The 57,671-nt window shown below is 53.7% G+C and carries 51 protein-coding genes (2 of these 51 cut by a window edge); 7 read left to right on the forward strand and 44 right to left on the reverse strand.

Annotated features, from left to right (window positions below):
- The 16 genes from J2Z70_RS15025 to J2Z70_RS15100 all read right to left on the reverse strand — a co-directional run.
- Positions 1-233, reverse strand: partial view of a HesB/IscA family protein gene (locus tag J2Z70_RS15025; RefSeq protein ID WP_036702251.1) — the 5' portion only. 70 nt of this gene lie to the left of the window's left edge; 233 of the gene's 303 nt are visible here — the first part of the coding sequence; its start codon is at positions 231-233; its stop codon lies off the left edge, out of view.
- A gap of 125 nt (positions 234-358) precedes the next feature.
- Positions 359-610, reverse strand: a complete 252-nt coding sequence (locus J2Z70_RS15030) for a hypothetical protein (protein ID WP_209874321.1) — start codon at positions 608-610, stop codon at positions 359-361.
- A gap of 165 nt (positions 611-775) precedes the next feature.
- Positions 776-2,896 carry a 3-keto-alpha-glucoside-1,2-lyase-like domain-containing protein gene (locus tag J2Z70_RS15035; protein ID WP_209874324.1) on the reverse strand — a complete coding sequence of 707 codons (2,121 nt, stop codon included), beginning with the start codon at positions 2,894-2,896 and terminating at the stop codon, positions 776-778.
- Positions 2,897-3,191: 295 nt separating this feature from the next.
- Positions 3,192-4,544, reverse strand: coding sequence for an FAD-dependent oxidoreductase (locus tag J2Z70_RS15040; RefSeq protein WP_209874327.1), 1,353 nt, complete (start codon positions 4,542-4,544; stop codon positions 3,192-3,194).
- Between the two features lie 107 nt (positions 4,545-4,651).
- Positions 4,652-6,274, reverse strand: coding sequence for a response regulator transcription factor (locus J2Z70_RS15045; protein ID WP_245368269.1), 1,623 nt, complete (start codon positions 6,272-6,274; stop codon positions 4,652-4,654).
- The gene (locus tag J2Z70_RS15050) at positions 6,249-8,003 is read right to left on the reverse strand and encodes a sensor histidine kinase (protein ID WP_209874333.1); all 1,755 of its coding nucleotides are present in this window, start codon (positions 8,001-8,003) and stop codon (positions 6,249-6,251) included. The genes J2Z70_RS15045 and J2Z70_RS15050 overlap by 26 nt, the downstream gene beginning before the upstream one ends.
- 82 nt (positions 8,004-8,085) lie before the next feature.
- The gene (locus tag J2Z70_RS15055; protein ID WP_209874336.1) at positions 8,086-9,450 is read right to left on the reverse strand and encodes an ABC transporter substrate-binding protein; all 1,365 of its coding nucleotides are present in this window, start codon (positions 9,448-9,450) and stop codon (positions 8,086-8,088) included.
- 102 nt (positions 9,451-9,552) lie between these two features.
- Complete coding sequence (locus tag J2Z70_RS15060; RefSeq protein WP_209874339.1) at positions 9,553-10,389, reverse strand: carbohydrate ABC transporter permease; 837 nt, start codon at positions 10,387-10,389, stop codon at positions 9,553-9,555.
- Between the two features lie 25 nt (positions 10,390-10,414).
- The gene (locus tag J2Z70_RS15065) at positions 10,415-11,353 is read right to left on the reverse strand and encodes a carbohydrate ABC transporter permease (RefSeq protein WP_209874342.1); all 939 of its coding nucleotides are present in this window, start codon (positions 11,351-11,353) and stop codon (positions 10,415-10,417) included.
- On the reverse strand, positions 11,350-12,726 hold the full coding sequence (locus J2Z70_RS15070) for an FAD-dependent oxidoreductase (protein WP_209874345.1): 1,377 nt from the start codon (positions 12,724-12,726) through the stop codon (positions 11,350-11,352). The genes J2Z70_RS15065 and J2Z70_RS15070 overlap by 4 nt, the downstream gene beginning before the upstream one ends.
- A gap of 474 nt (positions 12,727-13,200) precedes the next feature.
- On the reverse strand, positions 13,201-14,409 hold the full coding sequence (locus J2Z70_RS15075; protein WP_209874348.1) for a M14 family metallopeptidase: 1,209 nt from the start codon (positions 14,407-14,409) through the stop codon (positions 13,201-13,203).
- Between the two features lie 168 nt (positions 14,410-14,577).
- Complete coding sequence (racE, locus tag J2Z70_RS15080; protein WP_036725271.1) at positions 14,578-15,384, reverse strand: glutamate racemase; 807 nt, start codon at positions 15,382-15,384, stop codon at positions 14,578-14,580.
- Between the two features lie 226 nt (positions 15,385-15,610).
- Positions 15,611-16,087 carry a YtxH domain-containing protein gene (locus J2Z70_RS15085; protein WP_209874351.1) on the reverse strand — a complete coding sequence of 159 codons (477 nt, stop codon included), beginning with the start codon at positions 16,085-16,087 and terminating at the stop codon, positions 15,611-15,613.
- A gap of 101 nt (positions 16,088-16,188) precedes the next feature.
- Positions 16,189-16,854: a helix-turn-helix transcriptional regulator gene (locus J2Z70_RS15090; protein WP_209874354.1), complete on the reverse strand. Its 666-nt coding sequence runs from the start codon at positions 16,852-16,854 to the stop codon at positions 16,189-16,191.
- Positions 16,855-16,897: 43 nt separating this feature from the next.
- Entirely contained in the window at positions 16,898-17,338 is a 441-nt protein-coding gene (locus J2Z70_RS15095; RefSeq protein ID WP_036725274.1) for a DUF86 domain-containing protein, read from the reverse strand.
- A gap of 218 nt (positions 17,339-17,556) precedes the next feature.
- A complete protein-coding gene (locus tag J2Z70_RS15100; protein WP_036702274.1) occupies positions 17,557-17,844 on the reverse strand; it encodes a Dabb family protein in 288 nt (95 codons plus the stop codon).
- Between the two features lie 199 nt (positions 17,845-18,043).
- Here J2Z70_RS15100 and J2Z70_RS15105 point away from each other — a divergent pair, with 199 nt between their 5' ends.
- Complete coding sequence (locus tag J2Z70_RS15105; protein WP_036702276.1) at positions 18,044-18,628, forward strand: helix-turn-helix domain-containing protein; 585 nt, start codon at positions 18,044-18,046, stop codon at positions 18,626-18,628.
- A gap of 116 nt (positions 18,629-18,744) precedes the next feature.
- Here the strand turns inward: J2Z70_RS15105 and J2Z70_RS15110 are convergent, their stop codons facing one another.
- From J2Z70_RS15110 to rpmG, 7 genes are all read right to left on the reverse strand, one after another.
- A complete protein-coding gene (locus J2Z70_RS15110; RefSeq protein ID WP_036725278.1) occupies positions 18,745-19,368 on the reverse strand; it encodes a class I SAM-dependent methyltransferase in 624 nt (207 codons plus the stop codon).
- Between the two features lie 170 nt (positions 19,369-19,538).
- Positions 19,539-19,808: a 30S ribosomal protein S14 gene (gene rpsN / locus J2Z70_RS15115; protein ID WP_076078385.1), complete on the reverse strand. Its 270-nt coding sequence runs from the start codon at positions 19,806-19,808 to the stop codon at positions 19,539-19,541.
- A gap of 20 nt (positions 19,809-19,828) precedes the next feature.
- A complete protein-coding gene (locus J2Z70_RS15120) occupies positions 19,829-21,016 on the reverse strand; it encodes a metal ABC transporter substrate-binding protein (RefSeq protein WP_209874357.1) in 1,188 nt (395 codons plus the stop codon).
- A complete protein-coding gene (locus tag J2Z70_RS15125; RefSeq protein ID WP_209874721.1) occupies positions 21,010-21,873 on the reverse strand; it encodes a metal ABC transporter permease in 864 nt (287 codons plus the stop codon). The genes J2Z70_RS15120 and J2Z70_RS15125 overlap by 7 nt, the downstream gene beginning before the upstream one ends.
- Entirely contained in the window at positions 21,819-22,526 is a 708-nt protein-coding gene (locus J2Z70_RS15130; protein WP_209874360.1) for a metal ABC transporter ATP-binding protein, read from the reverse strand. Before J2Z70_RS15130 ends, J2Z70_RS15125 begins: the two co-directional genes overlap by 55 nt.
- A gap of 678 nt (positions 22,527-23,204) precedes the next feature.
- On the reverse strand, positions 23,205-24,413 hold the full coding sequence (locus J2Z70_RS15135) for a GTP-binding protein (RefSeq protein ID WP_209874363.1): 1,209 nt from the start codon (positions 24,411-24,413) through the stop codon (positions 23,205-23,207).
- Between the two features lie 320 nt (positions 24,414-24,733).
- Complete coding sequence (gene rpmG / locus J2Z70_RS15140; protein WP_036725285.1) at positions 24,734-24,883, reverse strand: 50S ribosomal protein L33; 150 nt, start codon at positions 24,881-24,883, stop codon at positions 24,734-24,736.
- 215 nt (positions 24,884-25,098) lie between these two features.
- On the opposite strand from rpmG, the gene J2Z70_RS15145 reads away from it, so the two are divergent.
- The 3 genes from J2Z70_RS15145 to J2Z70_RS15155 are packed head-to-tail and all read left to right on the forward strand — an operon-like array spanning position 25,099 to position 28,055.
- Positions 25,099-26,139: a CobW family GTP-binding protein gene (locus tag J2Z70_RS15145; protein WP_209874366.1), complete on the forward strand. Its 1,041-nt coding sequence runs from the start codon at positions 25,099-25,101 to the stop codon at positions 26,137-26,139.
- Between the two features lie 31 nt (positions 26,140-26,170).
- Positions 26,171-27,160 (forward strand): permease, encoded by a 990-nt coding sequence (locus J2Z70_RS15150; protein ID WP_209874370.1) that lies wholly within the window; start codon positions 26,171-26,173, stop codon positions 27,158-27,160.
- A gap of 37 nt (positions 27,161-27,197) precedes the next feature.
- On the forward strand, positions 27,198-28,055 hold the full coding sequence (locus J2Z70_RS15155; RefSeq protein WP_209874373.1) for a TIGR03943 family putative permease subunit: 858 nt from the start codon (positions 27,198-27,200) through the stop codon (positions 28,053-28,055).
- Here J2Z70_RS15155 and J2Z70_RS15160 read toward each other — a convergent pair whose 3' ends face one another.
- The 8 genes from J2Z70_RS15160 to J2Z70_RS15195 form a co-directional block, all read right to left on the reverse strand.
- Positions 28,056-28,451 carry a NusG domain II-containing protein gene (locus J2Z70_RS15160; protein ID WP_036725293.1) on the reverse strand — a complete coding sequence of 132 codons (396 nt, stop codon included), beginning with the start codon at positions 28,449-28,451 and terminating at the stop codon, positions 28,056-28,058.
- 146 nt (positions 28,452-28,597) lie between these two features.
- Positions 28,598-31,714 carry a PAS domain-containing hybrid sensor histidine kinase/response regulator gene (locus J2Z70_RS15165; protein WP_281068183.1) on the reverse strand — a complete coding sequence of 1,039 codons (3,117 nt, stop codon included), beginning with the start codon at positions 31,712-31,714 and terminating at the stop codon, positions 28,598-28,600.
- A gap of 296 nt (positions 31,715-32,010) precedes the next feature.
- Entirely contained in the window at positions 32,011-32,151 is a 141-nt protein-coding gene (locus J2Z70_RS15170) for a hypothetical protein (protein ID WP_209874380.1), read from the reverse strand.
- 111 nt (positions 32,152-32,262) lie between these two features.
- Complete coding sequence (locus J2Z70_RS15175) at positions 32,263-33,987, reverse strand: sensor histidine kinase (protein WP_209874383.1); 1,725 nt, start codon at positions 33,985-33,987, stop codon at positions 32,263-32,265.
- Positions 33,988-34,111: 124 nt separating this feature from the next.
- Complete coding sequence (locus J2Z70_RS15180) at positions 34,112-34,993, reverse strand: carbohydrate ABC transporter permease (protein WP_209874386.1); 882 nt, start codon at positions 34,991-34,993, stop codon at positions 34,112-34,114.
- 15 nt (positions 34,994-35,008) lie between these two features.
- Positions 35,009-35,899 carry an ABC transporter permease gene (locus tag J2Z70_RS15185; protein WP_036725300.1) on the reverse strand — a complete coding sequence of 297 codons (891 nt, stop codon included), beginning with the start codon at positions 35,897-35,899 and terminating at the stop codon, positions 35,009-35,011.
- On the reverse strand, positions 35,896-37,593 hold the full coding sequence (locus J2Z70_RS15190; protein ID WP_209874389.1) for an extracellular solute-binding protein: 1,698 nt from the start codon (positions 37,591-37,593) through the stop codon (positions 35,896-35,898). The genes J2Z70_RS15185 and J2Z70_RS15190 overlap by 4 nt, the downstream gene beginning before the upstream one ends.
- A gap of 156 nt (positions 37,594-37,749) precedes the next feature.
- Positions 37,750-39,282 (reverse strand): response regulator, encoded by a 1,533-nt coding sequence (locus J2Z70_RS15195; RefSeq protein WP_209874392.1) that lies wholly within the window; start codon positions 39,280-39,282, stop codon positions 37,750-37,752.
- An 81-nt stretch (positions 39,283-39,363) separates the two neighbouring features.
- Here J2Z70_RS15195 and J2Z70_RS15200 point away from each other — a divergent pair, with 81 nt between their 5' ends.
- From J2Z70_RS15200 to J2Z70_RS15210, 3 genes are all read left to right on the forward strand, one after another.
- Positions 39,364-40,263, forward strand: coding sequence for an AraC family transcriptional regulator (locus J2Z70_RS15200; protein WP_209874395.1), 900 nt, complete (start codon positions 39,364-39,366; stop codon positions 40,261-40,263).
- A 108-nt stretch (positions 40,264-40,371) separates the two neighbouring features.
- Positions 40,372-42,198, forward strand: a complete 1,827-nt coding sequence (locus J2Z70_RS15205) for a class I mannose-6-phosphate isomerase (protein ID WP_209874397.1) — start codon at positions 40,372-40,374, stop codon at positions 42,196-42,198.
- A complete protein-coding gene (locus J2Z70_RS15210) occupies positions 42,188-43,141 on the forward strand; it encodes an ROK family protein (RefSeq protein WP_209874400.1) in 954 nt (317 codons plus the stop codon). Before J2Z70_RS15205 ends, J2Z70_RS15210 begins: the two co-directional genes overlap by 11 nt.
- A 371-nt stretch (positions 43,142-43,512) precedes the next feature.
- On the opposite strand, the gene J2Z70_RS15215 is transcribed toward J2Z70_RS15210, so the two are convergent.
- From J2Z70_RS15215 to J2Z70_RS15275, 13 genes are all read right to left on the reverse strand, one after another.
- A complete protein-coding gene (locus J2Z70_RS15215) occupies positions 43,513-45,066 on the reverse strand; it encodes a response regulator transcription factor (RefSeq protein WP_209874403.1) in 1,554 nt (517 codons plus the stop codon).
- 173 nt (positions 45,067-45,239) lie between these two features.
- Positions 45,240-47,684, reverse strand: a complete 2,445-nt coding sequence (locus J2Z70_RS15220; protein WP_209874405.1) for a glycoside hydrolase family 38 N-terminal domain-containing protein — start codon at positions 47,682-47,684, stop codon at positions 45,240-45,242.
- A 96-nt stretch (positions 47,685-47,780) separates the two neighbouring features.
- The gene (locus J2Z70_RS15225) at positions 47,781-49,292 is read right to left on the reverse strand and encodes a discoidin domain-containing protein (protein ID WP_209874407.1); all 1,512 of its coding nucleotides are present in this window, start codon (positions 49,290-49,292) and stop codon (positions 47,781-47,783) included.
- The gene (locus J2Z70_RS15230) at positions 49,286-49,537 is read right to left on the reverse strand and encodes an acyl carrier protein (protein ID WP_209874408.1); all 252 of its coding nucleotides are present in this window, start codon (positions 49,535-49,537) and stop codon (positions 49,286-49,288) included. The genes J2Z70_RS15225 and J2Z70_RS15230 overlap by 7 nt, the downstream gene beginning before the upstream one ends.
- The gene (locus J2Z70_RS15235; RefSeq protein ID WP_209874410.1) at positions 49,530-50,588 is read right to left on the reverse strand and encodes a Gfo/Idh/MocA family protein; all 1,059 of its coding nucleotides are present in this window, start codon (positions 50,586-50,588) and stop codon (positions 49,530-49,532) included. Before J2Z70_RS15235 ends, J2Z70_RS15230 begins: the two co-directional genes overlap by 8 nt.
- A 27-nt stretch (positions 50,589-50,615) precedes the next feature.
- Positions 50,616-51,350 (reverse strand): ABC transporter permease, encoded by a 735-nt coding sequence (locus J2Z70_RS15240; RefSeq protein WP_245368250.1) that lies wholly within the window; start codon positions 51,348-51,350, stop codon positions 50,616-50,618.
- A gap of 78 nt (positions 51,351-51,428) precedes the next feature.
- Positions 51,429-52,232, reverse strand: coding sequence for an ABC transporter permease (locus J2Z70_RS15245; protein WP_209874414.1), 804 nt, complete (start codon positions 52,230-52,232; stop codon positions 51,429-51,431).
- Positions 52,229-53,212, reverse strand: a complete 984-nt coding sequence (locus J2Z70_RS15250; protein WP_036725315.1) for an ABC transporter ATP-binding protein — start codon at positions 53,210-53,212, stop codon at positions 52,229-52,231. Before J2Z70_RS15250 ends, J2Z70_RS15245 begins: the two co-directional genes overlap by 4 nt.
- 10 nt (positions 53,213-53,222) lie before the next feature.
- Positions 53,223-54,134: an FkbM family methyltransferase gene (locus J2Z70_RS15255; protein ID WP_209874416.1), complete on the reverse strand. Its 912-nt coding sequence runs from the start codon at positions 54,132-54,134 to the stop codon at positions 53,223-53,225.
- The gene (locus tag J2Z70_RS15260; RefSeq protein ID WP_209874420.1) at positions 54,134-54,994 is read right to left on the reverse strand and encodes a hypothetical protein; all 861 of its coding nucleotides are present in this window, start codon (positions 54,992-54,994) and stop codon (positions 54,134-54,136) included. The genes J2Z70_RS15255 and J2Z70_RS15260 overlap by 1 nt, the downstream gene beginning before the upstream one ends.
- Positions 54,995-55,023: 29 nt before the next feature.
- Positions 55,024-56,202, reverse strand: a complete 1,179-nt coding sequence (locus tag J2Z70_RS15265; RefSeq protein WP_209874423.1) for a radical SAM protein — start codon at positions 56,200-56,202, stop codon at positions 55,024-55,026.
- Positions 56,156-57,265 carry a hypothetical protein gene (locus tag J2Z70_RS15270; RefSeq protein ID WP_209874426.1) on the reverse strand — a complete coding sequence of 370 codons (1,110 nt, stop codon included), beginning with the start codon at positions 57,263-57,265 and terminating at the stop codon, positions 56,156-56,158. Before J2Z70_RS15270 ends, J2Z70_RS15265 begins: the two co-directional genes overlap by 47 nt.
- A 33-nt stretch (positions 57,266-57,298) precedes the next feature.
- A protein-coding gene (locus tag J2Z70_RS15275; protein WP_209874429.1) for an ATP-grasp domain-containing protein crosses the window boundary here: on the reverse strand, positions 57,299-57,671 show its end. 956 nt of this gene lie beyond the right edge of the window; the window shows 373 of its 1,329 coding nt (coding positions 957-1,329); the start codon falls outside the window, past its right edge — the gene reads right to left on this strand; the stop codon is at positions 57,299-57,301.

The following is a 57,671-nucleotide window of genomic DNA, read 5'->3' on the forward strand; positions in this document are numbered from 1 at the left end:
TCAATCTTCACTCCGTCCAGCAAGGGCTGGTTCGGATCAAGAATGACATCGATATCCTTGTCAGTGGAGACTACAACATCGTTCTCCTTAGGCGTGTCCAGATCCAGTCCGTAGTGGGCATGGTCGCCATGGGCATGTGTAATTGCTACACGAAGCTTAAGCTCGCTGTTGCCTTCAAGTTCCATGGTTTTCTTTATCACTTTAGCCGCGTTGCGGGTAATTTTGACGTTCATTCGATTCCATCTCCCAGGCCTTTATATTTTAAATACTCAATAATTCATTTTAAGGAATCTGGGAGGATAAAGCAACCATTAGGAGATGGACAACCACAGTTAAAGGTGCAATCGTCGCTAAAATGTCATCTTCCGCTGTGCAGCGACGCGTATTTACGGTCCATCCGTGTTACGAACCAGCCCATTAGCAGCATCGTTACGCCAATATCGTCAATCGGTACAAACGGCATGAAATCGGGCAGCACCCAGTACAGCAGCGCCGGAATGGTGAACAGCAGCTTGTCGGCCATAGCCACATTAGGCGAAACGATATAATGCCAGGAGCTGCGGAATATATGAGACCATTGTTTGAGCGACAACAGTTTTCTGAATTTCATGAGTTATGCCTCCCTGTGTAATCTGTGTAAGCAGCAAAGGACACCGCCGCTAAGCACCTGTAAAAGGATTGCGACTGTGCCCTTTGCTGTTATCTTACGCGAATGCGCAGGATTCGTTTCGCTTTAAGTAGAATTTTATCGAATTCTCCCGAACCGGACCAACATTCACTCCGTCACCTTAACATCGTCGATCCGTGCGGTGCTGGAATGCATCCGCAGTCCGATCTTCCCTCCGGCCGGCTGCGCCGCCGTATCGGTCCACTGGATCAGCTGGGTACCGCCCGCAGATGCCGTAATCGTACTGCCGCTTACCGTCACCTTCAGCTCAGTCCACTGGCCGGGCGTGACGGCAAAGCTTACGCTGTTGACCATCGTGAGCGTTCCGGCTGTTTTTTTGAACAGCTCCGCCTTGTCACCGGAATCATTCAGCCGGAACATGTAATAATTGGAAGCATCCGCATACCGGAACAGCAGGCCGGCGTTGGCGAAGGTATTCAGCAGCTTGACTCTAGCCGAATATGTGTAATTCCTCCAGGAGGCGTCGCCTGTATAGGCAAGCGCTTCTCCTGTCCCGGAGTTCTGTGATAGAGCCTTCGTGCCGTCATCCTCCACACTCCAGGCTCCGCCAGAAGTCGTCCATCCGCTGGAATTGCCATCCTCAAAATCATCCTGGAACAGCGTAACCGGCGGTGTGATCGTACCCTGGAATTCAAATACTCCGATATCCGGCACGCCGTTATACAGCGGATTCCCGAAGAAGTCCTGTCCTCCGTTGCCTGCAACCGCCGCCCCGGCATTGATCAGCGGAGAGGAGAGCGCAAGCTTATATCCGTCTGCCGAATCGAGTCCTGTGGCCGTGCCGGGACTGATGAATCCGGGATTGCCGGTAATTTTGTTAGGATCGCTCGGAACATTTGAGTTCAGCCCGTAGAAGCTGTTGTGATCATACGTCATTCTGGGGCTGTTCGTGTATTGTCCGCTGGCACCATTATAAAAGATATTGTTCGTGTAATAGGCCATTCCTGTATTGCTCGCATGGGTCAGCGCCTTATTCTGCGTTCCCGAACGATAGATGATGTTGTTGTAGACATAGAGATTGCCCCCGCCGTTCACCAGATGGAACACCCCGTTAGCGTCCTTATCGTTCTGGCTGATATTATAGCGGAAAATATTATTGTTCGTGTTATTCATGACCAGCAGGGTACCACCCTCATTGTCATAGCTGAAATTGTACTGGTAGATGCTGTCGTGCACCTCGATGTCGAAGTCCCAGGGCTGGCCGTCTCCACCCAGCATCCGGGTATCGGAGGCCTCGTTGTACTGGAAAATAGCACCCTTCGTATAATAAGCCCACTGCGCCGCAACGACAGTGATATCCTCAAGGTAATTGACGATGGATGTGTTCACATCGCAGGCTTCTCCGATGGACTTCGTCTTGTTGTATTCGATCAGCGGCGAAGCGCCGGCTCTGACCAGGATGCCGTCCCGGTGGATCTTCTCCACCACATTGCCCCGGATGACCACACCCCGGAAGGCGTCGAATTTATGTGTCCAGGCACTGTTGAAAAAAGCATCGGTCATCGTCTGAATCCCTGTATCCGCCACGTTAATGACTGTATTGTTCTCGATCAGAATATCTTCCCAGGTGCTCTCAAGTGCTGTATTGGCTCCCCGGGCATGAAAGTTGATGCCGCCTGTGCGGCGGTCTGTGCCGAAGATATCATGGATGTCGAGATTGCGGATATAGATATGCCGGAAGTTCCCCGCCCCTGCTCCTTCGCCTACGACCAGCACACCGTTTCTGCGCATATCTGTAGGCTGCTGTCCGCTTGTAATCTCCAGATTGTTGATCTCCCAGTAGGAGACATTGCGCAGCCGGATGCCGAAGCCCTCCCCGCCCGCGGCTGTGTTGCCGAAGTTAATCAGCGGCTTGGGTCCGCTTCCGTAGCGGTCCACAGTGATCGGATTCCCCTCTGCCCCGGAACCATGCAGATCCAGATACTGGCCGTTCCATTCGCCGCCCGCCTTCAGCAGAATTCGGTCCCCCGGATTGAAGGTGATGCTGTTCACCTTAGCCAGCGTCTTCCAGGCGGCAGATTCACTGGTCCCCGGGTTGCTGTCGCTTCCCTGGGCGGCATCGACGTAATAGGTGGTTCCGGCCGCTTCCGTTACCGGGGCTGCCAGGCCTGATCCCAGGCCCAGCACCAGCATGAATATCATCACCAGCAGAGGAAGCCTTCGCCGCTTGCCGGTATTAGGAGTAGCATAGCTGTTAGCGTCTGTCATGTTGATCACTCTCCCGCAGAAGTAAATTGTGCTTGTAAGATTTCATATGCGATCGCCGTGACTCCAGATTAGGAATAGCCGTGGCTCCAGAGAAGTTTTGGACTTCCGGCCGCTGTTGTCCCCAGCTTTCTTGAATTTAAACCGCTGTTCGCGGATGAAATCCGGTGACTGCTGATGCTTCCGAAGTGAGCTTTCCGCAAGAAAGCTTTCAGGCGGACGCTATCGCTCCTACAGTTCCAAAATTCCCTTCCGTCACTTTTCCCACTCTGTATATGTTCAAGTTCAATTTATTAAGTTATAAAGCAGCTAAAGATTCCCCAAGCCAGGCTCCCTGCTGCACCAGCTCATTCTGAAGCTTAACAATATCCACCTTCCGGCTCTGTCCCTCCGTTCCGGCAGCCATCGCCGCCGCCATACCCGCCGCCTGCCCCATGGCGAAGCAGTTGGGCATCACCCGTAGCGAGCCTTGCACCACCCGGTCCGAGGAGGCGGCGCGCCCCGCCACCCATACATTGTCCAGTCCCACCGGCAGCATGCAGCGGTAAGGGACACCATGCGACTTCCCGGGCGGAAGATGGTGGATATGCATTGCCCCGCTGCTGCGGGCCATATGAATATCGATGAAGTAGCTGTTGCGGGCAATATCATCCGGGAAGGAAGCCATATTCATGAAATCCTCCTGGGTCAGCACGTAATCGCCCACAATCCGCCGCGTCTCGCGGATACCGATCTGCTCGCCGGTGGACACCAGATGGGCCTGTTCGAATCCGGGCACATAAGCCCTGAAGAATTCCAGCTGGCGGTGGACTAGACGACGTCCCTCTATTGCCCCCCGGGTCAAGTCCTCCGCCCTGGAACCGTCGACGCCGAACACATGCCCAAAATTCACACCGACCAGATAATCGGCAATCCAAGCGAGGCCAGAGACGGAGTCCCGGCCCTGCGGCAGCTTCCCGTCAACCTGCGCCTGCTGGACGGCCTGATGGATCTGATCCGTGTCACCGCTTTCATTCCGGTAATCTTCAAAACGCTGCCGGTCCACATTCGCCAGCAGGTAGCACATAGTCGCGGCTTGAAGCTCGCCGGAATCTCCGCCCTTATGGAACGGCGCTCCCGCCTGGGCGGCCAGATCGGCGTCCCCGGTCGTATCAATGACAGTCCGGGCGCGGACCAGACTCCGGCCCGACTTGTTGACGATTACCACGCCCTCAATGCTTCGGCCGGTCTCATCCATCACCGTCTGGCTCGCCACGGTATGGAGCAGCACTTCCGCTCCGCTCTCGGTGGCAGCCTCGTCGTATACACGCTTCAGCACCTCCGGGTCGATGGGCACCCAGTCCAGCTCTGCCCCGAAGCGCTCGCGGAACTCCGGCTCACATCCGGCCTTCATCCGCTCCAGCAGTTCCAGGCCGATTCCCCGCACGACAGCCTTCTCCCCGTCACTGTAAGGACAGAAGGCTGGCACCAGGGCAACGGTGCCCATGCCGCCCAGGAAGCCGCGCTGCTCAATCAGCAGCGTCCGAGCCCCGCTGCGGGCCGCAGCTATTGCCGCTGCCACGCCCGCAGGCCCGCCGCCCGCAACCAGCACATCCACCTCGCGGGATACCGTGATCTCCTCCGCAGGCAAGGTAAATACAGTTCTATTCATCGTTGTTCCTCCTTGAAGCTATACTTAGTACTCCTCACCATTATAAGAAGGCGGAGGCTGCAACAGCGTGCAGACTGATTGCCTGTTACGGTGGACAGTTTTGACCTTTATGGCTTGGCATCATCCGTGGATGGTTCTCTGCCCTGCTCTTCCGGCGGACCTGCCTTGAATTCGCTGGGATTCCGGCCGCTGTATTTCTTGAATACCTTGGAGAAGTACGCCCGGTCGGAGAAGCCCAGGGTATACGCGACATTCTCGACGGTCTCATGCGGGCGGGCCAGCATCGTGATGGCCATATTCATCTTGTACTGGTTGACGTAATCGGTGAAGTTCACGCCTGACAGCTTCTTGAAATAGCGGGAGAAGTAGCTGGCATTCAGATGCAGATGCTCTGCCATGTCGGTAGAGGTGACCATCCGGTCCACATGCTCCTCCAGAAACTCATCCACCGCCTGAAGCCGGACATCCTTCTCCTCAGCGGCTGCGGGGGCTAGTGCAAACTGCCGCCACAGATGCCTCAGCTCCCGCTTAGTCAGGCTGGCCGCCTCCTCGATATGAACCGTCTGCTCGAGTTGCGTGAAGAAGTCCTCCTCAGCCAGTCCGCCGGCTTCGAAGGCCAACTGGCGCACCAGATCCCCGCAAGTCTCCTTCACCAGCCGGGGCAGCAGCCGCTCCGCCGATGCCAGCTGCGTCCACTGATTCACGGCCAGATCAATCCAGGCGGCATGCTGGTCTGCAAGCGCCAACGACAGCATACCGCGTTCCTTTTCCCCGCGCCGTTCTAACGTCTGCCCGAAATCCGCGTGCTCCTCAAGCAGAGACACAGGCTTCACTGGCTGATAGAAGTTATTTTCCCGGCAATCGGTGAGAGTCTTGTATAACACACCGAAGCTGCGGACCGGTGCACAGGACTCCGAATAGAACCCCCGCAGGCTAATCTTCAGATACTGCTCCACCTTATCCTGTACCGCCTGCATGAATTCAGCCAGCTTGTTCTCTGTGACGCCGGGGTCCTCCACATTCCAAACCAGATAAATATCGGCGTCCCTGCTCATAATCGGTGTAATGGAAGCCTCTGCCGCAGACAGCTCCAGCGCAATATTATTCACGGCTGAATGGATCAGCGGAATATCCTTGTACCGGTAACGCTCGGTAACCGATGCGGCATCCATATGAAGGAATCCATGACGCAGAAAGGGGTGCTTCCAGGAGATGCCCAGCCGTTCACCGAACTCCAGGGTATTCTCCTGACCCGCCGCACCCGACAGCAGCTGCTTCAGGAAGCTCTGCTTCAGCACTTCCTTATTGCGCTCAATCGCCTGGCGGAAGGAGTAACGCTCCAGCAGTTCCTCACGGCTCTTGAAGCGGCTCATCGCTTTGGCGAGACTGCTCTTAAGCTGCTCAGGGGATAGCTCATCCTTGATCAGATAATCATCCGCCTCCAGCTGGATCGCCCGCTTCGAGTAGTGGAAATCCTCATAGCAGGTCAGGAAAATCAGGCGAACCTCCGGCTTCGTGATCCGGAAGGCATCCGCCAGCTCCAGCCCGTCCATCCCCGGCAGACCGATGTCCACAATCACAATATCCGGCAGTGCTGCATGGAACTGCTCCAGCGCATCCTCACTGCTATACGCCGAAGCCACCAGCTGCAGATCCAGCCCCAAGGGCCCAAGCAGATATTCCACGTATTCCAGCATCGGGACATCATCGTCTATCAGCATCAGGGTCATCAAGGGGAACCGCCTCCTTCTCCCGGGTCACGGGGATATATAGGGTGAACGTCATGCCTTCCTCGTCTTCTCTTGCCTGCGCGCTCAGCCGTGCGCGATATCCGTACAATACCTGCAGACGGCGTGCTGTGTTGACCAGCCCGACCCCTTTTTCCGGCCAGAGCGCAGTGTCTTCACTTCCTTGCAGACGCCGGTTCAGGCGCTGGAGCTTATCCTCCGGCATCCCGCGGCCGTTATCGCTGATGCTGATCCGCAGCAGACCGGACTCGAACGCCGCTTCGAGCCGGATCGACGGATGGTCCGGACGGGCGGAGAAGCCGTGGCTGATGGCATTCTCGACAATGGGCTGAAGCAGCAGCCGGGGCAGCATCACCGCACCTTCTTCCTCGCCCACCTCGCATTCCCAGACGATATCCAGACGGTTGCGGATCTGCATCACCTGCACATAGCTGCCCAGCACCCTGCACTCCTCCGCCAGCTCCAGCGGCTTATCCGCATGCACATACACACGCAGCAGCTTCATGAGCGCATCGATCATGGCGCCATGCGCCGGGTCACCGCTGAGGAGCAGATCCACCTTGATGGAATTGAGCGTATTCAGCAGAAAATGAGGCCGGATCTGCGCCGCCAGCGCCTGAAGCTCCAGCCGCCTTTTCTCCTCCTGCTCACTCTCGACCTGCTGCAGCAGCCCGTTCATATCCTCCAGCATCTGATTGAAGGCCGCCGACAGCACCGCCACCTCATCCTTGCCCTTGACGGGTATCCGCACCGCACGGTTGCCGCCGACATACTGCTTGACGCTGGCCCGCAGCAGGCTAATCGGCTTGTTCATATATCCGGCCCACAGCATGGACAGGACCAGAAACGCCAGGAAGAACAGTCCGATCAGCGAGATGGAGACCAGAAACTCCCGGTTGATATGGCTGTCGATGGAGCTGCGGGGCGTCTTGCTGGTCAGCAGCCAGCCCACCTTGGGAATACGGACCTCACTGACCAGCAGCGGGCCCTCATCCGCATTAGCCGCTTCTCCGGTGATGGCAATGCTTCTCCCTTTCTGGTCAACCAGCGCAAGTCTGCTTACCGCATTGCCCGTATCGAGCAGGCTGCGGAAGTAGTGGCTCGGAATGCCCACGTACAGCGTGGCCAGCTTGTCCTGGTTCAGCGGGTCGGTAATGAAGCGTACCGCATAATAATAATCCGGTGCAGCGGGGGTGCCGCCGTAGGGGAACCATTGCAGCGACACTTTTTCCCGCTCATCCAGCCTGCTGCTCTCCTTAAGAAGATTCTCAGGCAGCACAGAGAACACCGGAATATTCTGGTTGCCGATCAGTATCCGGTTCTCCCGGTTGACCAGCATGATCTGCAGATCAGCATCCAGCGACTGCACCGACAGGATATTGGCCGTAGTCTTGAGCTTGTTGTAATGGGTATACACTCCGTAATTACCGAAGCTTCCCGTATTTTTGAGATAACGCAGACTCTCCAGCACGGCCGGATCATAAGCCTCAGAGAAATACACCGAGACAAACGAGATGCTGTCCACCGTTTTTTCCATTTGACTGCCGATTACCTTCAGGGTCTCCTCATTCGAACGGGCGATCTTCTCACTCACATTCTCCCGCACAGAGGTATACGACCAGAAGGTAACGACAACAAAAGGCAGCAGGATCAGGATCAGGAACGTGTATTGCAGTCTGCGATGGAAGGAAAAACGGCTTAACCATTTCATAAGAATTCCACCCCGCACTGTAATCAAAGCTTCAACGTCCCTATTATAATCCATAATCACTGCTGCCTTTGCACTTCATCCGTTATTTCTGATTGGCAGAAACTACCTTCTCGACTTCCGCTGTCATCTCACTCTTGACCTCATCGAAGCTGCGGTTATCCAGGATGAAGCTGGCGAAGCCGTTCTCCACAATCGCTTTCAGTTCGCTGCCGTAGGGCACGCTGAAGGTGTCCGGCATTTTAATATTCGGATCGAACAGCGTCTTGGAGAGGGAGGCGGTATCGATCAGATCTGTATTTTCCCCGAAAAAGCTATTGATCAGCTCCGCCCCGTCCACGCCCTTGAACGAAGGAATCTCCTTGGTGAACTTGTAGGCTTCCTTGGACATCCAGCGGATGAAGTCATACGAGGCTTCCTTATTCGCTGATTTCGCGCCCATGGCCAGGCCGCCGCCGGAGATATTCGTCATGCCCAGTTCCTTACTGTCCACCGAACGCGGCAGCGGGGCGTACATGCTCTGGAATTCATGCGGGAATTTCTCCAGGTTCAGCGCTGCCCGGACAGCATAGCTTGGCACAGCCAGCATACTGGCATTTCCGGCAAAAAACTGCTGCAGCACATGATAGTTCGAGGCCAGCACATCGGCATACGGCTCAGCGCTCTTATCTTCCTTCTCCATCGTGCGGCGGAGGTTGAAGAAGTATTCGAAGGACGGATCGTCAAAAATCGGCTTCAAGTCTGCGCTAAGCTGCGGATGCGGCTTCTCGGTGTATGCGATAATGTTCGGATATTCTCCCCAAGTGTGGAAGTACGTTCCGAAGTGCTCGGGTGTCGTCAGCTTCTTGGCATAATCGCGGAAATCATCCCAGGTCCAGCCCATCTCAGGCAGGGACAGCCCTGCAGCCTCCAGATGATCCTTGTTGAAGACTGTCAGCCACTGCGTCGAGCTGGGCAGAATGCCGTATACCTTATCCTCCAGCTTCAGCAGCTTGGAATATTCATCCTCGGGAGTGATTTTCTCCTGTTCAAAAAAAGAATTAAGCGGTTCCACAACTCCCCGCGACGCACGCTCCAGCAGCTCATCCTCGTTCCCGGTCATGAACACATCGACCACTTCGCCGCCTGCGACCAGAATATCCAGCTTCTTCATGAAATCTGTGCTGTCGCTATTCTGGACCAGAGATTCATACTCCACTTCCACTTTATCCTGAGCTTCGTTATACGCCTGAACGGCCTGGTAGATGGGCTCTTCCGGCTTATCGGCCTTGAAGGTGTAGAATTTGATCTTAGCTTTACCTGCAGGCTGGGCTGTGCCGGTGGTTCCGGCAGACGGATCAGCCGAGGCCGGTGCATCGGTTGCTGCTGAGGTGTTGCCCCCATTCCCGCCGCAGGCGGTGACGGAGAGCATGAGGAGCATACTGGCAAGCATTAATGGTAGTTTTTTCAAAGCAATTCCCCCTTGATTTGTTGTCTGCAGGCTCATTATACAATCTAAGCTTTGCGCACACCGTGTACAGCTATGCGGTGTGCGCGTACACTTTTTTGACCTTTACCCTTTGACTCCTCCGATGGCAATCCCGTTAATGACCTGCTTCTGGAGGATCAGGAACAGCACCAGCAGCGGCAGAATCGCGGCCACGGAGGCCATCATCATGACGGAGATCTGTGTACCGAATTCCTCCTTGAAAAATTGCATCCCCAGCGGAATCGTATACAGCTTGGTCGAATTCAGCATAATCAGCGGCCCCTGGTAATCATTCCAGGTCCAGATGAACTTGATAATCCCTACGGTCGCCAGAATCGGGCGGCTCAGCGGAAGCACGACACTCCAGAAGATGCGTAAGAACCCGGCGCCGTCCAGCTCCGCCGCTTCCAGCATATCATTATGAATGCCGATCATGAACTGGCGCAGTAGAAAGGTGAAGTAGCTGGAGAACATCCCCATCAGGATCAGCGCGGCATGGGAGTCATAGAGGCCCAGCTCCTTAATCATAATATAGCGCGGAACAAGCGTGGCCTGCTCGGGAATCATCATGAACGCCAGCATCAGGGTGAAGATCAGCGCTCTGCCCTTGAAATCCAGCTTGGCGAGCGCATAACCGGCCATGGCCGAGATAACGATTGTCGCCAGGGTGGAGATCAGGGCGATTTTGAGCGAGTTCATATAGAATAATCCAAACGCCACATCGCCCATCCATACGGCCTTGAAGTTGGCGACCAGATTCCAGTCGGTGGGAATCCACTGAATCGGGAAGGTCCAGACCTCTTTCTCCGTCTTGGAGGCAGCCGACAGCATCCAGACCAGCGGCATCAGGAAGAATACCGAGCACAGGGCGAACAGGACCGTGAAGATCAGATTGCCGGGCTTAAGTTTTTTCATTGTCATTGCCTTTCGTTCCTTTCGCCTTGGACTAGTAATGGACCTTACGGTTCTGGGTTATCCAGGTAATGGAGGTCACCAGCATAATGATCAGGAACAGCACCCAGGACATCGCTGAGGCGTAGCCCATTTTGAAGCGCTCGAATCCTTCTTCATAGATCTGGTAGACGATAACGGTACTGGAATAGTTGGGCCCGCCGCCGGTCAGGAACTTGATCATGTCGAAGATTTTGAAGGAAGAGATCGTGCTCGTTATCGCCAGGAAAAAGGTGGTCGGCCCCAGCAGCGGCAGCGTAATCCGCCGGAACTGTCCGATCCCGCTCGCTCCGTCTATCGTCGCCGCCTCATACAGCTCCTCGGGAATATTCGTCATCCCCGCCAGGAATATAATCATCTGGTAGCCCAGCAGCTGCCAGACATAGATAATCATAATCGCAATCAGCGAGAAGCTGGTATCGACCAGCCAGCGCGGCGGTTCGGATACTCCAAGCTGCATCAGAATCTGATTGACCGGCCCCTTGGACGGATGATAGAGCGCTTGCCAGACTGCGGCGATGGCTACCGTGGAACAGATATAAGGTACAAAGAAGGCTACCTTGAAAAAGGTCTTGGCATACAGCTTCTTATGAATCAGCGCCGAGAGAACTACTCCCAGCAGCATCGTGACCGGCACTGTGCCGACCGTGAACAGCACATTATTCTTCAGGGCCAGCAGGAAGCGGTTGTCCCTGAACAGCTCGATAAAGTTATCAAGACCGACAAAGTTAATCGCCGACAAGCCGCCGACCAGGTTCCACTCCGTCAGACTGAGGAACAGGCTGAACAGCAGCGGGAACACTGCGATGACCAGCATCCCGATGACCTCCGGCGCAATGAACAGCCATCCGGCGAGCTGCTCCCGTCTCTTGCGCGTCCAATAGGTTTTGGGCTCAGTCCCGGCTGTCTTCCGGGTAATCGCAGATTCACTCATTGCAATCTCTCCCTTGCAGTTTCAGCTTGGTTGTCCGGCAGATAGCCGCCTTCTTCCCGGAGACGGGCGCGAAGGAGGGGGACATCTACGGCATGGACATCGCCTCCGGTCTGAGCGGCAGCCAGTGCCGCAGCAAGTCCGGCAGCTTCGCCCATTGCCAGGCAGACCGGCATCACACGCACGCTGCCGAGCACCCTGCGGTCACAGGAGATAGACCGTCCGGCGACCAGAACGTTGCGCAGTCCGCGCGGCGTAAGGCAGCGGTACGGAATGCCGTGCGATTCACCAGGCCCGTAGAGCGTGATGGACTGGCTGGATCCGGCGCCGCTCTGCTGCTCCTTCTGTGTGCCATGCACATCAATGAAGTAGCTGTTGCGGCAGATCTCATCATCGAAGCTTCTGCGGGAGATGTAATCCTCCGCAGTCAGGACATAATCGCCGGTAATCCGCCGGGATTCCCGCGTGCCGATCAGTGTGCCTGTGCTCATCACTACCGCATTGCCGAAGGCCGCAGGGTGTACAGCGGCAAGCATGTCCCGGTAGGCGGCCGCCATCTTGCGTCCCTCTACCAGCGCCCCGGATACGGAGAAGGCATTCGTGTTGTCAATTCCCCAGAGATGTCCGGCATTGAAGCCTACGGCACGCGGAGCTACCATATTGTTGCACAGATGCGTATCCGGAATGCCCGGATATTCTCCTGAGCGGACCACCTCATGGATCGGGCTGTGCGGGTTCTCCGCATGGAGCTTCGGCCCATTCACATAAGCATAATCATCCACGTTGCCAAGTATGAAGCAATGGGTCGCGGGCTGAAGCTCGCCGGTCGCTTCGTCCCCCATTTGGTACTCGGCACCTGCCCATGCAGCAACATCGCCATCTCCTGTGCAATCGATATACACGGCTGCCCGGAAGGCCTGCAGGCCGCTTTTATTGAGAAGGAGGAGTGTGGTGATGTTGCCGTGGTCGTCTCTATCCACATCCGCAAGCGAGGTCAGGAACAGGATGTGGGCACCCGACTCCGTTACGAGATCGTCATAGACCCGCCTCAGCTTCTCCGGTTCGATCGGCACCCAGTCCATCGCATCCTCCGGCACATGCGGCATTTGAGCCTTTAAGGTATTGAACACCTTGGCCGCGAGACCACGGTAGACCATCTTCTCTTTGTCCGAGAATGGGCACCAGGCCGGTACCAGGCCGGAGGTTCCCATTCCTCCAAGGCTCCCGGTCGCTTCGACCAGCAGTGTCCGCGCCCCTTCCCTGGCCGCCGCCGCTGCGGCGGTGCAGCCCGCCGGCCCGCCTCCGACTACAATTACGTCGTAGGAGGCGTTCAGTGGGATTGGTTTACTTTTCAGCGTATACGTATCATTCTCCATTTGGCTCTCACTTTCCCGGCGGGTAGTCCTCTTTCCGTGAAGCCCTCCGCCGCTCTTCTATACGCTAATTTTAGCAAGAGACTTTGGCGGATACGGTATAGCTTTCATACGCGTTAATGTGTATTATTTTGACTCTCATTTTCAGCCCTAAGCGCCTGCGCTAACAAGCGCAGATAGGCGTTAGCATACTAAAGAAACCATTCTTACAGAAGTAGGAGGTCTCCCTCCAACTCTATGAAAGAACAGTTTCTTAGGTCAGGTATGTGGTGACTGGTGGCAGTGGCAGCATCCTGCGAATCAGGGGCACTTTTGCACCTCATTGGCTCACCCAGCCAACTTTTGCTGAAATCAGGGGCACTTATGCTCTTCATCCCCACGCCAAAAAAGGATACAGCCGCAAAGCATCATTTGGTCAGGATTGCGGCCGTGCCCTTTGCTGTTATCTTACGCAAATTTGCAGAGATTGTTTCATTTTTATTTCAAATTCGACAGAATCGCACTTAGAATCAGGCCGGTGTCCAGCGCCATATCCTCAAAATCAACCACGGGCAGCGGATTCTTGCCCACTCCCAGCTCGACGGTGAAGCCCGGCTTGCGGAAGCGCTCGATGAACCAGTCCTTGTAGCCGGCGTCGCTGCCGGTCAGCTCCACTGCCCTGTAGCCGCTCACCGCCGCAAGCGCCGCTGCCCACTGCTTACTCTCCGGCGGCTCATAGCCCCGGTAGTTCCAGTAGATCTCTGCCCCCTGGCTGTGCAGGGATACGGCGGCATCGCCCGGAACCCGCTCGGCCAGCGCCGCCAGTGCCGCCGCCTCCGGCTCACTGAGCGGCGCCGGGCCGCTGTAATCGCGCGGCGCCGGGCCGGGCACCTGCCGCCGGTCGCGTTCCTCCTCCCAGTGTGCGGGGAACTGGTCTCCAAGATCGACACCGCGGATGTTCGCCTTCCAGTGCCGGAAGCTGCGCCTGCCGCAGTTCCACCTCATCAGCTCTGCATAATGAGGATGGTCCGGCATCGCCCCTTCCTGCACCAGCTCGACACCGTCGGGATTCGCCATCGGCACGGCCCAGAGCGTCCAGTCCCGGTGCCAGTCCGCAGGCTGACGCCCGTGCCAGTCCGCACCTGATTCATAAGCAGCCGCATATTCTTCAAGAAAGCTCATCAGACACGGGGACGTCAACCATTCGTTGGCATGCAGCGCGGCATTCACATGCAGGTGGCGCGGGCCGCTGCCGATCCGCAGCAGACGGAGCGGCTTGCCGAGCACACTGTAGCCTATAACCTCGCTGCTGACAAAAGAATAGCGGTCCGCAAGTCTTGCAGCATCCGCCTCTATCTCAGCCGGTCCGTATTCCCCGTGCAGATAAACCTCTGTCCCCCGGGTGGCCGCCGGAATCACCAGCACCTTGCCCGGCAGGCAGATACGTCCCGAGCTTACCCCGGGATTCAGCATCTCCAGCTCATCTATGCCAACCCCGAACAAGGACGCGATGCTCTGCGCATCGTCCCCCGCCTGCACCGCATACCGCTTGCGCGGGGCAGACGGCAGGAACAGCACCTGCCCCGGATATAAATACGGCTGGCTGCCAGCCCATGGATTCCCCTGTATGACATGCTCCGGTGTCAATCCGTGTCTTGCGGCGATACGGCTTACAGTATCTCCCCTGCGGGCAATGTATTGCTGCATAGGTCTCATCCTCCCGGCCCTCTTGTGCCGGCGTCCCTAACATCCTCCGTGATGACATGTGGGACCCGGCCCTCATGCCTAGTATATGAGCACCAGCAGCGGGTCATGTGGAAATGTAGCAACTTGGAGGTTTGTCCCTATTCAGTTCGCCGCTGCAATGCTCTCATCCTACAGAGTAGATACTTGCCATACTACCGGCGTCCTGCTGATCTGCTCGCCCAGCCAGTCCCGGGCAATCCGCTGGAAGATTTCCGCATCTCCGCTGCAGAAGAACTGGTGAATCGGACTCTCATCCCCGCGCGCCAGCTGGCCTTTATCGTAGAGGATGGTGCTGATCTCCCGCGCCGTCTCATCCGCCGAGCTGATCAGCTTGACGCCGGGTCCCATCACCCTGCCGATTGGCTCCACCAGAAACGGATAATGGGTGCAGCCGAGAATCAGCGTATCGATCGGCTCGTACTTGATGCCGTTCAGTGATTCGGCCACCGCCAGATGGCTCTCCTCCGAGCGGAATAACCCCTGCTCTACGTAGGGCACAAGCGCCGGGCAGGCTTGGCTGACCACCTGAACAAAGGGAGACAACTGCTTCAGCGCCGCCGTATAGGCACCGCTTGTAATCGTGCCGATGGTGCCGATCACGCCGACCTGTCCGCTCTTGGATGCGCTGATGGCGGCGCGGGCACCGGGGTGAATGACTCCGATCACAGGAATGGCTACCTTGGCGGAGATATAATCAAGCGCTGCTGCCGTTGCTGTATTGCAAGCAATGACGATCATTTTAGGATTAAATTGAATTAAATAGTCCACGATCTGTTCAGTGAACAATTTCACTTCCTCAGTGGAACGGGGTCCGTACGGGGCTCTTGCCGTGTCGCCGAAATAGATGATTTTCTCCCGGGGGAGCTGTCGCATCACTTCCTTGACTACGGTCAATCCTCCAACGCCTGAGTCTAATATTGCTATTGCCTGCTGCACGAACACACCGCATCCTTTAACTCGTTTTGTGTAGCTTATGTAAGGCTGGAATAATGTGTACCAGGATTTCAGCCCCAATTGCAGATATTACCCCATTTGACGGTTCAGTTCAAGTAGGGAAGAAAAGCGGAGCCATAATGCAGACCCACCCGAAGCATGCCGCCACATGCAAAAGCCGCCTCCCGCCTGTGCAGCGGAAAACGGCTCCATACCTTTTATATCAAGCTTAGGACAGCTTCCCTGCGGTTTTTCCATCCTCGATAGCTTCCGCTACAGCAGCATCTGTACCGGTCACAGCTTCGATCTCAGCCTCCACCACTGCCGCTTCTTCAGCAGCCTCATATGCAGCCACCTCGTCACGCACGGCTTCCACTGCATCGGTAACTTCCACAGCCTGCTCCGCAATGCCGCTTACAGTAGCTACATCTGCTTCTTCCACCGCATCCTTGACGGATTTGCTCCATTCCTTGACTTCGCTTACCACCGAGACTACAGCTTCTTTGGCCTTACCGTAGATCTCTGTGGTTTTCTCGCCGGCCTGGCCGGCAATAACCTGAACCTTATCCACAGCTTCCGTTGTGCCTTCGGCAATATCCTTGCGCAGCTCCTTACCCGGCTTAGGAGCGAACAGCAGCGCTGTCACCGATCCCACAATACTGCCGGCGAGTACGCCCCAGAGCAAGCTTCTGTTATCTTTTTTCATCATCAATCTCTCCTTTGGTTTCTAAGTGCCTCTGCCCGGCCACCCGGGCGATCGCCTATTTCTGCTATATCATAAGCATAGAGAGGATGTCCTGTGACTGTTCAGCCCTTGATTTCGGAAGTTTTCTGCTCGGGGTTCGGCGTGATTGCATACCGGCAGCATTGGCCGCCTTCCGCCATACACTCACTGCGTGTCACCTTCGCTTCCAGCAGCTCCTCGAACAAATGCTGCTCACACTGGCAGGCCTTGCGGTACTGGGTAGCCACCTGACGAATGGGACAATTATACTCCCTCAGTGTGTATGAGCCGTCCTCTTCCTTGCTCCACTCCGCCATATAGCCCCCGGCATTCTGAATGGTTGACAGCTCCGCCACCCGCTCCTCCAGATCACGGCTCTTCATCATCGAACTGTACTGGGCAAGCATCCGCCGCTTGCGGCCTTCAAACAGTATATTGACCGCATCCGCCCCGCTCCCGTGGTCCAGCTCCCGCAGCAGCTCCAGCGCCAGATTGTGATAGCTTTTGGGAAAATGATCCTCCGCCCGCTCGGTAAGCGAATATACATGCATCGGACGTCCCATGGCCTGGCGCACAACCTTGGTCTTGGCAAGCGACTCCTGCTCCAGCTGAAGCACATGGCGGCGGACACCCATCTCGGTAATTCCCAATTCCTCGGCAAGAGCGCTGATCGTCAGTGGACCTCTCATCTTCAGCAGCGTCATAATCATCCGCCGGGTTGAACCGCTCTCCTGACCTTTCTTCGCCATAAAGGACCTCCTTTCTGTCTGTATGCACACAGCCCCGGCTCAGCTAACCCGTGACCCCGCTGCCCAGCTCCTGATCCAGATACCTGCGCACCTCGCAGGCGAACTTCTCCAGAATATCCGGCAGCGTCCGGGTCATGGGGTGCAGCTCTCTGCGTTCCCATACGAAATAATCCTGAACCAGCGGCTTACGCAAGGCTACAAGCGAAGTCAGATCCTCGTAGATCCCGCTGTCTCCCAGTACCTTTTCCTCATGGATAATAGATATAATATCCTCGTAGCTTCCGGCATCACGCATAATGAACCCGTCAATCAGACAGCTGCCCACATCCGTCACGACTTCAACGGCCAGATGTAAGCACCGTTCCTGCACCAGACCCAGCAGCGTACTGCCGTCCCAGGAAGAAGCTGCATGTGCTAGACCTTCATTAAGATCAGGGATCTGTTCAAGAATAACTTCTATTTGCTTCCGGTTGACATAATACACAGCTGACCCTCCACCCTGCGGTATTTAGTGACCTTCCTTAACATGAACTGCCGTTATTTCCCCCGCCTGCCCCGGCGCTTCAGCCAGAACACCATCACGACACACGCCGCCATAAAAACAATCAGATACGTCAATGCTTCCATCGGATACTCAAGCTCACGCATTCCGCTCACCGCTTTCCGTGCTTAATGGGTTCCAGCCTTGCAAGTCGTGCAGTCTCAGATCTCGTAATCGACCGCTACCGACAGCTCCTTGACCTCGTTGATATGGGCAATGACTTCCTTGTGAGCCGGGTGCACCTGATACGCCTGCAGATCCTCCATCGAGGCAACAACCGTGACCAGGGCGATATCGAACGAACGCTCCGAGTGAATCAGATCGGCCCCGACTTCAATGGACAGCAGCTGCGGAATTCTTCCTTCCATATTACGGAGGACTGCAACAGTCTCTGCGACCTTGTCCGGGGACCGGTCCTTTAATTTGAAGAAAACAATATGCTTGATCATCTATCCCGCTCCCAGCCTGATTAATGTGAAATTGATTACTCAAAATATATCATAAACTGCAGCATTACTGAAACAATCTTGGTTCATGACCAAAACAGGAGCTTTGCACTCTGGACGAATGCCGTGATGAAATGGTAAAGTCATAACAGCTAAACTAGATGATCCGTCACTTCATTAAATCAGTACACCCGGAGGTATTATGGCTAAAAATCAGCAAGAAACACATAAAATTCAGGCCTGGTCTCTGATCAACCGCAAATATCTTGGACAAGGCGTACGGGTCAAAAGATTTCGCCGCCCCAAACGCAGCCAGATCCGCAACCGCGTTCTGCTGGCCATCCTGATGGCCAAGGACATGAAGCTCTCCCGTCTCGCAGAAGAGCTCTCCGTCTCCTCACGCAGCGTAAGCGCATGGGTATATGAAGGACGCATTCCCTCCAGAACCAATCTGGACAAGGTCTGCCGCCATTTAGGCTATCCGCCCCATATCCTGTTCAATGAAGCTCTTCTGCGGCAAAGTCCGATTGTGTGCCAGCCGACCCCATCCCGTTTCATGAAAAGAACGCTCGCCCATTCACCGCAGCATAACGCGATTCTGACCGGGCTCTGCATGGTGTATGATTTCTCGGTAACCGATGTCAGCATCTGGATCGGCGTCCATCCCGGCACCTTCCGCAAGTGGCTGCACCACTGCCATCTGCCTACCCTGGCCCTGCAGGAGAAGGCCGAGAATTTCTTCCGCATTCCGCGGCATATCCTGTTCGCCGACTGCGAGCTGCATTAACCTTCATTAATAGGAAGCCGCAGGAAGAAGTGGGAGCACGCACAGCATCAGGTTCACAGTAGGGTCCTTCTCGCCGCAGGGAGGGGCCATGTTGACGTTACTTTCGCAGATGGCAGTTACCGTTTGAGCGCAAGGATCGTTCTTAGTATGTATTCATGAGTCCCGCCCTGCGGGTTCTGCAACGACTCGGTAAATGAACCTGTCTCCAGAATCTCCGTCCCGGCAAAATGCTCCCGCAAATCGGCATCGCTGAAGAAGTGGGCATATTTATCCTCTTTATATTCAAAGGTGCCCGGCTCCAGCTCTCTCCCGCAGCCGTTATGGGGATCTTCGTCGGAGAAGCTGGTGAAGTAGAGCAGTCCTCCAGTCCTGACCTGACGGAGACTCGCTTCAATCAGCCTGCGGCGGTCCCCGGCGAGGAATAAATGCAGAACATCATAGCAGTATACGGCATCTACAGACTGCCTAAGCTGCGGCTCCAGCGCCGAGCCTGCAATAAAGCTAGTTCCCGGGTCCCATGCTGCTGCCAGCTCAAGCGCCGGTTCACTTAATTCTATGCCGTATACTTTAAAATCAGCAGAGAATACTTTGGTATTCCGCCCATACCCGGCACCCGGAACAAGCACGGAGGAGACACCTGCCTCCTGGAATTTCCGTTTCGCCCATTCTGCCGACGGGCTTGGCTCACTCCCCCAGATCATCCCCTCCTGCGCAAATCTTTTACTCCAATACTCAGTCATGCAGCTCCTTCTTTCCTGTTGAGATTATGTATCTATATAGCTGTCCCTCTTCTCTATCATAGTCCACTCTGCCAGATCCGGCAAAGTCTATGGACACAGCAAAACGGCTGGCTCCTGTAACACAGAGAGATCAGCCGTCTTGCCGTTATAGCATCTATGAAGTTAACAGCCTACCAGCTGGACTTGGTAACGCCTGGAATTTGTCCCTTGTGTGCCAGCTCCCGGAAGACGATACGGGATATCTTGAATGTACTCAGATAGCCGCGCGGTCTGCCGGACACGCTGCATCTGTTTTTTTGACGGGTGGCTGAGGAATCCCTGGGCAGCTTCTGCAGTGCCATCACATCGCCCGCCGCCTTCAGCTCTCTGCGCTTGTCAGCGTACTTCGCCACCAGCTCCTGCCGCTTCTGTTCCTTCACAACCTTTGACTTCTTGGCCACTATAGATCACTCCTTCGTTCTTATTCGTTCAGCGCCTGGATCAGCGCTTCAAGATTCTGCCGCATCAGACTCAGGTAATCCAGATTATGGGCAACGTCTTCCTCTGTTAATCCTTCGATTGGATTCAGCACGGCAGTCTTGGCTCCTATTTCCTGGGCAATAGTATCAGCGACACTGGAGGAGACCAAGGTTTCAAAAAAGATCGTAGTCACCTTATTCGCCTTGGCGAACTCCACAATCTTGGCCATCTGTGCAGCAGACGGCTCCTGCTCCGGCGACAGCCCCGCAATCGGCACCTGTGTCAAGCCATATTGCTGTGCCAGATAACCAAAAGCGGCATGCTGCGTAATAAAGTCCTTGCGCTTCGTATTCTGAAGCCCGGCTCTGAAATCCTGATCCAGCTTCTCCAGCTTGGCGATATAAGCATCGCTGTTCGCGTGGAAGGCGGCTGCATTCCCTGGAAAAGCTGCGGAGAGTGCAGCTTCAATGGCCTGAACCTCCCGGATAGCCATCACCGGGTCCAGCCATACATGAGGATCAAGCCCGCCGTGGTCGTGGTCATGGTCTGCTTCACTGACAGCTGTATCATTATGGGAATGGTCGTGACCGCTTCCTTCAGTTGCGGACTCATCATGTTGATGGTCATGGCCGTGATCGTGGTCTGCTTCAGCCGCAGCTTCCTCTTCATGGCTGTGTTCGTGTTCGTGTTCATGTTCATGTTCGTGCTCTGTTCCTTCAATAATCTGGAGTCCTTTACTCGCTTCTATCGTAATCAGATCACTTCCGGCAGCACCGTCCACAATCTGCTGCGCCCAGCCCTCCATGCCTGCGCCATTATAGACAAGCACATCTGCATCCGAAATATCAGCCATATCCTTAGCAGTCGGTTCCCAGTCATGCGGCTCGACCCCGGGCGGGACCAGCACCTCCACATTGGCAAGGTCGCCGGTAATGCTTTTCGTGAATTCGTACATCGGGTAAAAGCTAACCTTAATGTTCAATTTATCCGCTGCGGGTACAGATGAAGCTTCGGCCGCAGCCGATGGTGAAGCCGCCGGACTGCTGGTTGAAGCGGCTTTCGTCGCAGTGTTGTTGCCGCAGCCGGAGATCAATAGCATGGCGGTCAGGGACAAGGCGGCAAGCTGACGGATTCTGAATGTGGACTGTGCGCTCGAATTGGATATTGCTATGGATTTGAATTTCAACATATGTTGTGAGACCCCTTTTCTTCATTGGCTTGAGATGAATACTGGCTGCGGCTGCGCAGCCTGATCAGCTTCTGTACTGCAATGGCTATCAGCAGAAATACCAGCAGAATGAGTGCAATCGTGCCTCCTGGAGGCGTGTTGATATAGTAGGAGGCTGTAAGCCCGCTGAACACACCGGTCAGCCCCACACTGACGGAGATCATTATGGCTGCCGTGAAGCCCGATGCAATCCGCAGCGCTATAGAAGCGGGCAGCACAATCAGAGCGGATACGAGCAGCACACCCACCACCGGCATAGCTGCGGCAACGGTCATGCCGGTTAGGACGGCGAACGAGAAGGACAACCACCCGGTACGGACACCACTGATAGCGGCCGTCTCTTCGTCGAAGGTTAGGCTGTACAATGGGCGGCGCAGAATGATGAAATAGAGAAGACCGGCTGCAGCCACCACGGCGATCAGTTTAAGCTGAGTATCACTTACGGCAACGATGGAACCGAACAGATAGGAACTGAAGCTTTTGGTCAAATTCTGCTTCAGGCTCATCAGCACGACGGCCAGCGCCAGACCGGAGGTCATAATAATAGCAACCGGAAGCTCGCTGTAGGTACGGTAAGAGCGGCGCAGCTGTTCAATAATCAGCCCTCCTGCTATAGCTACAGCGAAGCCGCTCAGAGCAGGATTCCATCCCAGTACGGAACCCAGTGCTACTCCGGCAAGGGAGACATGAGACAGCGTATCGGCCATCAGCACCTGCCTGCGGAGCATCAGGTAGACTCCCAGTAAGGGTCCGATCAGCCCGATCAGGCCTCCTGCCCAAAATGCGCGTTGCATGAATTCGTAACCAAGCATGTCCAGCCCTCCTGCTCCTTGCGTTCCAGCGTAATCACGGTATCCAGATAGGAACTCGTCTCTTCCAGGCCATGTGTAACCATGATGACGGTCCGGCCATGCCGGCTGACATAATGCCGCATCAGCTCATAGAACCCGGTGCGGCTGGCAGCATCCATCCCCGTTACCGGCTCATCCAGCACCAGCACCTGCGGCTGCTGGGCCAGTGCGCGGGCTATGCAGATCCGCTGCTTCTGCCCGCCGGACAGCTCGCCGATTCTCCGGTTACGGTACTCCCACATCTCCACCTGCCGCAGGCTGCTCTCGACAAGCGCTTCCTGTTCCTTAGTGAAGCGGCGGAACAACCCCAGCCCTGAATAACAGCCGGAACGGACCAGCTCAATCACCTTGCTCGGAAATCCGGCATTGAAGGAGGCTACCTGCTGCGGCACATACCCGATCGTAAGCTTGCCTCCTCCGGTAATTTCCCGGTTCAGAGTAACCGTTCCGCTCCAGGGCTTCAGCAGGCCCAACATCAGCTTCAGCAGCGTGGTCTTCGCTGCCCCGTTTGGTCCGGTAATTCCAATGAACTGTCCGGCCTCCAGATCCAGTGACAAGCGGTCAATGACCGGCTCATCCCCGTAACCGAACACCACATCCCTGATGGATGACAAAATCATCGCTCCTCCCCCTTTCTATTCGGCCCGCTGTGGCGTGCCGTAATGATTCCGTGCCTGATTCCGTGCGTGATCCTATGGCTACTGCCGTAGTTACTGCTCCGTCTGCTGTTGGGCACTTATTAATTTGGACCAAGCATGTTCCACGGATTAAACAACCTAAGTATTGATTATTATTCGTAATATTTACGATTATGTTTCAACTTCATTGATATTATCGTAATCATTACGATTTGTAAACCCAAAACAACAAATTAATCGTAATCGCACTGATTAACTTTATTCGGGCCAAGCCAGCGTGCGACAAAACATCGAAATTCAAGCCATTGGGATCGCACCGACTCGGTCTATGTCCACCCGTGCTAGCATCAATGCCCCACTTACCCCCGCAATACAAATTGTGTTCGGTTTTCCGCATACATTCGGCCCACTAGCCCTCGTACAGCACAATGTGTTCGGTTTTCCGCATACATTCGGCCCACTAGCCCTCGCACTAGCACAATGTGTTCGGTTTTCCGCATACATTCGGCCCACCAGCCCTCGCAATACACAATGTGTTCGGTTTTCCGCATACATTCGCACTTGTCTCACGTGCCTTCGTAGCGCCTAATCCCTATACAGCACAAAGCCGGAATCCGCAGAAAGGATTCCGGCTTTCCAGACTATCATTTACAGAAGAAGTTATTCCTGCCCCGCCGCAAGCAACTCCTCTACATGCCAAGGAAGCGGGTTGTTGAATGCCGTCCAGTCCTGGTTCATCTCCTCTGCGGTCAGCAGGCAGCGGTCCAGGCGGGCTTCGATATCCTCACGGTTCATCTGGACTCCGATGAAGACGATCTCATTCAGCCGGTCTCCCCACTGCTCGTCCCACTTCGCCAGCACATCCGGTTCCGCAGCCAGCACCTCCTGCTGCTGCTCCTCCGGCAGGGTAGCCAGCCAATAACCGGCGGGACCGAACTGGATCGACGGCCCTGCCTGGCTGATGGTGGCTGCCAGATCACCACTGGCGGCCAGCCAGACTAATCCCTTCGCCCGGACGACCTCGGATGGCCAGTTACTGAAGAAGAAGCTCAGCCGCTGCGGATGGAACGGCGTTCTCCGGCGGTAAACGAAGGAGGTGATGCCGTATTCCTCAGTCTCCGGTGTGTGCTCCTCCTTGGCAAGCTCAGCGATCCAGCCGGACGACTGACTGGTCTGTTCGAAATCGAATAATCCGGTATTCAGAATCTCGGATAGCTCCACTTGTGCGTTCACCGTACGGATGATCTTCGCGCGCGGCTGAAGTCTGCGCAGAACCGCCTCCAGCTTGTTCAGCTCTGCCTCCTCCACCAGATCGCACTTGTTGAGCAGCAGCACATCACAGGTCTCGATCTGATCGATCAGCAGATCGACGATATCCCGGAAGTCGCCTTCGCCCGCCGTCATATTGCGGTCCAGCAGACTGTCGCCCGAGGCGAAATCCTGCCAGAAGCGGTTGGCATCGACCACCGTAACCATCGTGTCCAGCCGGGCCAGCTCCGTTAGATCGATATCCAGCTCCGGGTTCGGGTAAGTGAAGGTCTGGGCCACCGGGACCGGCTCGCTGATCCCGGAGGATTCGATCAGAATGTAATCGAAGCGCCCCTCCGAGGCGAGATGATTCACTTCGCGCAGCAGGTCATCGCGGAGGGTGCAGCAGATGCAGCCATTGGACATCTCGACCAGCTTCTCCTCGGTGCGGGAGAGGCTGCTGCCGGATTTCACCAGATTCGCATCCACATTCACTTCACTCATATCATTGACGATAACAGCTACCTTCAGGCCCTCACGGTTATGCAAAATATGATTGAGCAGTGTAGTCTTGCCGGAGCCAAGATATCCGCTTAGCACTGTTACAGGAATTTTATCCATTGTATTCTCCTTGTAGATTATATTTTCAAAAAGGCATTCTGTTCATAGCGAACCACCAGAGATAAGTGTATTCTGTGCAACTAAAAACAGTGAAACGGAAGGCTTTCCTCTTCTAACTGTATTTTGTACAACTAGATTAGCCCTAATGGGCGAAAATCCAGGTATAGAGGCATTTTAAATGCACGAACTACAGTTAAACAGAGATTCGGCGGCACATCCGGCGATTTAGTTGTACAGACTGCAATCAAGCCTCCCCCTTGCACTCTAATCGGGGCAATGCAAACCCTCAGCCAGCGATGAGTTAAAGTGATTTCCGCAGCTTAGCGGGTCTCCCGGTGCAGTGTGACACGCTTCAGGCGCGGGCAATATTTTCTCATCTCCAGGCGTTCCGGTGTCGTTCTTTTATTCTTCGTGGTGGTATAGTTGCGGTCGCCCGTCTCCGTACAGGCCAAAGTAACGATTACTCTCATTTCAATCAAGCTCCCTTCTGTTTAATCGTAATTATTACGATTTACACATTCTACACGCTCCCGCCCTCCGCTGTCAACAGCTGTCCAGGAACATTTGGGCTCTCTTAGATTAGTGTTCTTTCCTGAATAAGCTTGACGTATAGATGGAATTACAAGCGGAAGCGGCTTGGCCGCCTTCTTATGGGGACGGTACTATTGGAGCGGGAGAGTGAGCCATGAAGATACCTGTGATTATATTAAGCGGATTTCTGGGGAGCGGAAAGACAACCCTGCTGCTGAGTCTGCTGAAGGAGAGCAAGCGGAGAGGGCTGAACCCGGGGGTCATCATGAATGAGCTGGGCGCAAAAGATGTGGACGGCTATATCCTGCAGGAGAGTACCGGCACAAGTGTGGAAAAGCTGCTGGACGGCTGCATCTGCTGCAGCCGCAAGGAGGAGCTGCCGCGCAGCCTGACCGCCCTGCTGGTACGCCGCCCGGATATCATCTACATCGAGCTTACAGGGGTAGCTGACCCGGACGAGATCGCGAAGTCGCTGCTGGCGCCGGCGCTGGCAGACCGGCTGCAGCTGCACCACGCCATTACGCTGCTGGATGCCGAGAATGCACTGGAGTACAGCAGCCGCTTCTCGTCCGACAAGCAGCTCGTCCGCACCCTGCGCAAGCAGATCACCACCGCTGATCTCATCATCGTCAACAAAAGCGATCTGGTAGAACCGGAGACCCTGTGGAAGATTGAGAAGATGGTCTACAAGCAAAATTCGGAATCCGAGATTGTCTTCACCCACTACAGCCAGATTAATCTCGCCCCGCTGCTGACAGGCATCGCCGCCCGCGGATTTAAGGGCTCTGCTCCCCGGCGCGGCCCCGGCAATATCAGCGGCACCGTCCTCCAGCGGATGAGCACGGGAAGTAGCAGCAGCGGCGGCAGCGCAACGGCAGTACATGAGCCTGAATCCGGGGCGGACGGCTCTTTTTCCCAAGTAGCGGCAGTGACGTTAACCGTTCCCCCGGCATGGGCCGGCAGCCTCCGGCAGGAGGAGCTGGAGCAATTTTTGCGGCAATGGGGCTACAGTCTGCTCCGGGCCAAGGGCCATGTGCGGCTTGCAGGCCGGGATTCCGTGCAGCTGGTGCAGCTCGCGGGTAACCGCATCTCCTGGGAGGCTTCAAGCTACCCGGGCCAGCCTTATATCGTCTGCATTGGCCTGAATCTGGACGAGAAAGCGATCAGCCACAGCTGGGCGGCGTTATTCAGCTAAGAACCCTGTGCGGGAAGGAGCCGATGAACCCTTGACCACCTTTACTCCGTTTAAAATATTGCCGCTGCTTTTTTCCGCCGCTTTTCTGCTCACAGCGGGCAGCCTGTGGCTGCCCGGGCATCTGAGCCTGCTGGACAACGGCTATGTCGACACGTTCAAAACCGCTTTCCTCGGCATTCTGCTGGAGGCCTTGCCGTTTGTCCTGCTGGGCGCGCTGCTCTCCTCTCTGCTCCGCGTCTTCGTGCCGGACGAGCTGATCTCACGCTGGATTCCGCGCCGCGCAGTTCCGGCTATTCTCTTCGGCTGCCTGCTCGGAATCCTCTTCCCCGTCTGTGAATGCGGGATGATTCCGCTGGTCCGCCGCCTCATGCACAAGGGTATGCCGCTCTACGTGGCCATCGTCTTCATTCTGTCCGGCCCGATCCTCAATCCAGTCGTCTACGGGGCGACCCTGACGGCCTTCCGCTCCCATCCGGAGCTGGCCTACACCCGGATGGGACTGGCTTTTGCCGTAGCGGCATGCATTGGTCTGATTATCTATGGCACCGTCCGCAGATCGCCGCTGCGCCTGTCCATCCGCCGGGAGGGAAGCGAAGAGCCACATGGTACACTACGCGGGGGCCGGGCGGCGGCGGTCCTGGTGCATACGTCGGATGAATTTTTTGAGATGGGCAAATTCCTGATCATCGGCTGTCTGCTGACTGCGGGCATCCAGACCTTCATGAATCAGAGCAGCCTGTCCGCCATTGGAGACCGTCCGCTCGGCTCCTACGTGTTCATGATGGGACTGGCCTTCGCACTCTCGCTCTGCTCCACCTCTGACGCCTTCGTTGCGTCCACCTTCCTGCATACCTTCCCGTCCGGGGCACTGCTCGCCTTCATGGTGCTGGGACCGATGCTCGATTTCAAGAACGCCCTGATGCTGCTCTCGCTGTTCAAAACCAGATTTGCCCTGTACCTGTTCTTCCTCATTGCCGCGGCCGTCTTCACCGGCTCCGTGCTGGCTTCATTCTGGCTGTAGCTGCCCTGAAATTCCGAATATCTGAAGGAGGATCTGCATGAATAGCTCCGGAAGCATCCGGTTTCACTATGTACTCAGGGCGGTTATTCTGCTCGCCTTCGCCCTCTATATCGGACATCTGGTCCAGCAGGACGCCCTCCATTATTATGTTGCTCCTAAGCTGGCCCGCTGGATCCGGTTATGCCCGGTTCCGCTCTCCCTGATGGCGCTCAGCCTCGGGCTCCAAGCTGTGCTTGGCCGAAGCTCCGCCCTCTGTGACTGCGAGCACCGCCTGCCCCGCTCACTCCTGGGCAGCTCTGCGCTGTACAGCCTGTTCCTGCTCCCGTTGTTGCTAGGCTTCCTGCTGCCCGACCGGGCACTCGGCAGTGCCGCAGCGGCCAAGAAGGGCCTTGCCCTGTCTTACACTGCCGTTGAGTCCGGCACCGGTGCTAGCTTCACAGCGGCCAACCCCTATGAGGCTGAATTTGCAGAGCTGGCAGGACAGCTCTACAGGCAGCCCGTCATCCCTGTATTCCCTGAGATTTTCTCGGAAACGCTGGGTGCCCTTAATCTGTACAAATCACAGTTCGAGGGTAAGGAAATCTCTGTATCCGGCTTCCTGTACCGTGAGCCGCAGGGGGCCGGTCGATCCGGCTACGCAGTCAGCCGCTTCCTGGTCCAATGCTGTACGGCAGATGCCACCCCCTTCGGCATTCTTCTTGCGCCGGGTGCACAAATAAGCCTGCCCGCCGATACCTGGATTGAGGTTCGGGGCAAGCTTCATGTGACGCTCCATGAGGGAGTGGAGACTCTGCAGATCGCTCCGCAGAGTATAACCGCAGTGGCAGCACCGTCCACACCTTATGTGTACACGAACGCCGATGCCGCAGCAGCATGGAAAGAGCTGCAGCCTTGACTAGATGACCGCGTCCAGCGCATCGTCATCCTCCAGCGAAGACTCCGGGTTCGAGATCTCCACCAGGAGACGGGCCGGAATGCAGATAATCTGCTGCTTCGGCCGGGAGATGAATCCCATGTCCAGCGCAATGGTCAGCGGAGCATCCGAATAGGTCATCTGAATACCATAATCGTATACCTTCAGCGTGTTATGACCATATCGGGTGCGGATATCAATAATCTGCTCTTCCTTGGTCAGCTGTACAGTCTTGTAGGCTTTGCCGTTCACGGTGATTACGGCCTCCAGCTCCCCTTGCTTATACGGATGATTGTGGTTAGAGAACCACTTGTAGCCGTAGATGGAACCGGCGGCCAGCAATACAATGAGAATCAGCAGGAAATCTCCGCGCTTCATCGTTTTCACTCTATTGACCCTTTCGCTTGCCATTATTTATTCGTAATATTTACGATTTATATAATAGTAATGCAGACAAAGGAAAGCTGTCAACGTGAATATCGCTTGCTAGGCCCGCCAGTCATCCAGCCTTATCCATTGCATAACTATCTGCGGATGCTGCCGGACCATTCCCTTAGCACTCTATCCAGCTCTTCTCCACGGATCGGCTTGGGAATAAAGTCCTGCATCCCTGCCCGGAGGCACATCTCTTCATCTTCCTTACGTGCAAAGGCAGTGGCAGCAATAATCACCGGGGACAGCCCCATCGCCTCGCGGATCTGCCGGGTGGCTTCAATCCCGTCCATGCCCGGCATCTGAATATCCATGAACACCAGATCATAATGCCGGGACCGTACAGCTTCTACCGCCTGCTCCCCGTTCACTGCCAGGTCAGAGGTGTAGCCGCGCTTTTTGAGAAAAGTCTGCAGGATCTGCTGATTCACCGGATGATCCTCCGCGATAAGAATGGACAACGGCCCGTATTGACCCTCGGGATAATCCAGATTGAAAACACCACCCTTATACTCCTGAGTGGCAGCAACTCCTGCCAGCAGCGCTTGGCCCTGCTCCTCCACCGAATACATCACGCCGATGGTGAAGTAGAACTCCGAGCCTTCTCCTTCGACGCTGTTCACACCGATGGCGCCATCCAGCAGCTCCACCAGCTTCTTGCTGATCGCCAGACCCAGTCCCGTCCCGCCGTACTTGCGGTTGATCGAAGGGTCCAGCTGGGAAAAGGACTGGAATAACAGGTTCCGGCTGCCCTGCGGAATGCCTATACCGGTATCGGTTACCGAGAACCTCAGAATCAGCGAGCCCGGCTCCCCGGCAGCCTCCAGCTTCACACAGACGCTAACCTCGCCTTCTTCCGTGAACTTGACCGCATTGCCGACGAGGTTCACCAGCACCTGCCTCAGCCTGGTTTCGTCGGTGATGACAACAGCCGGAAGATCGGGCTCAATATGGCTGCGCAGAACCAGCCCTTTCTCCTGGATACGCGGATAGAATAGCTCACAGACGTTCTGAACGACCTGCCGGATATCGACCGGCTGCAGATCCAGCGTCATCATGCCGGATTCAATTTTGCTGAAATCCAGCACCTCGTTGAGAATATGTACCAGCGCGGCACCGCTTTTATTGATAATCTGGGTGTAATATTGCTGTTCCTCCGTAAGCTCTGTTCCCGACAGGAGATCGGCCATCCCGATAATTCCATTCATCGGCGTACGCAGCTCGTGGCTCATAATCGCCAGGAACTCCGACTTGGCCCGGTCCGCCTTCTCCGCAGATTCCTTGGCACGCTCCACAGCCTTCTCCTCGGTGATATCCCGGAAGACCACCACCGCCCCCTTATGCTCTCCGTTATCATATAATGCCGTCATCCGGTATTTGACCAGGAAGCTGGAGCCATCCTGACGCCAGAAGATCCCTTCCTGCTCCTGCTCATAAGAGAGGTTGGTCTTCAGCAGCTCCGCCAGCGTCCGGTGTCCTCCGGGATACAGCTCGCCGTCCATCCAGGTCTGCGCTATCGTATGCAGCTTGATATTGCCGGCCAGCTCACCCGGGTTATATCCGAGCATGACCGACGCAGCGGGGTTGATAAATACGGTCTCCCCCTCCAGATTCATGCCAAAAATCCCCTCAGATACAGAGTTCAGGATCAGCGCATGCTCGTAACTAAGCTTCTCAATCTGCTCCAGATACCGCTTGGGCTCTGTAATATCACTGGTAATGGCGAATACACCGACGACCTCATGATCAATCAGCATAGGGACATAAATCATCCCTACCTCCACCCTCTCGCCGTCGTGACGGATCACCCGGGTATCGAAGGTCTGGGCCATGCCTCCGGCTGCCGCCAGAAACCGCATATTCACATGCTCCAGCTCATCCTCTTCAATAATCTCGCAGTAACTGGAATGCATCAGGGTCTCCCTGCTGTATCCTGTCAGCTGCTCCAGACTGGCATTCATCGACTGTATGTACCCCTGCAGATCCATTGCACTGATGGCAGACGGGTTGTATTCGAAAAGCGACTTGTACCGGTTCTCACTCTCACGGAGCTGCTCCTCCATCCGCTGGCGCTCGGTCACATCCTGCACCATACCGCGGATCTGCTGAACCTTACCGGTTGCATCCAGGATCACCTCCCAGTGCGCATAGAGAGACTTACGTTCCTCACTGCCCTTCACTCTGAAAATCGCCTCGCCCTTAGCCCCGGACTTCAGCGTATAATGCAGCTCTTCGCGCAATCTGTCCAGGTCCTCCGGCACTACACAGTCAAACAGCTGAGTATAATGAACCACGGTATGATTTCCGCAATTGCCGCCTAATTCAAAGATAGCCATCAGCTGGCTGGAGACGATCAGCTGCTCATATACAGAATTCCACTCCCAGGAGCCCATTTGTCCTAACTCCTGCGCAGCAGCCAGCATATCTTCAACCTTCTTCCGCTCGGTGATGTCATGGGCAATCGTCAGGATTTGCCGCACTTCGCCTTCACGATTCCGTACCACCTGAAAGGAGCTCTGGGTCCAAAGGTAATGGCCGTCCTTATGCCTGACCCTGCGTGTAAAGGTGTCACTGTCAGAGTAGAGCTTCCCCGGCTCGGTCATTTCCAGCGCATCCGCTTCATGGTAATAATCCGTTTTGTTGCGGCCGATCATGTCACTTGCCGGGTAGCCGAGCAGCGTTTCGACTGACGGGGAGACGTAGCGCAGCGTTCCATCGGGATCGGCGAATGAGATCATGTCCGGGGTGTGCTCCGTAATCAGCTCGAAGAGCTGGCGATCCTCCTCTATCTTCTTCTCCGCCAGCTTACGCGCGGTAATATCCGTCATCTCCGCAACCAAATGGGAGGGACTTCCAGTCTGTTCATCAATGATCAGAAAAAGATGCAGGGCAACCCAGAGCATCTCACCATTCTTATGTACGAACCGCTTGTCGGTATCTACAGCCATATCAGGACTGTTTATTAAAGCATTCATAATCTGCCCGTGATCCAGGGTATACCCTTCATCCGGAAAGACGATATCCTGGTAACGCAGCTCCTTGAGTTCGGTCTCGGTGTATCCAAACATCCCGCAAAGCGCAGGGTTGGCCATGAGCATAGTACCATCCGTAATGGCTACTGCCGCATATCCTATTGAGGACCGCAAGTACAAGTGCTTAAATAGAGTGTCGGACAAAGCTAGAGCCTCCTCTGAGAAAATGGGGGACATAATTTAGTAACATTATACCTTTTTTTCGGAAATTATGCTCCAGACCTAAAGTCCCGCTAATGAAGATACACAGGGCAAGCTTGCCGCTGGAAACGTGCATATCCACATACAAAATAGCCCCACAAACTCTCCCCCACAAAGTGAAGTAATGCTTCGGAGTTAATTCAAATACTTTGCGGGGACCCCAAAACATATAAATTCTCTACAGAAAAAACCGCCCTGGTCACTTTCATGACGTCAAGGCGGTGGTTATAGGTTAGTCCAGTCTCCTGCGCGGCAGCCAGAAGGCACAGAAATTACGGAAGATGACGTACCCGCTTGGTATAGAGCACCTCCTGGATGCCTCCATCCTCCAACAGACCTAGATGAGGGTAGACTATCAGTCCCAGCAGGCTGACTAGGAATTCTCCCAGCTTCGCAACCTGGAGCCTGTCCATTAATACAGGGTCTATGAATATCGGTACGCCTCCTCTCCTGCCAGCCGTCTACTGCTTATTCGTTCAAGTATGGCAAAAGGTTACACTCTTGCGAATGAAGTGTTCCATCCTTCACGTGGTCCTCTTGGGAATTCTCACCGTCACGGTCGTACCCTGGCCGATTTCGCTGTGGATCATGATCCCGTACGCCTCGCCAAAATAAATCCGGATTCTCTCCTGGGCGTTGAACAGTCCATACGATTTGGATTGCCTGCTTAATACCGTATCCATTGTCCCCTGAGTCATTCCCGGACCGTTGTCTTCAATGCCGAACACAATCGTATCTTCCTCGAAGCAAGCCCGCAGGCTGATTCTGCCGCGCCCCTCCCGCTTGTTGTCCACGCCGTGCTCAATCGCATTCTCTACAATAGGCTGCATAATCAGCTTAATCATGTGATAGCCCAGCACCTCCGGGTCCACCTCGTACACTACATCGAAGCTGTGGTCATGCATAATCAGCTGCAGATCAATATAAGATTTCGTATTCTCCAGTTCATCATGAACGCTGATGACATCCTGCCCCCTGTTCAGGGTCGTCCGGTAAAATTTGGAGAGGGTTGTGGTGATTTTACTGATGTCATACGCTTTAATGCTTATAGCCTTCCAGTTGATCAGCGACAGGGAGTTATAGAGGAAATGCGGATTGATCTGAGCCTGAAGCGCTTTCAGCTCCGCGTCCTTCTGCACCACCTTGCTGCGGTAGACTTCATTGAACAGCTCATTCAGACTTTGCAGCATATCCTTGAACCGCGAGGTCAGCTCGCCGATCTCGTCATTGGAATCGACCACAATATCCACATGCAGGTCCCCACGGGTCACCCTTTTCATCGTGCGGTTCAGACGGTAGATCCTTCTCACGAATGCATTCGACAACAGCCAGACCGCAGGCACCAGAATCAGCAGGCAAATCCCGACCGTGAGCATGGTGGCGCGGAGAATCGTCTTGGCATCGACACCGATCGAGTTCTTGGGCATATAAAAGACAAGCTTCCAGCCCGTCACGCCCAGCGTCTGGGAGATGACGATGAAATCGCTCGCGCGCTCTTCCGCTGCCTTAGCCGATTCAAAGGACGGCAGCCCGTTGTGATAGTCATACACAGGCTCCCCCGCTCCATTCTCGACCAGGACGCCGTACTCACCGGAGACCACATTGGTCAGACCCGCAAACATATCCTTGCTGTCAAAGCCTAAGTAGATCAGGTTGTCATACTGCGTTCCCGAGCCGCCCACCATCCTACGCACTGCGGACAAGGCCGTACCCTCCTTGATCCAATGCGTCTGGCCGCTGGCCATCGCCGCTTCATACCATGGCTTCCCGGATACGGTGCTAATCGGCAGAATCGTATTCTTCCGTTCCGTGATGTTGTTCCCTGTATACACCGTCAGCTGGCGGATCTCTTCGTTCAGGAACAGAAGCGTATTGAACAGCGGCTCCACGATGGTGTTCAGATCATTGTACATATAGTAATAATTGTCCGAGTAATCATTGTTGAAGACAGACACTACACTGGAGTTAAAGGTGAACGAGTCCAGCGCGGCATTGAGCTTGCTGAACTTATAATCCAGATTGGCGGCGATCTCCGACACATTGTCGGTTAAGGTCAGCCGGGCCTGCTGAACGAGCAGACTCCTGGATTGATCATACGAATACCAGCCAAGCACACTGAGCGGAATAATGATAACGAGTAAATAAGAGACAAACAGCTTATGCTTAATTCTTAAATTCCTGATGAAACAGCCTGGGCGCTCCAGATCTACCCCTCCTGTCTTAAGCCTCTTGTCCTTATAACGTAGCATTGCCCCCGGCAAATAACAATCTGTAAAAGCGGCAGCCCGCCGCATGAGCCCTGCCCCGAAACAACAAAGGGGTGTCCCCAGCCGTTTCCGGCTTACGGGACACCCGCTTACATGCAGTTTACGCTTACTCTTTGACGGCACCGAGCACGATTCCACTGACGAAATACCGCTGCAGAAACGGATAGATCAGCATGATTGGAATCATCGAGACCATCACCTTGGCCGCATTGAGCAGCTGGCTCGACATATTCGACAGACGCTTAATCTCTTCCGGATCGGTGGTGTTCATGATCGAATTCACGCTGATAATCAATTGCTGGATATACGTTTGCAGCGGCCAATTCTCCTTGTGGTTCATCAGGATCATCCCGTCAAAAAACGCATTCCAGTGACCGACGACCGAGAACAGGGTGACTGTCGCCAGTGAGGGCAGGGAGATGGGGATATAAATCGTCACCAGCGTTCTCCACGCCCCCGCCCCGTCCATCCCGGCAGCCTCCTCCAGCTCCTTCGGAACGCCCTTGAAGAAGTTCATCAGCAGAATCACATTAAATACCGGAACGGCGGTAGGCAGCACAAGCGCCCAGATGGAATCGAGCAGCCCGTACGTATTGATCGTCATATACCACGGGATTAGCCCGCCGTTGAACAGCATACAGAAGATAACGAACCACATATAGATATTTCTGCCCGGAAAATGTTTGTTCGATTTCGATAAAGGATAGGCCATCAGCACCGTAACCAGCAGATTGATGGCTCCTCCGAGCAGCACCCTTTTCACAGATACGCCAAAGGAAGTGAAGAAGCTCCGGTCACTGATGACCGACTTATAGGCCTCCAGATTGAAATCAACCGGCCAGAAGAAGACCTGACCCGACATGGCCGCCACCTTGCCGCTGAACGAAATAGCCAAGGTATTCAGTACAGGGGCCAAGGAGAGAAAAGCAATCACGGTTAGAATACAATAAATCACAATATCAACAGTCCGGCTGGTTCCACGGATCACAGCAAATCACCTCTGTCAGAAAATACGGTAGTTGGCAAACCGGGCAGCCAGACCATAGGAAGCGGCAATCAGCACAAAGCTTACGACCGATTTGAGCAGGCCTACCGCTGTTGCCAGTCCATACTGGATTTCAAGCAATCCTGAACGGTATACATAAGTATCAATGATATCCCCCGACTCATAGACAATCGGATTATACAGGTTGAGAATCTGCTCGAAGCCCGCATTCAGCACATTGCCGAGGCTTAAGGTCGCCAGCAGAATCACCGTGGTCATCAGACCCGGAATTGTAATATTGGTTAACCGCTGGAACCGGTTTGCTCCGTCAATGGCGGCTGCTTCATACAGATTGGTGTTAATGGAAGTCAGGGCAGCGATATAGATGATCGTATTGAAGCCGAATTCCTTCCATACATCGCTCGATACGATCACAAAGCGGAACCAGTGATTGCTCTGAAGGAACATAATCGGATCGCCGCCGAACCACTGGATCATCTGATTGATAATGCCGTCCAGACTGAGCAGGTTAATCAGCACCCCTGAGAGAATGACCCAGGACATGAAATGGGGCAGGTACACAATCGTTTGGATGGTACGCTTGAATTTAATATTCGCCACTTCATGGAACAGCAGTGCAAATACAAATGGAACGGTCAGTCCGGCAATGATTTTCATCAGTGCAATGCTCAGGGTGTTTCCAAGAATCAGCCTGCTGTCCGGCAGGCTGAACATATACTCAAAATTCTCCCAGCCCACCCATTCAGAGTGGAAGATGCCCAGCGTAGGCTGAAAGTCCTGAAAGGCAATCACAATTCCGAACATGGGAACTACACTGAATGCTATGAGCAGCAATATGCCGGGGAGCAGCATCAGATGGTAATTCCAGATAGAAGCTCTGCTTCTCATGGTGACTCAACTGCCTCGGCCACCTCTTTGGTGATTTCTTCCCCTCCGATGCTCTTCCAGGTCTCCACGAACTTATCGAATTCTTCAAGGGGAGAAGTGCCGGTAATGATTTTCAAAAAGGTCTCGTTTTCGAGTTTTTCCAGATTGGCTCCCTTTTTAAGCATCGCTTCCGTCTTGCCGTAGAACACAGGCTCCACCTTCACAATTTCTTTCGCTCCGGTGATGGAGGCGGCAGTATAGAAGGCCAGTGAATCGGCATAAGCGGGAATATCCTTTTTCGGATTCTCATTATTCTTCAAGACCGCCTTGACTCTCGGCAGGATGCGGGCCGGCAGATCGTCCAGCTTCTTATCCTTAATCGCCTTCTCATAGATCGGAACATCGCGTGCCAGGGAATCCTGGTAATCCAGCTGCACATTAATCGGATAATTGAGCCAGCCTACACCCAGATCCTTATACAGCTCCTGCGATGCCGGATCAATCAGGCGGATGCCTTCATACTCCACGCTGAGCATTTTCAAGGCAGCTTCGGGGTGCTCCGCCTTCTTGTTCACCACCATGAAGGTTCCCGACGGCGTGGATGGCACGATATTCCGTTTGCCGTCCCCGTCCAGCGGCACAGCCAGCGGCACCCAATCCGCTTCCGGGTTGGCCTTCACTGCATCAGACAACGCCCAGCCTCCGAACCAGGGGGCGAACAGGATACCGGCCCGGCCGCCTGACACCAGCCCGGCATTATCCTCATACTTCCGGGTCAAGAACTCTTTGTCAATCAACCCGTCCGCATACATCTCTCTCAGCTCAGAGAGCGCCTGCTTGGTCTCTGGCGTTGTGGAGCCGTAGATGATGTTTCCGCCCTCATCCTTGAACCAATTCTTCGGATAGGCATGATTGGCATTGAAGATCGGATCGAAGGTGAAGAAGCCTCCGTCTGCGACTACACTTTTATCGCCAAGCAGACCAACGGTATCCGCTTTCCCGTTACCGTCAGGGTCTTGCTCCTTGAACGCCTTGATCACAGTCTTAACTTCATCCATGGTACGGGGCGTCTCAAGCTTCAGCTTGTTCAGCCAGTCCTGGCGTATCCACAGGAGCTGATAATTGCCGTCGATGTTGGTATTGGGCAGCGCCATCAGCTTGCCGTCGATTCTTCCGGTGTTCAGCACCCGGTCTCCTGTGTAGGAGTTGTAATAATCCTTAATCAGCGGCGAGGCATATTGATCGTATAACTCGGTCAGATCGGCCAGCATACCCGCTTTGGCCATTCTCTTAAACTGCTGTTCATCCACCACCAGAATGTCCGGCAGGGAATTGCTCGAGATCGCCAGGGTAACCTTCTGGTTATATGCATCCTGGTCTTCCACCGAGAAATCGTATTTCACCTTTACGTTCAGGCGGTCCTCGACATATTTCAGATACTTGTTATTCTCCAGCGTATCTCCTGCCGGCAGGTTATTCCCCGATACGCCCTGTCTCCCCAGAGACACGGTAACGGGTTCTTCATATTTGCTGAAGGGTCCATCGTCCTCCTTGGCGGTGGCGGATGGTTCATTGCCTCCGGCATTCGTGGACTCACTGCCGGCGGGCGCAGCAACCTTCTCCTCCTTTGGACTGCTGCCGCAGGCCGCCAGCACTCCCAGCACCATTACCATGGACAGCAGCAAGGCCATAACACGAATTTTCTTCAATCTCATAGATGCCCCTCCCAAACTTTGTTATAAAACGCTTTCATGCTTACAGTTAAATTGTAAATTAGCCTGGAAGGGAGCGAAATCCCAAATTCTTTGGATACGCGTCAATTAATTTGGAAGTAAAAAGCACCCGCAGGTGCTCTCCAATAATTCGTACTATTATTCGTCCAGTATTTCACGATATTTCTGCGGACTGATGCCGTAATATTTTTTAAAGGTCTGGCAGAAGTAGGAGGAGCTCCAGTAGCCGGCATGTTCAGCGATATCGACGATTTTCATATTGGTGCTGTCCAATAAATGCCTTGCCCGTTCCAGACGCTGCTGAGTAATGAATTTGATCAGGCTCTGCCCCGTTTCTTTCTTGAATAAATGGCTCAGGTAGCTGGGATTAAGCGATACGCGCCCGGCGATGACCTCCAGACTGATATCCTCCCTGAAATCCTTCTCCACAATCCGGATGACCTGCTGGACAATATAGCGTTTGCTCTCATCGGGAGCGCCGTTGTCCGGTTCTATTTCCGAGAGCGCCTGCAGCAGCACTTGCTTCACCCCGAGAATCGAATCGCTTTTGAAGATACGCTCTACCGTTTGCTGGAAATCCGCTTTCTGCCTGCGGGCTGATTGTTCAAACGCATTCCGCACCAGGTCCGAACAGAGATACTTAACATAGATTGCAGAAGATCCGCCGTTCCGGCTCAAGTGGCTGAACAGAAGCTCAATGCTTTTGGCTGCGCCTGCATATTCCCCATGGTTAATGAATTGGTTGATATCCGCCATCAGCGTCTCGGTGCTGACAAGCTCCGGGACACGGCCCGCCAGATCATCTCCGGCAAACAGTACCACCGTATCTTCAAAAAAGAATTTGTAGTCCAGCGTCTGCTCCATCTGCTCATAACACGCCGAAATCTCCTGCCAATCGGAGATCACGGGGCTGTATACGATGCAGCAATACCGGTAAAAGCGTTCCGCGATCCGCTCCGCCAGCGCTTCACTCATCTCCCTGATCCTCTTCTGTCCGCCGCTGCCTGGGCAAGGGACCATAAGCACACTTTGATATTCATTCAGGTTCAGCAGCTCATATTCACCGGCTGTAAGCTGCTCTGCCGCTTGTTCAAATGCCTCGTAGCTGCGGTCAAAGAAACGCTCCTTGAAATCAATCAGCAGCAGAGCGGCCGGCTGCCCTCCGAACGGCAGGGCGGCATCATCCGCGATCACCTGAACCCCGTTCAGCACATCGGTCAGCCACTTCTCCCTCTCATACTCCAGGCCCTTTTGATACCCCTGCATCATCTCGGCAGTGCGGCGCTGCTGGGTGGCCTTATCCGTGCATTTCTGTATCACGCCTGACATCACCCCGGCGAACTCCTCAATATCAATCGGCTTCAGCAGATAGCTGGAAGCATTGGTATAGAGCGCCCGGCGGGCATAGTCAAAATCCCCGTAAGCACTGTAGATAATAATTTCCAGGGAGGGCTGCGCCAGGCTTGCCTGCTCCGCCAGCTCCAGACCGCCCATGAAGGGCATTTTGATATCTGTGAGCAGGATGTCCACCGGGTTCAGACGAAGATACTCCAGCGCCTTCTCCCCGTTCTCCGCTTCGGCAACCCGCAGCTCGTAGTTCATGTCAGCGATCAGCCCCCGGATGCCGTCCCGTTCAATTTTCTCATCATCCACGATCAATATGGTAAACATAGAGTTCCCTCCTGATGTCTGATAGAATCATAAGCAAACGTTATCATTTCATTGAAGCCTACACCATGAGGAGGTCCCGCCATGCGCCTGGCGTACCGCAAAGCCAATGCACTTTTGAATCAGCATATCTCAAATATCGGGGACGGACAAACCTCATTTCATATTCATTACTGGGGCTTCATGCCGAATCATTATAATAATTCCCTGCACCGCCATTCTTTTTTTGAAGTCTGTTATGTTCAGCAAGGCACCGGCTCCTACCAGGATGACGATGCGCTCTTCCCCCTGGAGCCGGGAACCCTGTTCTGCTCGCGTCCGGGCATCTGGCATCAGATCCGCAGTGAGCAGGGGCTGGTCCTGTTCTTCATCGCCTTCGAAATTGACGAAGCCTTAAGCTCTGCGGACGGCCGCAAGCCGTTTCAGGAACTCGCCGCCGGAAGGCAGGCCATAGCCCCGCATGAAGCTGCCGCACTCTCTGCCCGAATCTGGCGGACACTCTTCAGCCTGGCCGAGAGCGAAGCGGGTGTGTCCAGGCTGCCGATGAATCATCTGGCGCTTGCTCTGCTGCATTCGTTCCCGCAGGCGTTCTCCCCCGAACCCCATCTGCAGGCCGGGACAATGAAGGAGGACAGCGGGGAACACCGCCATTTGGAACGGGCCAAGCGCTATATCCGCGACAATCTGTCCTCCCCGCTGCACATGGCCCAAGTGGCCCTGGAACTGGATATCTCTCCGCGCCATCTGTCGAGGATCTTCCAGGCATGCCTGGGCCAGACTTTCGTCCATTATATTCAGGAACGAAGAATCCAACAAGCCAAGGATTGGCTGCTGCACACCGACTACCCTATCAAAGATATCGCCGAGCGCTGCGGCTTCGAGTCTGTGCACTATTTCACCCGCGTATTCACCAAGCAGCTTGGTGTCTCCCCCGCCCGGTTCCGCAGATCGCAGTTTGCAGACGGAAGACAGAACCTGAGCTAATCAACACCAAATGTCCGGATTGTACAAAAAATCAGACGCCGTATTCAAAGATAATCCCGCAAGGACTCCTTACAATGGTTGTAGACCCTTAGAAGGAGTGAGTTCCCCATGTTTGTTAAACGACCGGTCAACCTTGTACGCAGCCCCATTCCTGTTCCTCAGGAGGACATTCCCTTGGCTGTTCCTCCCGCAGTGCTCCGGGAAGGCTATTCAGCGATTGCCGCTACCCTGCTTCAGCTCGCCAGCGTGAAGGGAAGCGGCAAGCTGTATGTTGCTTTGGACGGAACCCACGGCGCCCCGTTTCAAACTGTTCTGCAAAAAACAGTGGATGCGCTTGAGCAAGCGGGTCATTCAGTGTCCCTCATCGGCTCGGGCAGCTATCTCAAATCAGGCGAAGAGCTGCGGGAGTTTTTTGCCGCCAATATTACGGATAACCGCGCCTTCGGCTATTTCACTGATGGTAGTATAGAGGATTATTTCCGGGAAGGGGCCAGGGAAGACGCCGCCCGCAGGCTGGATGAGGCAGAGCCGGGTGCGGATTCGGCTGCATTCTGTCTGGTTTTTGGCCCGGGGGCGTACTGGCTTGGAGAGGGCCGGTTCGATCTGTCCTTATATCTGGATGTCTCGCGTGAATACCAGCAGGCCGGCCACCGGCAGGAGCTGCTGAATTTCGGGCTCAACTGGAACCGGGATGCCGTGGAGAAATATAAAATCGCCCTATTCGTAGAATGGCCTATTCTTGAAACCTACCGCAAACAAATCCTGGATCACATGGACTACTACATCGACCTGAATCAGCCCAAGCAGCCGGTCATGACTGCCGTGCCGTCCCTGCGCCGGATGATCTCAGATATTGCCGGGTCACCGCTGCGGGTGAAGCCTTTTTATGCACCGGGGGTGTGGGGCGGACAATTCCTCAAACAGCTGGCCGATCTGCCGGAGGATTGGGTGAACTGCGCCTGGAGCTTCGAGCCGATTGCCCCGGAGAATTCCATCCTTGTAGGGTATGAAGGCAAAGAGATGGAAATTCCGTTTCTGCTGGTCATGCAGCAGGAGCATCCAGCGATTCTGGGGGAACGTCTGACCGGCTTATTCGGCGATTATTTCCCGATCCGCTTCAACTATCTGGACACGATGGACGGAGACAATCTGTCCTGCCAGGTCCACCCCACGCAGGATTACATCCGCAGCCGGTTCAATGAATTCATGGCCCAGCAGGAATCCTATTACATTATGGAGCAGCAGGGAGATTCCGGGGTCTATCTGGGACTGACGGAAGACTGCCAACCTGAGCAGTTCCGCCATGAGGTGCAGAAGGCTCAGGAGACGGGCATCCCTCTGCCGCTGACCGATTATGTCAACCGTTATGCGTCCCGGAAGGGCGAGCTATTCCTGATCCCGCCCGGAACCGTTCATTCCGCAGGCAAAGACAATCTGGTGCTGGAGATCTCCTCTACCACCTGGTGGTTCACCTTCAAAATCTATGATTTTCTGCGCAAGGACCTGGACGGCAAACCCCGGCCGATCAATATCGACTTCGCCTTCGACAATATTGACTTCACGCAGAAGACCGCCCGGGTTGAAGAGCAGCTCATGCCTTCGCCGGTGCTTCTGCAGCAGCAAGGGGAGAATGAAGAGTATGTGCTGGGACAGCGCAGCGATCTGCTGTTCTATGTCCACCGTGTTCATCTGAAGGATACCTGGAAAGACGATACGCGCGGCGAAATGACCATGTATAACCTCGTTGAAGGAGAGGCGGTGCGGATTGTGTCTGCTGCGGACGAGGCGGTGTTTGTGGAGCTGCATTATGCGGAATCGTATATTCTCCCGGCTGTACTAGGGGAATACACCATCGTCAATACCGGTTCCGGCCCCTGCAAGCTGATCAAGGCCGGTGTCTCCGCAGCATGGGATGTGAGTCTCCTTGAGCCGTGATATTGTACTCGCGCTGGATGTGGGCGGAACCTTTATTAAGACCTGCGTGCTGGAGGACGGCCTTCCGCTGCAAGGCAGTGACATGGAATTCCCCGCCCTGGCTGACCGGGACCGGGATACGATCCTTGACCATTTCATATCCATCTTTCAGGCCCAGTACAACCTGTATCAGCACCGGCACCGGGACGCTGTAACGGACTGCCGCTATCATATCGGGATGGCTTTTCCCGGCCCGTTCGATTACAGGCAGGGGATCTGTCTGATCCGGGGGCTTGGCAAATTCGAGACTATCTACGGGCTGAATCTGGGCCAAGCCTTACGCGCACGCTGGCACGCTGGCAGCTCCGGGGAGGCCAGCACGCTACCGGACATGGATATCCGCTTTGAGAATGACGCCCGCCTGTTTGCGCTGGGAGTCAGCGCCGAATTCCCGCGTGAGCGGTTCATAGCCTTGACGCTCGGCACCGGGCTCGGCTCCGCCTTCATCGACAGCTCCCGGATCATGGAGTCTGGTCCGGGCATCCCGGCGAACGGCTGGCTCTATGACCAGCCTTATCGTGACGGCAGGGCGGATGACTGGTTCTCCAGGAGAGGCATCCTGAAGCTGGCCCGTGAAGCGGGGATTGGGGAGGCTGGGCTTCCGGGAGCGAACATGGATGTGAAGGAGCTTGCCCATGAAGCCAGAGAGGGGAATGCTGCCGCGCGCGGGGTATTCGCCGGATTCGGAGCCCGGCTCGGGGAGCTGCTCCAGCCTTACGTGGATGGTTACCGGCCGGATTTCATCATGCTGGGCGGGCAAATCTCCCGAAGCCATGACCTGTTCGGGCCTGCCTTGCTGAACCGCTTGCAGAGGTCATGCTCCCCCGCCTTGACGGTCCGCACGGCGGAGCATGTACTCGCGTATACCTTCCGGGGCATTGCCCGGATGTTCAGCGAGGGATAGGCGGGGCATCGGCATTGCTTCGTCATGAGCTTCGCGGCGAGCTTCGCCGCAAGCTTGACCATGTGCTTTTGCCGTGTGCTTCGCGGCTAGCTTCGCCGTGCGCTTCGTCGTTGAACCCGTCCAGCTTAGGATCACAAGTGGAAATACGTATCTTAAATTGACCATTTCCGGGGGATGTACGGAAGCAAGTGGATAAACTACATCTGCTATTGTGCGTTTTCGCTGCTTGGGGTGAAATCGGATAATTTAAGTGCTGTTTATACAACTGTTGCCGCCGCAGGGTTCCATCGTCCATCAGCAAGTGTACACAATCCAACTATTTCCGGTATCGTGCCAGCGAGAAATAGTTGGATCATGGTGAGGGCACTACCCTACGGAGAGCCTTCCCTGAACCTGGCCGGAGTGACTCCATGGTAATTACGAAAGGTCTGGATAAAATAGGTCGAGCTTCTGTAGCCCAGCTTCTTATAGATATCGACGATCTTCATATTCGTTGTATTCAGCAGCTCAACGGCTTTGTCCATTCTCACCTGCGTGATGTACCGGATGAGACTTTGGCCCGTCTCCTTCTTGAACAAATAACTCAGATAACTGGGGGTCAAATAGACCCTCTCCGCGATGCCCTCCAAAGAGAGATCCTGATCGTATTCCTTGTCGATTACATCTGTAATGGTCCGGATCAGCTTAAGATTGGCGGCCTTCTTGGGGCTCACTCCGCTGCCGGTTTCCATGAGGGACAGGATCGCAAACATATGATCCTTCAGATCCTGGAGGGAAACGGTCTTATGAATCTGGTCCAAGTAATGATTCATTTCCGCAGGCTCATGGTCTCTCTCTCTCGTCACCACCTTTTTCATAATTTCCGAACAGATGAACTTGGTGTACAGGGACGAGAATTGCCCCTTGGTTCTCAGGTAGGTAAACAGCAGCTCTATACTGTATTTCGCACCGGTAAAATCGTTATACTCCAGACACTGGTAGACCTTATCCAGAATCGGATTCAATTCGATCTCATCAAAGCCCGCTTGCTCAAAGGGTTCATCGGCAAATAGAAGGGTATACTCATCCATGAAAAACTTGAATTCCAGCATCTGCTCCATCTCGGTATAGGCATCATATAACTGTGCCGGCTGATTCACCGCTCTCCCGATCACCAGACCCACATTCAGATCCAGGCTCCCGGCGGCGGCGCGGATGATCCCATCTCCAAGCATGCGCAGCGTCTCTTTGGGGATGGGGCGGGGGTGCTTGACGAACAGCATACTTTGATGCTCGCTCAAGTTCACATAATCGAAGGCGTAGCTGAGGTTATCGTGTAACAGCCTAATGAATTCATCATTGTGAATATCAAAAAACTTCCGGCGGCAATCCACCAGAATCATATGCAGCCAATGCATGTGCTGGACATATTCCAGCAGCTCCGGGGACATCCATGCCTCCGTATTTATTTTCACTCCGTTTAGAGAGTCCAGCAGCATTTTTTCCTTCTCATACAGAAGTCCCCGGTTATACCCCTCCACCAGCTGTTCGTTCCGCATTTTCTCGGCCGCTTTGTCTTCACAGGCCTGGACCGCCTCGCTCACCACACTGAGAAACTCCGGGATATGAACCGGCTTCAGCAAATAATTCGATATGTTGGTCCGCAAGGCTCTTCTTGCATATTCAAACTCATGGTAAGCGCTGAAGATGATCATTTCAATATCCAGGCCCAGGCTGCTGACCTTCTCAGACAATTCCAGCCCGTCCATAAAGGGCATCTTGATATCCGTAATCAGAATATCGATCTTGTGCTTCCCGAGGATCTCCAGCGCAATCTCGCCATTCTCCGCCAGGAACGTTTCCAGTCCCGGATGGTGTTCCCGGATTAAGTGCTGAATGCCTTCCCGCTCAATACGTTCATCATCCACAATCAGAATACGGTACACAGCGCACGCCTCCCTTTTTTAACAAGTGGAAACAGCTATGCCGTCCTATTAGGGACGGCACCGTTTCAGCGAGAAATAGAAGGATAAGTTATGGTGTGAAACATATAATTTCTTATATTTCAAAAAAAGGGCTTCTCTATAAAAGATTCAGCCCTTCTTAAGCCCGCCGGAATTTATGTGGTTCTGAATGCAACCGTGCCTGCATTGGCACTGTGGCACAACTGAATAGCTTGTTCTGCCGTATCCGCTTCGCTTCCCCATTGCAGCATATACCGGAATTCGTAGAATCCCCCGAGGGTCGCCTTGAAGTTCGTCTCCCAGTAATTGGTCAGCACCCAGGCGTATAACGAGGTATGGCCGTTCTCTTCCTGTTGGCCCTGCACGAGTCTTGGGCCGTATTCCAAAGGCCCGGTCTGCATCAGCGGCGTATCCGGGGCCGCAATGGACAGCCCGCCTTGAGGGGATATAACCGCAAGCCCTTCCTGAATACAATAGAAATCCGTACAGGTGCCTGGGATCTGATCTACTCCCGGCCTTAGGACAGCCCCGGCCTTCTCGAACCACAGCTCACTGCTGCCGCCTGCACTAAAGGGGAGGGCGACGTACACATTCTCCGGGTCCCACACACTATCCTTGTGGATGCGGACAGAGACATCGACTCTCTTCCGGTCCTTGAACACCTTCAGGAATAATGAATAGTGGCTCATCCCTTGAACCTGATATTTCAATTCAATGATGCCATACACCGGGCCATTCGTTATTTCCTTCACGCCTGAGAGGAGCCCCTCCGACCGCTGAACATTCATACCTTTGCGGTTCCTGCCCATGATTCTACGCACGGTCATCTGGTCGTCACCGCCGCCGGGGGTCACTTCATACACCGGAGTGAAGGCTCCGTGAGCCTGACGGGGATCAATGAATTCCCGGCCGGTTTGCTTATCGATCCAGGAGACGATGCCTTCTCCGGCTCTCCACGCAATACGTACGTAAGGCGATTCAATATGATTCTCCGTGATGAACAGCCGGGGGGTCTCCTCCTGCACAGGAGGGAAGATATCCCGGATATCATGAATCCGGTCGGCTCCCCGCAAGCGGGTGCTGCTCGTCGTCACCGGGACGGTCTTCGAGGCTTCCCGGATACGGAACCGCTTCTCTTCCTTTGCGCCCAGCTTGACCATGACCGCAATCTGGTATCCTCTGCTTACCTTCTCCTGCTGATGGTGGACCACTTCTCCACTCTGCTCATCGACCACCTCGAGCCCCTGCCGGAAATAATCCGCTTCCCACTGCTCCTCGAGATAGAAATGAGCCATATCCTCAACGGGGGAATCGAAGGAATTGATTACTTTATAGGTGAATGCCCGGTCAGCCCGCAGCAGCACATCGCCCCGCGCCTTCAGTACCGCATCCAGCGAGGCATGAACCAGTCTGCTGGCATTGGCGGCATACGCCTCTTTGCGGACGGCCAGCTCCTGCACCATGATGTGCCAGGGCTCCGAGATGGAGGAGTGATATCCCCAGGTATGCTCGGCATACATCATTAACTGCTGCTCTGCCTGGGCCATATCGCTTGACACCGCCAGCTTGCGCTCCGGGTCCAGCCGCTTGACGACGTCCAGGGTCCGCTGGGCATTCCTGAAGATCTGGGTGTGCATCGCGGTTGATGCCACGCCATCGGACCACCAGTCCGGCCAGTCCCCGCTATAGACAGGAATCTCGGCCTCCTGCTTCCGCAACAGGTCGAAGTACCGGTTAAGCGTTGTCATTTCAAGCTCAACACGGTCCCCGTGCTTCTCATTCCATTCCTTGATGAAGGTTATGATTCCGGGGTTCGGCGCCGAGTTATCCCGCAGCAGCCCCATGACATTGACCAATACAAAATCGTAGGGATACTGCTCCTTCTCCAGCTGATCCAGATAGCGGGCAATCCGGGTCTCGGCCAGCTTCCAGTGATCTTTAGAGATCCCCCATACCGGGTCTTCGTCTTTTATGGTATAAGATAATGCCCCATCCGGATTGATCCCCAGATCATTCCCCATCATGTAATGCTCGCCGCTCCATACCAGCAGGCGGTTGCCTTTGGGTGTCTCCCAATAAAAGGGGAATTGCTTGCGCCCGATGGCAAACATCCCGTGATGCGTGTGGATACTGGACAGCAAATTCTCGACTCCTGCATCTGCCAGAGCCTGTGCATAACCCCAGCTGTATCCGTTAATATCCGCGGTCATGGCCGACTTCACCTGAAGCCCCAGCGGCCGGGCGAAGTTCCCCGCCCTTGCAAGCATACTGCTGAGCAGCTCGAAATTGATCAGTTCCGTCATATTCAAGTAGGTGCCCGACAGCTCAATATCCCCGCGTCTGAGCGCGGCTGCAAATTGTTCCTTTTCCTGTTCCGTGGCTTCCTCCAGAAACTTCTCCACGGCCCAGAAGGTTTCGCAGGTCCATTTAAAGCCCGCCCATTCCTTACGGTCTTCCGTCTGAGCCGCCTCGCAGATCGCAATGGCCTGCCTGATAAAGTCCACGTGATATTGCTCGATCTTCTCTTGCCGCTCGGTGTAGCCAATATCCGTATGAGAATGATGAATCACATAAATCGTCCATTTCTTCTTGTTGTTCATGTTTGATTCTCCAATCAATATGGCATTTTATTTTTTACATTTTTATTATATCCAGCAGGCCAAATGGAAGGATATCCTACTTTTTTTTGAATCATATCAGATTTTTGAGGCTTGAGTGATATCAGGCAGTCCCCACACTTCAAGCTCATAGATCCGCGCCTGAAAATCATTCTGGGCCGGATAAGTAATATATAGTCTGATGTATCTGAACGAACAGCCGTCAGCCTCATGCACGGTTAAGACAGACTCATTATTCCGTACAGCCGCTATCTGCTCCCACTGCTCTGTGTCGTTGCTTCCCTGAAGCTCATAATCCATCGTGATATAGCCGGGGGCAGGAGAATGCCTGATCACAACTCTCAGAATATCTCTCTGCTTCAGCAGATCCAGCAGCAACCAATGGACGGGCCGGGCGGTGTCCGAATGCCAGGAATCCATGACCCAGTTCTCCCACCTGCCATTCACCGCCTGGCTGGCTTGACAGACGGTCTCCGGGTCAAGGCTATACTCACTGTCCGCAGACACCTCAGCGCAAGCTGCATAATTCGTCCAGGCCTGTGCGGCATTGTGAGATTCCCGCTCCTTATGGTGATGGGTGAGCAGCTTACGGAGCAGAGAGAACAGCTCCGTATCCAGTTGGCTAATCTCCACTGTAAGCTGAAAAATTCGATCCGGCGGCAGCAGCTTCCGTCTCAGCGTATCCGCATGGAAACTAGAGATCAGATGGTATCTGAATTTGATATACCGGTCCCGGAACCCGCCGAATATCTGCCCCCATTCTTCATGAGAGGATAACCAGGGCAACGCCTTCTCGAAGATATCAAACATGATGATAGCCGAGCCGTGATAACTCCTGCGCATGGTTTCAAATTCAACCGCAATGGCATTTGCGTCATTAAGCCCCTCCATAAGAGAGACATTATCATTGAACCGTTCCACGGCTTCGATCAAATGACTGGAACGATTTTTATTGGACTCCACGAAATCCTCAACCAGCTCCAGATAGCTGTGAACCTCCGGTTCGCCTATTTTCGCTACACTGAACAGCTTGTTATAACAATAATTCCTGATTTCCTTAAAAGAAGCATTGGATTTATTCCAGATATCCGCTATCAATTCCTCGGTCAGCTGCAGCTTGAAAAAGGGCTCCCCCTTCATCACATTCAGGGTTACCTCCTTGTTCAGCTGATTCTCCCGGATCACGATCAGTCGTCTGGCTGAATCATATTCCGTGATTAACACGGCATGATCGTCAACGACCGTCCTGTATTGGCTCAAAAAAAACAGATCGTTGTAGTTGGCAATCATCACGACCGGGCACTGCTGATCAATGTTCATGCGAATCGCATACAGCAGCCCAGCAGCATCCAGGACCTCAGTCACCTTAAGGGTCAAGCCGAGCTTGTTAAGAATGCTGCGTCTGGAGGCCACCCAGTCCCCGTCCGCTGCCTCTCCCCAATTCATCATGACGGCATACAGGAAGGTATAGTAGAAATAATTCTCATACTGATGAAAGCCTGCAGCACCCGCCATGGGCAAATCCACGCAATTGGAGTGCATGGTCCGGTAGCCCTCGCTGTAATAGTCCATCTCCAGGGCTACTAACATACGAGATCCTGTGAATCAATATATTCTCTCCATTTCTGAAGACTGTATAGTTTATCTATATCGAGAAATTCCGGGCTTACCTCTATTGAGAAATGCTCTTCCAGGACCACCGCAAAATGAATAAACAACAAAGAATCCATGCCATAGCTTCGCAAATCCGCGTCCATACCTGCATTCTTCAGACGGGGAGGACCGCCGGGCAATTGAGCGAGCAGCTTACGAATCTCCTGTTCCCGGTCATCCATAATTCACAGCCTCCCCGTCCGGTCTTTCTTCCATGCCGGGCTGTTCAAGATGCTTCTTCCTGGCCATCTCATAGATGGCGTTCATAGTTGCCACTCGTTCATAGGATTCGGATAAGGGGATATTCTCTCTAGTGCCTCCAAGCACCTCAGCCAAAAACCGGAGCTGGTTCACATAATAATTCTGCGGAGAGTATACAAGCTTCTCTGTTGTTCCCGCTTCCGTATGTTCAACCTGAATGATGATCTTGTAATCTCCATAACAAGGCTTGAAAAAGCCGCTGATCCTTACCCTGGCCCGCTCAAACTCCAGCCAGTGGGTGGCATTGTTCGGCATTTCAAAGGAACCCAGGAACTCTGCTTCGACGCCCCCCTCATATTGCAACGATGCATGAAAGGTCCAATCACATTGATTGACACCGGAGAAGGTCGAAAATCCGTCCAGTGTCTGCGGCTTCAATCCGATGACCTTTTGAATAAACTGCAGCCAGTACGAGCATTCGTCGATGAAGCAGCCGCCGCCGTACTCCGGCTTGAACCGGTAATTATCCGCGCTGTAGTTGCTTTGCAGAATTTCAAAGGAGATCCGGGTTTTGATTTTTGTCAGTTTGCCGTAGGTTTCTGCTGCTATCATGTCTGTTATATCCTGCTGCCAGGAATGATGCTGGACCATTAGCGCTTCAAGGACATGCACGCCCTGCTCCTTCGCCCGTTCATTGATGAGCAGCACCTCATCGGCATGCAAGGCCATCGGTTTCTCAATCAAGACATGCTTGCCAGCCTCAATCGCCCTCAGCGTCCATTCCTTATGCAGGAAATTGGATAACGGAATATAGACCACATCAATGTCCGCCGACGCCAGCAGCTGATCGTAGCTGTCAAACACATGCGGAATCTGATGCTTCAGCGCATAGGCTGTAGACCGGTCCAAATCACGCGACGCTACACCATACGTTACAAATTGATCAAGCTCCCTGACCGGGTTAATGATCGAGAACGGAGCGATTGTGGAGCAGCCCAAAATTCCAATACGATATGGCTTCTGAGTATTCATATCCTTACCTCCTGTGATTCCGGATATCTAGCCGCCTGAGCTGTTGTAATTACGAATCGCTTTGGACCAGATCCATCTCGTGATTCCCAGCAACAGGATGGGAGACAGAATAACCCAGAGGAAGAGGCCCGGATGTAACCGGTCCAGCACAAATAAGGGTGAGAAGTTAGTAATCAATAGAACCGGAATAATAAATATCCCTATACGCTGAATCCATTTGGAGTAGATCATCATTGGCATGTTATTCAGCTCGAACAGGCCGTTTGAGATGTCATTGACAGCAGCAATCTGAATGAACCAGAACGATAATAACTGCGGGATCAGGAACAAGGTGTAGGTTACGAACAGTCCCAGCACGAGGAAGAAGATGAATCCGCCTATTGAAGCGGCATCGGCCGGAAGCCCCAGTCTTCTCCAGCCCACCACAACCATGGTCACTCCGCCCAGCACATTCGGAATCGCCAGCCCAAAGTCAACATTCCGTAAGGTCATCATAAATTGCAGGGAAATCGGCTTGGTTAGCAAAATATCAAGTGACCCGGTTCTTACATGCTCCGGGATCTGCACGAAGTTGATGGCAAATAGTCCCCAATATATCCCCGTCATCAAGGTATAGGTGCCAATAAACAGCAAGATCGCATCAATGGGCACGCCATCCAGCGTTAATCCTGCCTCATAGACAATAATCACATACAGGAATTTGGCGAACAGATAGGAGGTCTCCACCAGCAGGCCCATCAGGAAGTTAACTCTATACTCCATTTGGGACATCAGGGAATTTTTGATGAACAAGCTGTATATGAAACCGTACTTCCGGAGTGATTTGAGCATCGGGTTCCCTTAACCCCCTACGGCAATATATTTCTTGATCGCCACTGTCCAAATATAGCGCGTAAGCAACAGAAGGAGTCCAATCCATAGCAGTTGCAGCTCTATCACATGCAGCGCCTGGAGCAGGGTCAGCTTGCCATTGATTACATTCACCGGCATGTAGATCGTATACTTGAACGGCAGGTAATCGAAGACAGCCAGCCATGTCGCCCCAAAAATATCGAGCGGAAAAATCCCGCCGCTAAAGATCTGAATCAATAACGCTGTAACATGAAAAAAGTAAGAGACATCGGTTAACCAGAAGGCAATCGCGCTGACCGAGAAGGAGATCATGAAGTTAAGCACAACCGCCAGCATAAGCACGACACCAAAAACCAGTATACGCGATACGCTGATTGGCGCCTTGAAGTAATAAACCATAAACAGCACCACGCCCAGCAGCAGGATTAACGTAATGGCAAACGAGAGGACCTTCCCGCCAAGGTAGACACATATTTTATAAGGAAAATAACCGATCGGCCGCACCAGATATTTATTGAGCCCCCCGCTCTTGATATCATGGTTAATGTCATATTCCAGACCCGTAGCCACCAGCCGCGAGATCAGGGCAGCTACGATGGTGTAGACGATCATCTGCTGGTAAGTATAGCCATACAAGTTCATATTAGAGGCATGGCTATAGACCGCCTTCCACAGGAAGAGCTGGATGAAGATCGGGAAGAAGAGACTGGCAAAACCCATAAAAAAGTTAAAGCGGTATTCCATGGAGTTCTGGATTCCCAGCGAAAAGCTGACGGCAAATTTATTGTTCATCCGCGCGGCTCCGGCTGTTCATATAAACGTGCAATGGCTTCCTCCAGAGGAATGTCCTCCAGATTCAGATCAATGACGGGAAAGTGATCCATGGCCATTCTGGAATACTCCTTGAACTTCGCTCGCTCCACTTCCAGAATGACGTCATAGCCGCTATATTCTTTGATAGAACCCATAACGGCCAGATCCTTCCGCTCGACGATGGCCGAGAATGTCAGCTTCATTCGTTTTTTCTCATTCATGACCTCATTGATCTTGCGGATCTCGCCGTCATACACCAGCTTGCCCTGATTGATTACGATGGTCCGCTTACAGAGGTCTTCAATATCCTTCATATAGTGGCTCGTAAGCAGCAGAGTCGTGCGGAATTCATGATTGTAGGCCTTGAGGAACTCGCGGATGTTCTTCTGAGAGACCAGATCCAGGCCTATCGTCGGCTCATCCAGAAAAATAATTCTAGGCCGGTGCAGCAAAGCAGCGATCAGCTCCATCTTCATCCGCTCACCCAGGGACAGTCTTCTGACCTGTACATGCAGCAGGTGCTTCACATCCATCAGTGTGACTAATTCATCAAGTGTCTCCTTATACTTCTGATCGCCGATTTCATAAATGCATTTGTTCAGGTACAGGGAATCGCTTGCCGGCAGATCCAGCCATAGCTGGTTTTTTTGGCCCATGACTATGGAAAATTGCTTCTTGAAGTCATTTTTCCTCTCCCAGGGCGTGTAGCCCAGCACCTCCGCACTGCCTCCAGTCGGATACAAGATGCCGGAGAGCATTTTCAAAGTGGTGGTTTTGCCTGCTCCGTTCGGACCCAGAAACGCAACCATCTCACCTTCGTTAATATCGAACGAGACCTTATTCACAGCATCCTTGGTTAATTTCTCCCTGTGGAATAGATTCTTGACGGAGTTTCTGATTCCCGTTTCTTTTTTGTAGTAGTCAAAGGACTTGCTTAATTGATCCACATGAATGACCATACCGGCATCCCTACTTTGCAATGGTTATCAATCTGATGAACGGACTGTACCTCCGGATATGCTCCGGCTGCAGACCAAATATATTCTGTGCCTGCACTTCCGCAGCGCTATCCAGCTCAACAAGCTCCTCTGCGGACAGTTGAAACAGCTGATACTGATACTGCTTCAAAAACCGGAATACATCACTTATCGAATTCCCGAACCGCAAAGCCAGAACCTCCGTCGCTTCCAGCATGAGCAGGGGCTTCTCATGATGCCGCTGTAAATACTGTTCCATTCCCTTTAATGCTTTTAATTCGCCGCCTTCAATATCGATTTTGACCAGGTCAATATGGCTGATCTGTTGCTGCTCAATGTACGTATCCAGAGTTTGTACCCGGCAATGGTAGGTTTCATGCTGCAAGGCCGGGTCAATGATTAACGCAGCATCCTCAGATCCGCTTCGTACAGGCAGATAGATCTCTGCTTCCCCGTTATAGTCAGACAGCGCAACCTGATTGAGAATTACATTCTGCAGGTTGTTTAATTGAATGTTTCTTGACAGTTCAGCGAAGGTGGGGCTTACCGGCTCGAAGCTATGAACTCTGCCGCTCTGCCCTACCGCTTGTGCGAATAACGTGGAATACCACCCATAATTCGCCCCGATATCCAATACTTCAAATCCTTCACGGATCAGTACGGACAATAACCGGCTCTCTTCGCGCTCCACAAATCCATCCCGCATTAGAAAACCAAGACTATTCAAGTGCCCGGTATCCCACACAAACCGTCTCCCGTCCGTCAGCCTGATCCGGGTCTCCTCTTGATGAATTTCAATCTGCTCCACCTGCTCTTTAAGCGCCCGTCTAAGCAATTGGACCGCATCGACCCTCTTCTCCCAAAACATCCGCTGGATTTGCCCATACCTGGTTTCTTCCGGCATCATCGGCCTCCTGTTGCATAGGAATGTAAATAAGCCAGCTCATCCTCCGCAATCTGCTTCAGCTGCTTCACGGTAGCCGTTACCCCTCTGTCTAGGCTTATCGTCATCTTCATAAAGCTCACTTCAAGCTTCCTCCAGGCTGAGCCGAGGTGCGCAACATCCATGGTGCTGCAGGTGCCGAAATGCCTTAACCGCGATAGGGCAATCGTGCGGATGCAGCCAAACTGTTGTTTGAACACCGAATTATCCATTAAATTCTCCGGCCCCCTATAAGCTCCAACATCCATGATCCGTTCCGAAATTCGGGCAAAGGCGCTGGGGAGCAGCTCTTCATAGAGCTGTGTAGTTAAGTAAGGCCGGATAGCGTTCAGGCCAGGCTTCAGGCTGAGGGGCGGGCTGATTTCGATAACCGGTTCACTGAAGGTGCGCCAGGCCTGCTCCACGCAAGTTCTGTCGGCCAATAGGCTTTTTGCAAAATAAGGATCTGTAACTCTCAGGCTCTGATCGTCTGCCGCTTCAGCCAGCACATAATGCAGCATATGGCCCTTCCCGTAAAATTCCTTCATGTAGGCCACATAATAAGCGTCCACCGGCAGCAGATACATCCGTCCACGATCCACCGAGTCTAAACGGCAAGGCTTGCATTCAACCCCATAAGAGCGCCGGATGAAGTTAAACAGTTCATTCACAGGCACCGTACTGTCGAACCAGTCATAGCCTGCATAATAATTAATGGAGAAATTATACCTGTACAGCGGATTCGGATCGGCATGATGGACAGACAGCCACAATGTAACCGCATTCAACAAACAATCATAGGGGCCAAAGGGAACCGCCCAATCCGCCAGTTTGCGGCTCACAACGGAATTCTTCGTGATAGCCTCCATCCTTATTTTCCGTGAAGATACAGCAGAATGCATTTGGAGCATACCGGCATCAGGCCGCATTGCAGGGTTTCCCGGACCCTTTCAAAATTGTCGCCATCCCATATCTCTTTGAGATCCTGGTCCGCCAGATTCCCCAGGGAGAACTCCGGAAATAATTTGCAGGCACTGACTTCACCGTCAGCCAGCACATCCAGTCTGGTGCGGATCGACAAGCATTGCGTTTTATTCTGGGCAGGCTTCTCTGAACCGAGTACAAAGTCACGTACCTCATGTAGTTCAAGCGCGGGCTGATAGCGTGTTCTTAAATTCCAGGTTCGCTGGTTAATCCTCTCCATCTGTTCAAGCAGCGAATCAATCCTGTCCGGTGAGATGCGATATTTGAACGAATGCCAGCTGTTGCGGTGCCCTTCCTCCAGATCATCTGCCAGCCACTTGAAATGCTCGTTGAAATAACGGTCCATATTATTCGACACTTCATCCGGCAAATACCACGGGAAGGTAATATATACCGAGTCAATCCCCTTTTGTTCAAAAAACTCAACAAAATCATACAGCTTATCGATCATGACATCGCTAATGGTCAGGTGGATGGAGATTTTCCCCTGGTAGATTCCTTCCTTCTCCAGCTCCAGCAGCTTATCAATGCCCGCCATCACCTTCTTGAAGGTGCCCTTTCCCCGGATCGCATCGTTCTCCGCTTCGAAGCCTTCCAGACTGATCAGGCAGACCAGACTTTTGGACATCTTGAGGATGGAATCCAGCTTCTCTATAATTTGAATGCCGTTGGTGCATAACACCGTCCATCTGGGGTCCTGCTCCAGCAGGTCGGCCAGTTCATTGAACCGGCTGTAGTACAGAGGCTCTCCTCCCCAAAGGAACATATTGGCGTTCGTTTCTTTGGTTTGCCGGAACACTTTTTCAATCACAGCGAAATCCAGTTCTTCTCTCTGCTCGGCTCTGCCCAAATCCCGGTGATACCCCTCAGCGTTCCATTCAAAGCAATGCTTGCAGCGCAGATTGCAGCCATTGGTTAATTTAAGCCCGACCTCGACCGGAAGATTCGTAGAATACGTAGGGTTAAGGTGAACCTGTTTGTGCGTGACCGACATATGCTTAATGGTTTTCTTTAACCGTTCAAAGGAATCCCGGTCGAGCACTACCGATGTTTGCGGCTGTCTCATGAAAGCACCTCCCATAATTTAACACCTGAGTTTTATAGCTTTTTATGCTCTCACTGCATGCCTCCAAAATCTCAAGCGGACAACCCATACTCATCCATTGCTCATACCTTATGCCAAAACCCAGCCGCTCCCATAGCTCGGCGTTGCGGGCTTCATGCTCACCCAGCGGCTCCAGGAAAATAACCGGCGTGAAGGATTCCAGCGAATCCAGCAGGGTTCCTCCCCCCGGCTTGCTGATAATAGCCTTCGAGTTACAGATCAGCTGATAGAAGCTTTGCTTCACCCCGGTATCCTCGTTAAAGCACTGATTGATCACTTCGCCGAACGGCGGCAGGGTATATTCATTCTCTTCATTCTTCATCCAGGGCGACCAGCCCGGCTTCACCATGTAGTAACGATGGCCGGCTCCATAAGCCTGATCATCCATGAGCTCATGAATGACGATGTTCAAATCCAGGGAGTGATTCAGCTCTGCTGCTGTCTCCTTGTAGGTCCCCATTCCCCAGCCGCCGCCATGGATGACGAACCGGTTGTCACGTTCCTTATAGTCCTTAGGGGCAGCATGACCCATGGAAATAGTGTAATTCACCCGCCCTGCCGCCCCGTCAAAAAACCAGACATCGTTCACAGTAAACAGATCATTCCGGATATTGTTGGAATACAGCTTCCACGAAGGGGATATGACTGCATCCATATGAATCAGCTCCACGTGGACATCCTTGCGGTAACTCTTCGCGTACTCTTCTAGAATGGGCATCCAAAACCCCGAGAAAACCATAAATACCCTCCGGTTCTCTTCAGCCCACTTGCCTAAAAGCCGGGTTACCAGCTGCGGGTCCAGATTCGGTGTGATATCCCTGATCATTCTGTGACCCAGCTTGGCTACTTCAAACCTCTTAGAGAAAACCTTCTTGTTTTCGATTAATTTCAGTCTTGTCCCGGGCGAATACAGGCTTTCCAGCACTTCCAGATCGGCCTCATAGTACCTTCTTAGCTCCTCACGTAACAGGACTGCGGGCGTATAGACTCCCAATGCGACAGATGAGCATACAATGGTAATCATTTGTCAGCTCCCTCTTTTTACGATCAAGACTGGTCAGTTATAAACCTTAATGGTTAGAGACTTCAAAACATCCTTCACCCGGTGGATTAGCGTGAATGCTTCACTTACATCAGATACATAGGGAGCAGCTACATAAAGCTTCCCCTTCCGCCATTCTGACTCCGCCTCAGCGAATGCGGTATTGCCGGAGCCGAAAAGCGTGTTTGCACCCAGCGGTATAATTCCTTGCCTGTTCTCTTGCGTAAACAACAATCCGCCTGCTCTTAGAGCCTCCAGAACCTGCAGCATGGTCACTTCCGTGGAACAGCCTGCCGAGATAAAGGTCAAAAAGCTGAACAAGGAATACTGCCGGACATATTGATTGACATGATGATTAATCAGCCCCATGGACTTTCTGGCATTAATC

This window comes from Paenibacillus silagei, assembly GCF_017874735.1.
GTDB classification, from domain to species: Bacteria; Bacillota; Bacilli; order Paenibacillales; family Paenibacillaceae; genus Paenibacillus_AQ; species Paenibacillus_AQ silagei.

Excerpts from the sequence above, each read along its gene's own strand:
- J2Z70_RS15030 (WP_209874321.1), bottom strand. The coding sequence starts at position 610 with ATGAAATTCAGAAAACTGTTGTCGCTCAAACAATGGTCTCATATATTC.
- J2Z70_RS15035 (WP_209874324.1), bottom strand. The coding sequence starts at position 2,896 with ATGACAGACGCTAACAGCTATGCTACTCCTAATACCGGCAAGCGGCGA.
- J2Z70_RS15040 (WP_209874327.1), bottom strand. The coding sequence starts at position 4,544 with ATGAATAGAACTGTATTTACCTTGCCTGCGGAGGAGATCACGGTATCC.
- J2Z70_RS15045 (WP_245368269.1), bottom strand. The coding sequence starts at position 6,274 with ATGACCCTGATGCTGATAGACGATGATGTCCCGATGCTGGAATACGTG.
- J2Z70_RS15050 (WP_209874333.1), bottom strand. The coding sequence starts at position 8,003 with ATGAAATGGTTAAGCCGTTTTTCCTTCCATCGCAGACTGCAATACACG.
- J2Z70_RS15060 (WP_209874339.1), bottom strand. The coding sequence starts at position 10,389 with ATGACAATGAAAAAACTTAAGCCCGGCAATCTGATCTTCACGGTCCTG.
- J2Z70_RS15065 (WP_209874342.1), bottom strand. The coding sequence starts at position 11,353 with ATGAGTGAATCTGCGATTACCCGGAAGACAGCCGGGACTGAGCCCAAA.
- J2Z70_RS15070 (WP_209874345.1), bottom strand. The coding sequence starts at position 12,726 with ATGGAGAATGATACGTATACGCTGAAAAGTAAACCAATCCCACTGAAC.
- J2Z70_RS15075 (WP_209874348.1), bottom strand. The coding sequence starts at position 14,409 with ATGCAGCAATACATTGCCCGCAGGGGAGATACTGTAAGCCGTATCGCC.
- J2Z70_RS15085 (WP_209874351.1), bottom strand. The coding sequence starts at position 16,087 with ATGAAAAAAGATAACAGAAGCTTGCTCTGGGGCGTACTCGCCGGCAGT.
- J2Z70_RS15090 (WP_209874354.1), bottom strand. The coding sequence starts at position 16,854 with ATGGCGAAGAAAGGTCAGGAGAGCGGTTCAACCCGGCGGATGATTATG.
- J2Z70_RS15100 (WP_036702274.1), bottom strand. The coding sequence starts at position 17,844 with ATGATCAAGCATATTGTTTTCTTCAAATTAAAGGACCGGTCCCCGGAC.
- J2Z70_RS15105 (WP_036702276.1), top strand. The coding sequence starts at position 18,044 with ATGGCTAAAAATCAGCAAGAAACACATAAAATTCAGGCCTGGTCTCTG.
- J2Z70_RS15110 (WP_036725278.1), bottom strand. The coding sequence starts at position 19,368 with ATGACTGAGTATTGGAGTAAAAGATTTGCGCAGGAGGGGATGATCTGG.
- J2Z70_RS15120 (WP_209874357.1), bottom strand. The coding sequence starts at position 21,016 with ATGTTGAAATTCAAATCCATAGCAATATCCAATTCGAGCGCACAGTCC.
- J2Z70_RS15130 (WP_209874360.1), bottom strand. The coding sequence starts at position 22,526 with ATGATTTTGTCATCCATCAGGGATGTGGTGTTCGGTTACGGGGATGAG.
- J2Z70_RS15135 (WP_209874363.1), bottom strand. The coding sequence starts at position 24,413 with ATGGATAAAATTCCTGTAACAGTGCTAAGCGGATATCTTGGCTCCGGC.
- rpmG (WP_036725285.1), bottom strand. The coding sequence starts at position 24,883 with ATGAGAGTAATCGTTACTTTGGCCTGTACGGAGACGGGCGACCGCAAC.
- J2Z70_RS15145 (WP_209874366.1), top strand. The coding sequence starts at position 25,099 with ATGAAGATACCTGTGATTATATTAAGCGGATTTCTGGGGAGCGGAAAG.
- J2Z70_RS15155 (WP_209874373.1), top strand. The coding sequence starts at position 27,198 with ATGAATAGCTCCGGAAGCATCCGGTTTCACTATGTACTCAGGGCGGTT.
- J2Z70_RS15160 (WP_036725293.1), bottom strand. The coding sequence starts at position 28,451 with ATGAAGCGCGGAGATTTCCTGCTGATTCTCATTGTATTGCTGGCCGCC.
- J2Z70_RS15165 (WP_281068183.1), bottom strand. The coding sequence starts at position 31,714 with ATGTCCCCCATTTTCTCAGAGGAGGCTCTAGCTTTGTCCGACACTCTA.
- J2Z70_RS15170 (WP_209874380.1), bottom strand. The coding sequence starts at position 32,151 with ATGGACAGGCTCCAGGTTGCGAAGCTGGGAGAATTCCTAGTCAGCCTG.
- J2Z70_RS15175 (WP_209874383.1), bottom strand. The coding sequence starts at position 33,987 with ATGCTACGTTATAAGGACAAGAGGCTTAAGACAGGAGGGGTAGATCTG.
- J2Z70_RS15185 (WP_036725300.1), bottom strand. The coding sequence starts at position 35,899 with ATGAGAAGCAGAGCTTCTATCTGGAATTACCATCTGATGCTGCTCCCC.
- J2Z70_RS15190 (WP_209874389.1), bottom strand. The coding sequence starts at position 37,593 with ATGAGATTGAAGAAAATTCGTGTTATGGCCTTGCTGCTGTCCATGGTA.
- J2Z70_RS15195 (WP_209874392.1), bottom strand. The coding sequence starts at position 39,282 with ATGTTTACCATATTGATCGTGGATGATGAGAAAATTGAACGGGACGGC.
- J2Z70_RS15200 (WP_209874395.1), top strand. The coding sequence starts at position 39,364 with ATGCGCCTGGCGTACCGCAAAGCCAATGCACTTTTGAATCAGCATATC.
- J2Z70_RS15205 (WP_209874397.1), top strand. The coding sequence starts at position 40,372 with ATGTTTGTTAAACGACCGGTCAACCTTGTACGCAGCCCCATTCCTGTT.
- J2Z70_RS15220 (WP_209874405.1), bottom strand. The coding sequence starts at position 47,684 with ATGAACAACAAGAAGAAATGGACGATTTATGTGATTCATCATTCTCAT.
- J2Z70_RS15225 (WP_209874407.1), bottom strand. The coding sequence starts at position 49,292 with ATGTTAGTAGCCCTGGAGATGGACTATTACAGCGAGGGCTACCGGACC.
- J2Z70_RS15230 (WP_209874408.1), bottom strand. The coding sequence starts at position 49,537 with ATGGATGACCGGGAACAGGAGATTCGTAAGCTGCTCGCTCAATTGCCC.
- J2Z70_RS15235 (WP_209874410.1), bottom strand. The coding sequence starts at position 50,588 with ATGAATACTCAGAAGCCATATCGTATTGGAATTTTGGGCTGCTCCACA.
- J2Z70_RS15240 (WP_245368250.1), bottom strand. The coding sequence starts at position 51,350 with ATGGAGTATAGAGTTAACTTCCTGATGGGCCTGCTGGTGGAGACCTCC.
- J2Z70_RS15245 (WP_209874414.1), bottom strand. The coding sequence starts at position 52,232 with ATGAACAATAAATTTGCCGTCAGCTTTTCGCTGGGAATCCAGAACTCC.
- J2Z70_RS15250 (WP_036725315.1), bottom strand. The coding sequence starts at position 53,212 with ATGGTCATTCATGTGGATCAATTAAGCAAGTCCTTTGACTACTACAAA.
- J2Z70_RS15255 (WP_209874416.1), bottom strand. The coding sequence starts at position 54,134 with ATGCCGGAAGAAACCAGGTATGGGCAAATCCAGCGGATGTTTTGGGAG.
- J2Z70_RS15265 (WP_209874423.1), bottom strand. The coding sequence starts at position 56,202 with ATGAGACAGCCGCAAACATCGGTAGTGCTCGACCGGGATTCCTTTGAA.
- J2Z70_RS15270 (WP_209874426.1), bottom strand. The coding sequence starts at position 57,265 with ATGATTACCATTGTATGCTCATCTGTCGCATTGGGAGTCTATACGCCC.